This is a genomic window from Variovorax restrictus (assembly GCF_051216715.1).
Classification (GTDB): Bacteria; Pseudomonadota; Gammaproteobacteria; order Burkholderiales; family Burkholderiaceae_C; genus Variovorax.
The window spans coordinates 55757-113427 of the sequence record NZ_JBPJZH010000006.1 but is presented as its reverse complement, the minus strand read 5'-3'; the positions used below and the strand labels follow the sequence as shown (position 1 = coordinate 113427).

Here is a 57671-nt window from a genome sequence, read left to right as displayed (position 1 = left end):
GTACTTGCGGCGCATTGCCTCACCCGAGCTGGAAGGGACTGTTGGGTGAGAAGACGGTCAGAGCCTTCGCTCTGGATCGCGCGTCTGCAAGCGCGCTAAGGTAGCCCGCGGCAGCACCTGCCGTACGCTCGGGTTGCTCTTCTCGACTGAGAAGGCGGCCTAGGCGCACATTTGCTCCGCTCTCGAGCAATAGAGTAGCCGTCGCCGCGTCCAGGTGATGGGAGCACTCTTGAAGAGGTGTCAAGCCATTGCGGTTCACCGCGTTCACGTCAGCACCGCGCGCGATCAGCGCCTGCACGACATCAGGCATGCCGGCACGTGCTGCCAGATGAAGCGGGCGATCGAGGCAAGCATCTGAGCGGTTGAGCGCTTGGTCGAGCAGGCCGGCGTTGATGAGTCGAGTTGCGAGCTCGTTGAGCCGAGGCGCCGTAACAGCATGAGCGAGGCTGCGCCCAGTCCACCAATCGACCTGGAGCGCGGTTGAAGGCGCGTCAGCTAGCGCGACCCATAGCTGCCTGAGAGCCATCTCCCTCGCCCTTGGAAGCTGTTGCGCTGGGCAGGTAAGCAGCGCGTCGACGAGACCGTGGAGCTTTGGCTGCGCTCGGACCGGAGGGATTCGCGCGGCCGCGGCCTCGACCTGTTCGCGAGCACGCGGAAGTCGCAATCGCAGCTTCAGGCTAACCTGTTCGAGGGGGCGGAGCAGGCGACCCTTGATACGGGCGAGACGGTCGCGCCTCGATTCAGGGGCTGGCGCCGCGCGACTTTTCGCCGTGCTGGGTGCGCTCGTGGATGCGCCGGCAGGCTGTCCTCGCGACTCGTAAACCGCGTAGCCATTTGGCCGCCCAATACCAGTCATGTCAAAGGTCGACGTGAGAAGAAGCTCACACTCGCGGGTCATACCATCTGCGCTTAGGTTCTCCCAGAGCGGACGACCGTCGTAGCCGCGGCAGAATGGGTCGGCACCATGGCGAAGGAGGTACTCCGCGACAGGTCGTTGACCACATGACAACGCAAGTGCCAGCGCCGAGGGCTCGCCAGGTACGGGCGATTCAAAGTCCGCGGCATACTCAGCCACCACCCGTATTGCTTCGAGATCGCCCCGTATCGCCGCTATGCCGATCGGGAAGCATTTGTCGGCGTCGATCGCTCGAGGATCAGCACCGTGCCGTAACAGGAGCGTGAGCATCGACCTGTCAGCCCCCCGCATGGCGATCGCGACTGCAGTTTCCCCATAGGCGCCGACGCTGTCTGGCGGATGGCCACCGCGAAGCAGTTTTGTTGCCGCAGCTAGATCGCGGGCAGAGACCGCTCGGTGGAGGGCGTCCATGGCTACAACGACGGCGATGGGCGTCAGCCTGGCCAGCGTTATGACGTCATCACTTGCCCGTGGCCTGTGACCTGAGCAATGACAGCACCTTCTCGCTGTAACTTTTGGCATCCAGGGACAGGAAGGCCGCGATCCGAGCCTCGATGTTTTCGCGAGCGGTATAGCGCTCGGACGCCATGAGGTTGTCCAGAGCCATCGTGATATTCAGTTCCCGAAGCATGTAGACCTTCGGGTCCATCGTAGACGACGAGAATGCGACGCCAGCGTTCTTTGGATCGGCGCGGAGCGCCGCTGCTGGATCGATGAGCTCCTGGTACCACTGCGGGTTCGTGAATCGCTTGTTTGTCTCGGAGTACAGAAAATCCCGGACCGACATGTCGTCCATGCTCGGGAAGGTCTGCATCGGAGGCGCTACGCCGCCAGATATGCCCGGAGGGATTTGAGCCGGAGGGGGGGTTCCTGGCGGAGCGCCAGCCGGCGCCGTTGCGGGAATGCCGGCGTTGGCAGTAGCAACCGATACGATCGGGTCACCAGGGGCAGGGTCCAGCGGAGGTTTGGCGCCGGGCGAGACCGCGAAGTTGCTACCGCAGAAGAACTGTATTGGGTTGACGGGCCGATTTCCGACCACGTACGTCGATAGGTGCAAGTGAGGGGCCATGTTGGGTTGGCCTGTCTTTCCAGACTCCGCAATCATGTCGCCTTGATTGACGGTTGCGCCCATCTGAGCCACGAGCTTATTGGCGTGCATGTAGCGTGAAACGATTCCGTCCGTGCCCATGACCTCCACAGTGTTTCCGCCGCCGCTCATCGTGCCAACGAAACGAACCTTTCCCGAATGCACGGATGAAATCCGTGTGCCGACGGCGGCGCGGAAATCCGTTCCGTCGTGAAGCAGTCGCTTGTTCTTGAGGGGGTGAAAGCGCATGCCGTAATGTGACGTGATGGTCATCTGAGCAAGCGGCGTCGCCGGGAAGCACGTCGCCGCATAGGCGCCTTGGCTACCCACAGCGATCACGATCGTAGTGAAGACCGCGGCCACAGTCACACGAGGGCTGTGAAGAACCGTGCTGGGACTGTCGTCGATGCGTGCAGAAGGATTGTTCATAATCGTTTTTCGCCACGGCGATCGTTCTACTCACCGGAGGACGATTTTGCCACGCGCGATCAACTTCTACAGTTCAGGCCCGGCACAGACCCCGTTTTAGTTAATGCGGCATCGTCGCTTCCTGTGGAAAGGTTGCAGGCGTGCCTTGAACCCAGCCTGGGGCGGCGTTCGTCGTGTAAAAATCGACCAAAGAATGTAGGAGATCGATTTATGGTTAAACCACGCGCCGCACTTTTCGCAGCCCTGATCTCCCTGGGTGCCCAGGCGACGGCCTTCGCTGCCGGTGAGCCGATACCGAAGCGGGCACACGCGCAGCCTAACTCAGGGTTGCCCGCGCCGATCGCAGCCATGCTTAAGGGCGGTCAGGGGGTTCGATTCCAGGACAAATTCGAAAGTCCTGGCGGGTTGACGGGCTACGTGCTTTCTGCTGCGAACGGTGAACGCCGGATCTACTATGTGACGCCGGACAAGCGCCACGCGATCCTGGGAATACTCATCGACGAGAATCTGACAAACCTCACCGCAGAGCATCAGAAGACATTCATCAATGTTCTGGAGTTTCTTGGGGACGGCTCGACGAACCAAGCGAAAGGCTCAGCTTCGGCTATCGACCTTGCCAGAGGAACGGTGCAGTGGTTTGAAGAAGGTGAGGGCGCCGAGTTGTACGTTGTCTTTGATCCGACGTGCTCTGCATGCGGCGTCTTGTATCGGGACTCCCGCGAGCATTTGAAATCCGTGAAGATTCGTTGGATTCCAATAGCGCTCGGTGGAGATGCGTCGGCGCGTTGGCTGCAGTCTTTTATATCGACCGCGGACAAGGGCGCGGCTCTGAAGGCGATGTTCTCTGGCCAGGTGGCACCCAGTGCTCCGATCTCTGCGGAGGCGCAGCGCGCGCACGCTGAGGCGCTTGCGGTGCTGAAGGCAGCTGGTGTTCGGGAACTACCGCTAGCGCTGTACGTCGACAAGTCGAATGTCGAGCGCCGTAACGTTGGACTCATGACAAAGTCGACCTTCAAACAGCTCGCGGACTTGTCGGCGCTTTTGAAGGGAAAGGGCGGGTAGGCCAGGCCGCTCGCCAGTCGCGCCTTGCCTGGCGTTCGGGCTTCCGGTGAGCGCTATGGCCTTGGGCTCATAGAGCGGGACGCCGTTGGCTGCTCGTCCAACCCCGCAAGCAGGTTCATGAACGCATGCACTTTGGCGACGTTCTCGTTCTTGAAGGACACGTTGGACCCCACTGAGGTGCTCCGAATGAACTCCCCGACGGGCGTTCCTGCAAAGTGACGAACAATGTCGTTTGCGGTGACATGGCTGCCGCGCTCGTCCACGAAACGAATGACGGCTGCCACGCTTTCAATCTCGTGCGCAGGTACCGGCACGACCTCAAGCCAGGAGGCATCGAAGTGATTTGCAGCTTGTGGCTCTCGCATCAGGATGCCCATAACTCGAGCTGCCATGCTTGGTGTCTCGAGCATTTCAGAGGCGGGCGCGGCCCGGCTCGCCCTCGGGGCTGGGGCGAAGCCTGGCTTCAGCTGCCCTGATGTGGGGCTTGGCGTGGGGTGAATGGAGACCGGGGGTGGTGCTGCTGGATGCACTGGGCCCGCACCGGCTTGCGCAGGAGGAGATGCCACATTTCGGCTGGCTGGCAGCGCAATGCCACCACCGATGGCATCCTGAACCAGATTCGTCATCAAGCCCTTGATCGTAGGGGAGTTGATGCTGTCGATAAATTGCATCGCATCAGCTGCGAATCCTGCACGACCCTCAACGGATTCCATGTCGTGCTGCGCTGAGAACTCGCGCATGGCGTACTTCGAGAGCGGCTCCGAACCAGCGAAGAAGCGTTGAACTGCATCCGGCGCCTCGCGCTTCACGAAATCGTCGAGATCCAGCCCTTCTGGCAGAAATGCGAAACGGCAGCGCTTTCGTTCGTCGACTAGTGGCGCGGTCAGATGCATAGCCTTGCGCGCAGCATTTCGACCTGCATTGTCGCCATCAAAGCAGTAAAGGATGGTGTCGGCGCTTTTGAACAGCTTTGCTATGGTTGCAGGTTGAAGGGCGACGCCCATGGCGCCAACGACGTTGGTGATCCCATGGCCGTGCGGAATTACGACGTCTACGTATCCCTCTGTGACGATGACTGTCTTGGTCTTTTGAATCGCCCGGCTCGCCTCGAACTGGCCGTACAGTTCGGCTCCCTTCTTGAAGAGCGGAGTCTCGGGTGAATTGAGGTACTTCCTCTTGGCGCCCGGATCCAGGCTGCGGCCGCCGAACGCGATTGTTCGTCCCGAGGAGTTCCGGATCGGAAAGATGATTCGGTCGGACATGAAGTCGACGTACTGACCTGGTGCGAAGCTGCTCTCAAGCGTAATGCCGGCCTCGACCATGATCTCTGGCGTCACCCCTACCATGCTCTCGCCCAGGTAGGTTCGTCCCGGCGGCGCGTAGCCAAGTCCGAACGCGTGGGCCATCTCTGGCGTGATGCCGCGCTCGCGCAAGTAGTTCTGCGCGACTTCGTGCTTGGATAAGGCATCACGATATAGACGGTGAGCAGCATCAAGTAGTTGCAAGAGGCGCTCGTGCTTTGCGAACTCGGCCGGATCACTTCCGTCAATCTCCCGCGGCAGCGGCAGCCCCGCTGCCTTGGCGCATTCCTCCACGGCGTCACGGAAACTGAGGCCTTCGTGTCTTTGGATGAAGGTGAAGGCGTTGCCAGACTCGCCACAGCTGCGGCAGAGAAAGACACCTTTACCAGGGTTAACGTTAAGAGATGGAGACCCATCCTTGTGGAACGGGCACAGCCCCACGAACTCGGTCGGCCCTTGGCGTTTGAGCGCGATCGAATGACCGACAACCTCGGCGATGTCGGTCGCCGCTAGCACGCGTTCGAGATATTCTGCTGGGAGACGGGCCATGCTGAGGATTCGATCAGTTGTAAGGGGTTGGTACGAGCGATCTGGACCGACGGATGCGATCTTTCTCGTCGATGTCGTCGGACTGAGAGATCGCCGTCGCAAATGCATCAACTGCGGGGTCATTGATCACGGCGGCGAGTTTCTCAAGGTAGGCGCGTCTAGCGCTCTGGCCGGTCACATCCTCGAGGTCTAGGCTTGCGCGCTGCGAGACGAGGTATGTCGCGACATGAAGCCGCGAGGCGTCAAGGGCATGCACAAGGGGAGTCTTGCGGGACGAGTCGAACGCGTCGATGTCGGCGCCGGCATGGACCAATTGCCCTGCAACAATTTGGCTTCCTTCTGCTTGTGAGGCGCAGGCAAGGTGCAAGGCTGTCTCCTTGCTGTCGTGTAAGGTCAGCGATGGATCCGCACCGCGCTCCAGAAGGGCTGCCGCGACAAGTGGCTTTCCCAACCGCGCTGCAAGATGCAGTGCCGACAGGCCGTCCTGCGCGCGTGCGTTCGGACTTACACCGCTAGCGATGAGGACCTCAACAGTCGCGACATCACCGCGCTCAATAGCTGTGAAGAGACGTGCCCGCAGAGGCTGGCCAAGCTTTGCGATTTCGCCCACACTTTGTACTTGCATCCAGCTAGCGGGACTGCGCATTTCGCTTACGCCGAGGAGGAACGCGCTTGCGTCCTTGGCTGAAGCAAAGTCGTAGGAGGCGTGCGCGAGCCTCACCAGGTTATCAACCACGCCGGCGCGCATGCGGGTAACCGCCTGGTCGCCCCAGATGATGTGGATTGTGTGCTTGAGCATTGGTATACGGTCGTTCACTGCAGGCACCAGGGGCTTACTGCCGAGTGAATTCTATAGACGCACAGAAATCGCGCCATTTTGGCGCGCTGCTGTCAATTTACCGCCATAGCACAGCCCGGCGCCGCTATCGATTATGGGCAATGCGCTCGCGGAAAACCCGTAGTGCACAGAACGCAGGAGGCAAGAGAGGCGACATTCCGTCCTGGGCGCGGCAAGTCCATGCTGGCTCCGAAGACTGCGTCTCGACATGGTTCGCAGGGTGTAGGGTGATCGCCAGGCGACCTTTAACACCTGAGCGCGGCGAAGGAGTCAGAACGAACGAGCCTTTCGCTGGATCGAAAGTCACTGTCAATGCAGACCCAGGTAGGACATCGGAATTTGAGCCGTTGCCAGGAGCTTTAGTCGGGTACGTACCGGTCGAGCGGTAGGCGGCCTCCGTCGCTGACATCACCGGGTGGAGCTCTGCCACAGCGTCGCTTACTACCATTCGCTGAACCGCTATTCCGCCAGCGAAGAACATGATCAGCAGCAGACTGAACACGCTGAGTAAGGCGGCAATGCACCCGGCAACGAGTCTGATGGCTGGGTGCGCGGCTGCTACCCGTTTGGCTGGGCTGCCTGAGGCCGTGACGTCCACAACCCGGACGGATGTGAGCAGATCGTGCAGTGCGGCGCGCGACGGAAGGATCAATCCGGGCAGGTACGAGAGTCCGGACGTCATGAGGAACAACATGCGCATGAAGTTCCGCGAAGCGGCGCGCGGTAGCGTTACTCTTCGGCCGCGAATGCTCGTCAATCGAAGGCCCAGTAGCCGTTTGCCCAACGTTGCCTGCCAGGACGACGCATCCAGCGCAGTGGCATAGGCGAAGCTACTAACCATGTACAGGAACAGAGGGCCGATAAATGGATCTTGAACCGGATTGCCCAGGATCTTGGAAAGAACCGTAGCTATCACGCCTGCGATCGCCAGGTCGATGCCCCAGGCGGCAATGCGTCGCAGGTTTCCGGCTCGCTGCGTATACACGTACGGCGACGCATCGCTGTTCAATACGACGTCGGGGCCAGGAAGAGGGACAGATGATAATAGTGCAGGCATGGTGCTTCAGGTAGCACACCAAGTTTATGCCCAAGCCTGCCGCGCCGTAGTGAGGGATGGACGATTATTGCCCGATTAATGCGCCCACTGGCATCACCGCACAGCCGCGGCTGTCACGCTGAACTGGCGCCGACATAAGCTTTCGCACGTGCGGCTGCGGTCGCCGCGCTCGCGATGGCTCGCGCCTCAAGTAGGCGCTCACGCGCCACCTCGTCGGCGCCGTGGGCCCGCATTTCGTAAACGCGCAGTAGTTTCGAGATCTTGGCGTCGGTGCACAGATCTCGTGGTGTCGCACCCGCGGCATTGCGGATCCGTGGGTCGGCGTGATGCATCAAAGCCTGCGGCAAAAGTTGCGGCGTGTTTACAGCGATGAGGTGCATTGGCGTCTCGCCGGCGCGATTTGGTCGCGTCAATGCGGTAGCCGCGTCAGGCATAGCGTTCAGGTAGAAGGAGACGCAGTCGACGCGTGTCTTCTCCGCTGCGGTATGCAGTGGAAGGTTCCCCGCGGCATCTTGGTCGCGGAGCAGGCCTTGGGCCTCCGATCCCGCGTGTTGTGCGATCAAGCTCGCTACCGATGCGGTGCTCGCCAGATGAAACAGGTTCTGGCCGTCGGCACTCGAGCCGTTCACCGGGAACTGCTTCTGAAGCAACAAGTCCAGCACGGCCGTATTCGCGGTAGTCAGGGCGGCTTGAAGCACCGTGCGTCCTGACCTGGGTTCGCGTACTGCATGGAATGCGTGCGGTGCGATGTACAGCAAGCGTTGCAGTGCCGACGTGCGCCCGGCGGACACTGCGTCGAAGAGTTCAGCGATCTGGAGAGCGTCGGGGAAACGGGCTGGAGGGTTCATGGATGTATAGGACGCTGTTGCCTGCGCTTCGTTATGGCCGGGGCACCTTCGGGACCTGCTTGGCTAATGCCTCGAGCGCGAGTCCCGCGCGGCGTACCAAGTTGTTCTCAGCGATGTGGCCATTCAGCATCGAACTCGCCGCTTTTTGTCCGAAGTGCGCGGCGAGATCTGCGGCCGTCTCACCCTCCTTGTTGCGCGCCGAAATGTTCGCCCCTGCGGCGAGCAGCGCGGTGCAGGCTTCTAAGTTGCCTCGTACCGCTGCGATATGCAATGCGCTAGAGCCGTCTGCGCTCCGTGTGGCGTTCACGTAAACACCCGGCAGCGATGCAGCCTTGGTGATGGTTCCGGCCTGGTTCGCCCAGGCTGCTGCCATGATTGGCGTGACTCCGTCGAGTGTCGAGACGCTGTTGATGTCCGAGGAGTGGGTGCTGGCCAGTTCACCAAGCAATTCTGCATCGCCAGAGATACAGACGAAGTGTGCTGCGCTGTGACCCGCATCCCCGTACTTTCCGTTCAAGTCCACTCCTGCCGAAGAAAAGCGATGCAGGTATTTCGTCTTCACATCGAGCGGCGCCGCGCCTCCCAGAAGGTGAAAAAGGGCAGGGGTGCCATCAACCTCGGCCGCGTGGAAGAGGTGAGCGGTGTCGGCCACCCGCTGCGCGGCGGCGATACATTCGTCCATGATGACGACATCGCCACGGCGGCACGCTTCCATGAAGGGGCTCACCCCTGCATAGTTTTTCACCGTCGGATTAGCTCCGCGCCAGATGAGCGCTTGGGCTGCATCCGTCAACCCGTTCTTTACTGCAATCATCAAGGGTGAGTCCCCCAGCTCGCCTTCAGGTAGATCCACCTGACCTGGTTTCATCGCCTCGAGCAGGAGCATGGCGCCGTAATCGTCTCGATTGGCCAGAGCACGATGGATGGGTGCAAACGCCCGACGGGTAGCCAAGCGAGAGACGTTGCTCGCGAGCGGATCGACGCCAGCTCCGAGAAGCGCAGCTACGCGAGCATGCTCCTTCGAGCCGGTGTACAGGTGAAGCAGCCGCTCTTCTTGGGCGAGTTCGCGACGCGCCGCGGAATCGTGAAGCGCCCGCCTGCCGCCAGCGATAGTGCGCTCAGCTACCTGGCTGGACGCGCGAGCGAACGCTGCCAGTGGACTAAGCCAGCTGCGTGTTTCCACGGCAGGCTCCCGCACTGGACCGGTGGGGGCGCCGAGGTGTTTTTTAAGGGCTGACATCAAGACTCCTAGGCGTTCAGTTAGCGGGTGAGGGGGAGTGACGACCGTGCAGGTCGTCGATCGCGGCTTGGTATGCAGCCAAAAGGTGCTCCGGCACCATGCCAAAAGGGGTGAATCCAGGCACTCGGGATGCGCGTGCAAGCGCGTCCTCAGCGCTCAGGGCGCGAATTGGGATTTCCACTGCCTTCTTGGTGCCGTCATCAGTAATGCAAACGCCTCCTACGATCCAGCCTGACAGGCCGGGCGCATCGGACGGACGTCGTAAGGACGCGAGGGCACTGAGCTGATCTCGGATCGTCTGCTCCGACAGGCAGCCATTAGGAGAAAAATCGCTTCGCAAACCGCGGGCTCGCTTGACTGCCTCGTCAGGACATGACGCCAGGACTGCGACCACCAGGGCGCTCTCTTGTGTCAATGGGCCCCCGACGGTTCCGGAGACCATGAAGCCATGCCGAGTGCAAAGGGCTCCTTCCTGGAGCTGGGGCGAAGGCCCGGAGGCTAGATGCGATGGGTGCACAGAAAGAGCTCAAAATGAGCGAGACGATTAATGTTGGTCGAGCATACCCATTCGCAAGAAAATCGCCATAAAGCCAGCTCCCGCGCTCGATGAGCGGTCTTAAATGCCGGCCGGAAACCCTTGAACAAACTGATGGTTCGAATCTCTGTGGCCGATGACGAATCCAACATCTGCTAGACCAGTCTGATCCAGCGCGCGAAAACAGCGCGCGAAGGCCTCTGGGCTACTCAGCGCTCCGCCGCCCAAATCTGCAGCGTGCAGCGCGCTTTCGATCGTCGCGCGCGCCTGGTAGGACAGGATGCGAGAGGAACCCGCAAGATCAGCTGTAGGGCAAAGGCGTACGTACTCGGCGAGAGACAGGATGAGCGGCAGTGGATCGGCCTCGATGCGGAGAAAGAGGGTCACCCCATAGGTGTCGACGCCCTGGGAACGAAGCTCACTCAACGGGGCTTCAAGCGGCGTAACGTCAACGTGCTCATACTGGGGTAGACGCCCAGCTCGAGCCCCGCACAGCCGCTGCACCTGGCGTTGAAACCACGCGTCCGCGTCGGCTTCGGTGAGCCCGTCCGACGACTCCGAAACCGCGATGGGCCCCGCGCTGGGACCTGTCAGTTGGGAAGCCCGGTACGCAGCGTGTGAAACCTGCTCGATCTGGAGCAGCGCCTTCTCATCGCTGGCGCGTGCGGAAGCTCTGAAATAGGCAAGACGGACAATTCGCCGAGAGGAGAGGGTGCTGCCGTTCGAGGTGACCATGGCCGAGTATGAACCACGGGCAGTCATATTAGTTCGCTGGCCGGCGGACGCAGCGGGTTTCAGAACCGGCGGCGGTCGGAATCTACAGTACTCAGCCTCTGATCTCCCGTGGGGGAAACGGGTGGCTACTGTGCCCCCGAAGCTGCGCATCGCACACAGAAAATGTGAAATTTACTGAGCTCAATATACTTTCGGTCACTCCAGCTTGAAAGTAACCGATGCGCATCCTGAACGAGAAAGACAGCGACAAGATTGCCAATGCCTTGAAGGCGCTTGGATGGACGCCTTTCATCGGAAAGGTGATGTCCTTCCAGGAGCCCCTCGGGCGTACCGTCGGTGTGGCCGTCAGAGTAGGAGATGAGCGATTTGTCTGGCGTAGCGTGAAACCAGGCATCGACGAATCTGCGAACCCAGCCTCAAGCATTGCGAACTTTTTCGCCACGGTGCATATTCAGGCAAAGCTTCCCGAGCTCGGCATGGAGCCGGTTGGCTTCGCCTTCACGAGGGTAGGGGATGGCCTTGTCCAGCTTCACCCCGGGCCTGATGAGACGTTAAACGAGTTCATCCGCAAGATCCGCGACGTCTCGGCGATGCAGGTTCAGATCCCTCTCTTCAACGTGCCATCCGCCGGTAATACTCGTGCCCGCGGCTTGTTGCCCTGAGCAAGGGGCAGCCGCAGAGTCATGCCAGGCTCTCAGTGCGGTAGCTGAGAAAGCTGTCGCGGTTGTGGAGCAGGGTCGCACGTCGGGCTTCATTGAAGCCGCTCGCGGATTCATCAAGCGAGTGATCGACTGCGTGACAGAAGATGTCATCGCGAACCCTCTGTAGCAAGGGTTGACGCAGTTTGGATTGAGAACGAAGTTGCAGAGCGAACGATGCCCGTGACAGGTGAGCCGCGAATCCGGCGTACAGGAGTGCATCGTGGACGGTATCGAACATGCTCAATTCGAAGTCGGGATGCTTTTTGAGCCACGCGACGAGGCGCTCCGATGCTGCAGCGCTGGAACAAGTTTGCGCTGCAAGGTAGCCAGCCACGATACGCACTACCAGTCCTCGCTCTATGCGGGGAACTGACTCGGCGGACACCAGCGAGACGTTCGTCGCATCAAAAGCGTCGAGTCCCTGAGACGCCAGGGCTATTCGAACGACGTGTTCCAGGTTGAGGTTGTTCATGCGGTAGGTCGCGAAAAGGCTGCCGGGCGCAATACGGCGCGTACCGACCGGGATCGACGTATGGCGTACGGAAGACCGAACTGCTTGATCTGCTCGACAGCCATTATCTGTGATGACTGCACCTTCGTTGCCATTAATCGGCTCGCCATGGGGTAGTGTCGACCGAAAATCGGTGGCATCCAAGCAGAAAAAGCGCTCGGTTCATGCGCGGTGGCCCAAAAGCGCCATTTTCGCTGTGCAAAATCGGTAGGTCTACCACCGACCGTTTCGGGGCCGCGCTTGCGGCGTCACGGCGGTCACACCTACAAGAGGCTCCATTGAGCAAGAATTGGATTGTCAAACACGTTGCTGGACTGCCGGGCATGTTCGAGATGGTCACCTCTGATCCAGACAGCCCGATGCCGCGACCAGACGCAATGATCAAACTTGCGGCCATTGAGGAGAAGGGCTGGCGTGGCTGGGCGGAGCACATGGCCACCGGGAAGCGCGCGGCCGAGACTGCATCTGAGAAGGCGCATCAAGATGCGCTGAAGCGCATTCGAAAGGCCAGGAAGATCACCCCTGGCATCACTTCCCGAGTGCACAAGATGTATGACGATTAACATCCTGATTAGGCTGCTCGCGCTAGCGGCCGCCGCGACATGCGTTGCGTGCGATGGCCCGCTAATCTTTTCCGACCCAAGTCCACCGCCAGACATGGGCTCGCTGGGAGAAAACGTAGAACGCCCAGAGCTATACAACGCTGGAGATGCATCTCCGACCGGCAATGAATCGGGTGAGGCGGGTCTTCGAAGTTCCGATGGACATCCCAGGTGAATCGTATCGCGTTGCGTGCTCCTCTAAGGGCCTGGTTGGAACCTAGGTGAGCCCGCGGGCCGTGGGTTCAGACAGGCCGTTCGGCAGCTGGCGACGTGGCCGGCAAGGCCAGGGCCGCGCGGCATCTTCGCACCTCATCGGCCAGCTGCCCGCGTTGGAGACCCACGTCACTACACCGCCGTGTCGCGGTGAAGAGGGCTTGGATATCTCGATAGTACCGTGGCCAATCCAAACTCGTCGGAACAGCCGTGGTGTCGGCCTTCTGCTCATTAACTTGGGTCATGTTTTTGGTCTGGGACTCGCCTTGCAAAGTCGAACATCCGCACCTGCTGTGATAGCATCAAAAGCAGTTAAGGTCGTAAAGACCAAAACCGCGTGTCACCTAAGCATAACTGCTGCGATAAATGGTGCAACCAGCGCGGTTGAACAGCCTTTGCGACGCCTCGCGTTGCAAATCTCTAGTGCGAGAAGGAAGTTGAATGATCGATGAGCTTAATGCTGACATGTCATCGGGCAGCACTGAGGCGTTCTTCCGTGAAGCTGACCCTTTGCTCGCTGGAGCGATTCACTCAATGGAGAGCGTCGAGACCTGGACGCGTGACCAGGTCGCGGAGGTGCAGGCCACCCTGCAAAAAATCGCCGAGCGCGTCGAGGAGCTCGATCCGCAGATGCCGCAGTCGCTCCACAACCAACTGATCGTCTTGCTGGGCTATATCTCGACTGGCAAGGCGCTGAAGTTGCTGATGTGGTTCGACGCGAACAATCCAAACTTCGTAGCGCGAACGCTAGCGGAAGCCCAACTTTTATCCGTGCTTGACCGCGGAAACGCAGCGGCGGCAGGGCTCCTCGTCGAGCGGTTCGAAGTACTCGAGCGAAACCATTTGCTGGCACGGATTTTCTCCGAGGACCGATTGTTGATTGTTCAAAAAGTGCTGAGGATTCTGAAGGGCGATGACCCCGATGTTGAGCCTTCCGATGAGCAAGAAGAGGAACCATATGCACAAGCGTCCTGAACGTACCGCTGGAACAAAGCTTGCGGCAACGCTTGCACTTATGTTGGCGGTGACATGCGCTCATTCCGCCACTGGTTGGGACGACCCGAAGTTCCTGCAAGAGAAGGCAGAGCTGTTGATGGCACGCGCTACGGGCGCACAGGCCCAGCAAACGGCGGTCGCGGCTCGCGACACCAAAGCGTTGAGTAGTGCGGAATGCACAGCGCTTGAGGTGTCAGCGAAGCAAGCGGCCACTCAATACGTGGAGCGCGGGGTTGTGGTTTCGCCCGGATCAGTCATCCAAAACTCCACCTGTTTCCTGGATATCGCGCAGATCAAGATCCCTGTTTCGCTAACCGGAATCGGTTTCTTGGATGGCCTGATCAACAGATTCATGACCAACCTCATGTCTTCCGCGTGTGCGAAAGGCATGTCGTTTTTGAACGACCTGAAGAGCAGCGCGATCAACCAGATCACCAGTGGCGTCAACGGTGCATTGAACATCAATCAGCTGAACGTCGCAGGCGTCAATGTGGGCGGGGCAATAGGTAGCACGGTCAGTCAGGCGACCAATGGGGCGGTGAATGCTGCGACTACAGATCTGATCCGAAATGCCACGAACTCCGCTTCTAGTAACTCCTCGTCGTCCGGCCTCTTCGGCGGGGGTGATGCCAGCGGCGGGCTGTTCGGAGGCGCGTCCACCCCTGCCTCTGCGGGGTTCTGAGTGGCTGCCAACAACCTGGCTTCCCGCGGCGTGAAATGGGCCTTCGCGGTTGCCCTTGCCGCCAGCTGGACGATCTCTAGCGCCAGCATCTGGAGCGATCCCGCTTATATCCAGCGGCAGGCGGATCTGACGACCGCGCGTAGGGCCGGTGTGGACGCCGAGGCGGCCGCGGGGGCGGTGCGAGATGCTGCCGCGCTCGCAAGCGCTTCGTGTACCGACCTCGATGCTGCGCGAAAGACTTCTGCACTGGCTTTCATGGACCGTGGGCAGCCGCCCGATCCATCGCGGGTGATTCAAAACTCCACTTGTTTCCTAGACGTCGCGGCATTCCAGGTGCCGGTCTCGCTGACGGGTATTGGTTTCCTGGACGGGCTTCTCAACAACATCATGACCAAAATGGTGGCTGGTGCCTGCGGGAAGCTGAACTCGTACATCAGTGATTTGAAGAACAGCGCTCTGAGTCAGATAAGCGGGGCGATCCGCAATGCGACTGGAGGAGCGCTGAGTATCGGCTCGCTAGACAATCCGAGCATTAGCGTTGAAGTCGGCGGGCAAACCATTCGGATCGATGACAACACAGACGTCGCGTCTGCCTTGCAGGCCGCCGGCACGAACGCGGCGGTTAGGGCGGCGAATGAAGCCGCGGGTAACCTCGAGCAGTCAACTTACGATGCCATCAAGGGGACGCTCGACCCGAACGCTGGAGCTGCGGTAGAGCAGGCGCGAGCTGAGGTCAAACAGGTGCAATGTAACGTGCGTGGCGTCGGCGCGAATGAAACCTGTCCGTGTCCGACCCCAGAGTCGCTCGCCGGCGGCACCCAAACGCTATATCCGCAGTGTTCTGACACGTACAAACCGTGGGACTTCACGTCCAGTGGTGGTGCATGAGCGGCCCGATCTATGCGTAGGATCGTAGGCATCGCCGCTTGCGGCGTCGTCGTCTTCGTCTGCGCGTTGGCAGCGCCAACCGCGCGAGATATCGCATTGGCGCGCCAAATGTCTACTCCGGAGGGTCGAGCTGCCCTGGCACAGGTCCACGAGCACGACTCAGCTTACATGGAGGCATTCTTGAGCTGGGTCGGCAGCTACGTGATGAGCATGCTCGGCGGATTTGCGGATTCGCAGATCGCAGCTATAGAGAAGACGATTCTTGGCCGAAAAGAGCTTCTCCAGGCGGGTCTCAACATGGATGCCGCGCTTCAAGCTGGAAAGCGGTTTACCGAGGCGAACGACAAGTTTAGCGTCGCTCCTGAGCGTACATGCCGTGTCCTGAATGACGAGAAGGAGACGGCGCATGCGATGGTGCTGGCGGACATCAATCGAAAAGCGTTAACGCGCGTTGCTACAGACAGATTGAGCGATGGAAGCCAAACCACAGAGAAGGCCAATGCTTCGCTACTGGCGGACCATGCAGCGAACTACTGCGCTGCAATCGACGTCGACCGAGGCAAATGCAGTGCGGTCTCAACCATGCCAAACGCGGATGTGAGCGCGTCGACGCTTCTCGCCCCCGCCGGCTCGGAGACGCTCTCGCCCGAGCAGTTCCGAGCGGCGCAGGCCTTCACGAGAATGGCTACACAACCCACGCCATATGAAGATGTGCCCCCTTCCGTGGAGCGCACGTCGGCGGGTCAACGGTTCCTTTTGGAACAAAAGCAGGCGGTCGCAATGGACTCGCTCGTCGCAGGCTCCTTTGCGCGCCTCCTCGCGGCTCGAAGCCCTAGAAATTGAACCTATGACACCCAAACCGCTTACGCACTGGTCACGACTCAAGCAACAGGCACGCGTCATCGCGGCGGGTTCGGTCCTCGCTGCCATCTGCGCCTTGCCAAGGCCAGCGCTCGCGTTTTGCCACCCATGCCTCATGGACAGTGTCATCTCGGCAGCAGATGTGTTGGCCAAGGTCGGTACGTTGGGCCAGATGGCCGCGAGCCAGGCCTCAACGTTGGCTGGGATCGCTGCCTCCACCGCCAAGACACTGCTAGGGCAACAAGGGAACACGGCGGCCGTTGTTGCCGGGCGCGAGAAGGAGCTGGCAGCCGAGAAGGAGCTCGTCCAAGCGGAGTTGAACTATAGGGGGGCGTCGGACTCGCAGAAACGATTCGCCGAGGCTCAGGATCGCTTCACCGCACCGTCGGCCCAGCCGTTCCGCGTCTGTGAAACCATGTCAGCTTCGGAAACGACCACATCAATGAGTGATGATGCGCGAACCATGGCGAAAGCGCTGAACTTCGCCTCAGGCAAGCGGTTGGTGTCCAACGTGGATGCCGGCATCCGCGGTAAGGCGGTGCTGGACAACTATCGCGCGAATTACTGCTCTGATGCAGATGAGGAACGCGGTAGGTGCACAGCGGTGTCCGATAAGAGGATGCATAACGCGTCCGTGAGCGCGGATTCCCTTATGCAGCCCATTGCAGGTGAGACTTTCTCGCCAAAAGAGGCTGTTGCGGCTGCGGACTTCATCGAGATGGTTACGAATCCCGTTCCGCTTGAGGGCCTCCCAAAGGGACTGGAGAACAAGTCGTCCGCGGCAGAGCGATTCAACCTGGCTCAAATGAGCAGCCAAGCCCAAATGTCCATGGCTAACCTATCTCTCGTTCAGATTCTTGCGTCAAAGATGCCGATGGGTTCGAGCCCGGAGAAATCGATCTCGTTTGTCGGATTGATGAAGAAGACGGTCGAAGAGAAGTTTGGCAATCCTGAGTACGCCGCGGGTCTAAGCAGGATGGATAGCCCGGGCCTGCTGAAGGAGATGAACATCCAGATGGCGGGGCGAAATTGGATCAACTACCAGACGTACCTCCAAAACGAACGCGTTGAGTCCCTTCTCGCGACACAGCTAGCGATCGCAGTGAAAGATAGTTCTGAGCGCGAGATCGCGGCTGCGCGGGCGCGCGTGCTTACGCCGTAAGACGATGGATCTCTCCCAAGCTTCCTCAATGCTCGGCAGCAACCGGCGAAGGCTAGCAGCCGTGTCGTTAGTCGTAGCGGCGCTGGCACCGACGCCCGCCTTCGCCCTGGAGTCTCTGCTACAGATCGCGACAACCAAGGCAGCGGAGTACGCAGAAGTACTTGCACGAGAAGCTGCCAATATCGCGGCGTGGACCTATGACAAAACGCAAAACCTTCTCGCAAGCCAGTCAAGCAGCGAGTCGGCAGTTGCTGCCGCCGATAAGCATCTCATGGGCGCGAAGGAGCTTACCCAAGCAAAGCTGAACTACAAGGCCGCGCTTGCCTCAGCTAGCCGCCATCAGGAGGCGCTCGACAAAGTGTCGTCTGACTCGGCGAAGGGGGCTCAGACCTGCGAGATCATGGACGCAGCGTCCAATGCCTCCGGCGCCAGTGCTGAGACTAAGGTCTTGGCCGCGTCCTTGACGACAGATGCGGCTCAACGGGGTACGAGCACCGAGAGCTCCGAGCAAGCTGCCGCAGACTTGCTGGCGAACTATCGTGAGCGATATTGTGCTGTAGAGGATGTTCAGCGTGGATTCTGCTCGACTCCTGCGGCGCCATCGATGCAGGGTGCACCACTGCATGCTTCGAGTCTCCTTCTGCCGACGGCAAATGAGACATACAGCACGGCAGAGTCTGCAGCTGCAGAGGCTTTCATTACCATGCTCACGAACCCGGTGCCGCAGGTTGTACTGCCGAAAGCTCTCGACACGAATTCCGTTGCGGCCCAGCGATTCAACATTGCGCTGATGAGCTCACAGGCTGAGTTATCCGTAGCGGCGTACTCGTTGAACGAGATTCGCGCCTCACGCGTGCCCAATGGCTCGTTCGATAGCACGGCGCTCGGTACATCGGGTGCACCCATTTCCGCCGTGGGACTCATGAAGCAGTTAGTTGACCGCAAGCATGGTGATCCGGCCTACCATGCGCGCTTGCAGGCGATGGATGAGACCGCACTATTGCAGGAGTTCACTGTGCAGATGGCTGGGCGTAACTGGATGGACTTCTACCGCCACTCGCAAGACGAGCGTATCGAAGGCTTAATCGCCACGCGGCTTGGCGTAATGGCAGGTGAGCGTCATGCGCGCCAGCTGGCGTTGGCCCGTCAGAAGACCGGAGCTGGACGATGACGCGGAGGCTTAGGAGCCGTCTCAGCGCCGCCGTACTGTGCGGCAGCATGTTGGTGCCTGTCCCGGCCTTTGCGCTGCAATCGCTCCTCTCGATCGCAGAGTCGAAGTTGGCGAAGATTCTTCAGGACGCAGAGGAGACGCTAGCGAAGAACGCCGCAACGATCACGAGCACTTACAACCAGCTCCTGGGCAAGAAGGGTGGTGCCGAGTCGATTCTCGCGGCTGGCGAGAAGGTGACGGCCGGAAAGAAGGAATTGACCCAGGCGAAAATCAATTACCAAGCGGCGGTGGACGCGAACGAGCGTTACATGCGGGCCCAAGACACCTACCTCTCTCCGTCAGCACAAGCGTTCCAGTCTTGTGAAGGTCTTGCAGCCGAGCAACGCGGAACGGCTTCGCTTGCGAACACCGATGTCTCGGCCAAGGCAATGAGTCGGGCGATGGTCAAGGAGCAACTTTTCGTCAACAGCGAAGCGGCCATCGTCCGTGATCGAATGGGGCGCTATCGAGAGCTCTACTGTTCAGAAGCTGATGTTGAACGCGGCCGCTGCACTAGCTCGGCACCCAAAGCCATGCAGGGCGCCGCGATAGACGCGGGGACCTTGCTCATTCCTTCGGCAGGAGAGACTTATGGGGTCGACGAAGCGCGGGCCGCTGCAGACTTCGTCACGATGGTGACCAATCCATCCCCCTCCGAGATGCTTCCGCGTGCACACGAATCGGGGCGTGGCGGCGAAAGGTTCCAGATCGCTCAGATGGTAGGCCAGTCGCGGATGTCTGTTGCGACGGGTGCGCTGGTACAGATAATGGCAAGCCGCATGCCGCTGGATACGAATGGGGGCCTCTCTTTGGTGGCATCAATGAAGGCAGCCGTCGAGATGCGAAACGGGAACCCGCGGTACGCTGAGTCGCTTCAGCGGCAAGGGGAACGCCCGCTGTACGAGGAAATCAACCACAACTTGGCTTCAATGAACTGGATGGAGTTCCACGCGTTCAACCAGAATGCACGGATCGAGTCGATCATCGCAACGCAACTGGCGGTCTCAGCGCGAGACAGCGCGAGCCGCGAACTAGCCATCCGCCGCGCTCAAGTTAAGTCGGCTCGTTAATCGGATTATCGCGACGGCCGCAGCGACGCAGCGCGCATTTTCCCGGCCTAAAATAGCGCATTTGGGTGACCCATGCGCAGACCATTAATATCTCGCTTTCTTGCGACGTCGCTGCTTGCGAGTGCGGTTTCCTCAGCATCGGCCGCCGGTTCGCCAGTTTCCATCTCGTGCGCAGGTCGTGAGGTCGTCGGGGCACGTACACCTGATGGATATCTTCGAGGCGACGCGCTCCTCGACCAGGCCATGAAGGGCAAACGGTTCGCACTGGTTCCGGGCCAAGCGTTGGTCACGATGGAAGGGACACTTGTCCAGTACTACTCGCTCAGGCAATCGCTGAGGGCCATACCCGAGGAAGATGGCAGGGTTGCCGTCCAGAGAATCGCAAGCCTGATCGAAAGCAATTTTGTCATTGCTGCGCAAATGGCCTTAGGCGTCTCTGCGATGCAGGGCCGCGTTCCCCCGGGCCTGCTGGAACCTATAGACCGCTACGTTTCCAACATCACGGAGCCGTACCATGACGACGCGGAGCTGACGTCGATCAAGAGCAAGGTCACCGCGGGGCGGAAGACGGTTGAAGCAGTGTCGGTTGGCGCGCGCCCCTTTGCGCGTTGGGCGGTGCTGGCTTACGCATGGGACGACAAAGTGGCGATTGATGCTGCTCTTGGGGGGTTCTGCATGTCTTCCCCTACTGGCACGGATGTGCAAACGCTGGTGAAGGCGGTGACCGCCGCGCGTTTGGACCGATCGCAAGTGTTTCCAGACTCGGCTGCTTTGTCTGGGGGGCTCCCAGTCGGCGAGCGGAGTCACCGCCATTAATCGGCTCGAATAACGAAAAACGGCGCCTTTTGGTCGTAAGCGTATCATTCTCGAACCTGCCCTTTGGCACCACATCAAGCACACCAATCATGATTGACGACGGCTCCAACCTGGATTTCGATAAGCCAGCAAAATCGACGCGCGATTATTCGGACCTCCCCGCCAACGACGGTGGGCCTGCGAGCAGCCAACTGCCAAACCAGGGCGATCTGCTTGACTTCGACACGGATCCCGCGCCTTCGATGGAGCACATCGCTGCACGTGGCTTCGCCGACGCGGGCTTCGTCGATATTCCAGGCCTCGGACCGGACGAAGGTCCGGAGATGGCCCCTCACACGAGCGAAACCGCCGTGCCAGCGAGTGGCGACGCGGGCGTCGCTCGCTTGAAGGACATGTTCCCAGATGAAGCCGACTGGCAGGCATTCATGCTGGCGGCAAACAAATTCATCGACGGTCGTGACACGGACGCCTACGAGGCCGCGCTCTTGGCGTACGGCCTCAACGAGACCGAAGAGATGAAGGTGCGGTCTTTGCAGGACCGCCTGGCCGCTTTTGAGAAGTCCGACGAGTTCAAGGCAGCCAAGCTGAAGGACAAACTCAGCGTGAAGTTGACTCAGGCCGTACAGTCGGGGCTCGATCCGAAGGATGCCTTCGCGCGTTCGCTGAGTGCTCCGCTCGGTGCCAATGGTCTGGGCAAGGGAGAGAGCAGTGCCGCGCTAGGCGCCTTCGAGAACCTGCGGCAATCCGCGGAGATGGCTGCAAACGGAGGAGCCTCCGCGGTGGGCAGCCTGTCTAGCGCCGTCGGCAAATTGTTCGAGGGGCTTCGAAAAACTGCAGTCGCGCCCGTGGCGGCAGCAAAGCAAGTGTGGGACGAGAGGACCAATCTGGCCCGGTCCGACGACGTGGTGCGCCAGCAGGGCGTGAAGCGGGATGGCATCGAACAACGAATGCAGCAGCTAAGCGCGCTGCACAAGGACTTCTTGAGTCTGCCCACTGGCACTTCGGAGGAAGTCGCGGCGGAGAAGCTGGCGAAGATCACGGGTTCGGTCAAGGATCTCAACGAACAGTTGCGTCGTCACCTGGTGCATGGCACATCCAATCTGCGGGACGACAGCATCTCCGACAAGCACCGCCTCGAGTTGCTTAGCCAGTCTGAGCTCACGGAAGAGGTCGAGGGCTCTTTGAAGAGAGTTGCGGAAATCACTGACGATGTGGCGAAGGCTCCTGCGCTGGAAGGCCATGAGGCACTGGAGAAGAAGGCCAAGACTTTGGGGCAAGAGGCCGCCGAAGCGTTCGAGAAGCTGTTGCGGGCGATCGCAGAGCTGTTCTCGCAGAACGATAAGGCCAAGGAAGTCGGTGCAACGGCGCCGGCGCAGCCCGCGCCCTCGATGCCTCGTTTTTGATCTGTAGCGTACGTGTGAGAGGATCCAGACAATGAATTTCCAGCACTTCCTTGTTGAAGCGGCGCCGACCGTTGAGGCGAAGCTAGACGCGTTCGTTGGCGCACGTAAGCGCCATGAGGCAGCGGCTGCATCGGGCGCGGTCGACCGTTTCCGGGGCGACGGACTGCTCATGGCCAAAGCCTATGTTGAGCTTGCCGATTCCCTGGGGCTAGGTATAGGATTCTTCGCGGATCAGGCCAAGGGACGTGCCGCGAAAATTCGAGTCGAGCGATCGCGATCCGAGTGGATGGTCACGGTCCCGGCCGAAGTCACCATCACAGTTGCTGGAGTCGTTCCGATCAGCGCAGGCGACTACCTCAATATGCGTGAGAACGCGGAGCAGTCTATCGCGCGAGCGGGCTCTCATGCGAAACGCAACCTTCGCCTCTAGTTGATCACGCGCTCACAGAAAGAAAGGCCTCCCATCGGGAGGCCTTTTTTAGTTGGGCCAGCAGCTAGGATGGGCCGGCGAAAGCTGCTCAGAACGGTGCCGATGCCGCTTCTTCGCGGGAAGCTGCTGCCACTCCGTCGTCGTCGGACTGCATGCCATGAGTCGCCTCGCCGCCCACGGCGTCGATCATGTCCTTGATGACGCTCTGCATCTCACCAGTCATGATGGCGACATCCGCGTCAAACCCTTCATCTTGTTTGCTGGCGGAACCTTCGAAGACGGTGTCCAAGAACGTCAGCTTCTTGAGTTGGAAGGCATCGGTCAACACCAGGGAAACTCGACTGTCCCACGTCATGGCCAACCGTGTGGGAACCTTCCCTGCTTGGAGATGCCCCTTGATTTCGGCAATATCGAGGGGATGGCGGCCGTAGCGCACGACTGCTCGAGACTCGTCGGTGGCCTTGAGCTCACATTCTCGATCGACTGAGAAGTTCGACGGCTCCTCATCGGTTCGAAGCCAGTGAGCCATACAGGAAGCAGGGGTCTCAGCAGTCTGCACGAGGGAAAGTGCGAAGCCGTCCGCGGCAGAAACAAGCGCGGTAGCCACTTTGTCGGCCTTACCCTGTGACCCAGCATCGACCACAAGAAGGCGCTCTTCTGGGTCGAGCCAGATCCCAATGGTCGCCTGTGTGGGAAACGCATGCGGCAGCAGCTCGAGCAAGATCTCCTCTTTGAGTTCCTTCGACTCCTTTTTCCCAGGCTTTCGACCAGTCGAACGCTCGATCTGCTGCAGGCGCTCCTGAAGCATCAGTTGAACGGCTGACGCGGGAACCTTCTTCGTCTCCACGCAGAGTCGCATTATCCACTGGCCACCGACGGATTCGACCAACGGCGCATGAGCGTCGCCGCGCGGCTCCACGAAGCCTGACGATTGAGCCTGGCTCGGACTGCACCGAACAAAGCGAGCTTTGGACAACGACCGCTCCAAGGCTTGTAGGTCCGGTGTCCAGCGGGAGTCGATGCGATAAATAACTGCGTTTTTGAACATGATGTAATGGACGTGGAGGGGTCAGTTTGTGACCATGGTGGCGCCATCTGCTGGGGCGGTGAAAGGGGCAGGGCGATTGGCCGGCGCAAGCGTTTCGTCAGTGGTCTCGTAGCCCACATCCTTCAGGATGAGCAGCATCTCCGGGGGCGGGACGGGAGTGAGGTCCCAGGCGACGACAAGCCCCAAGCTCACTCGAATCGTGGTGAAGAAGGTCCGGCCCGATGGTGTTCGGCAGGCGAGCAGCGCCTCGTAGGTGGTGATGCCGCGCTTGCCCGAACCCATGTCCGCCAGGACGGTGGTGCGCTTTCCTTGGTAACGCTGCTGGGCCACCGTGACATCCAACGCACCGAGCCAGCGCAATGCGGCGTCGCGATTGAGAGATTCCGATGTCAGCCGTGCCCATTGCAGGCATGCCGCTGCCACTACGACGACGATCGAGGCGTAAAAGAGCAGGGATACAGTGTTTGCGTTCATCCACGCACCTTTTGCTTCTGTGTCGCGTCATGCATGGTTGTCGCGGGGACAAGAGGCGCGTGGCCGCTAGCCGCCAAGCGCCTGAGCTCACTGTTCTCAGCCTCGAGGATCGCGAGACGACTAGCGAATCCTGCCAAGGGGTGGATTGCGCGGTTCCCGCGTAGAGGAGAGGCGGCAGCGCCGGCGTCAACTTTTCCAGCCTCGGTAAGTGCCAGACGCCAAAGCGCATCGACGGACCGCGAGACCCGGTGTGCCAGCGGCGCCGGCATTGAGCGCCCGGGGTCAATTTCCCGTAGAAGCATGCGAACCTCATCCCAGAATTGCTTCACGCCGCGCGAGCACGTGGTGAGCGAGCCGCGTTTGACTTGGCTTCGGATGTAGTTCGCCGTTGGGACAAGATCGAATTCAAGAAAAAGAATCCAGGACACGTGATAGGCGATCGTCTGATAGCCCACCTGGGGCATTGATAGGCGCAGCATCTCGAGCCGGTGCTGGATCCGCTGCTCCATGAGAGGGTCCGCCTTGGCATCAGGCGATGGCGTCGCCGGGCTGGTCACAAGCGAAATCCCAGGATGCCCGCACTGCCAGCCGAAGAATGCCACCGAGGTCTCGTCGCGTCCCGACCAGCGCACAACGCTCTTGTGAGCGTCGGGCCTACAAGTTCAATCCAGGCGTGGCACTGGACTCTACGCGGCAGGGCCCACAGAAGCGCGGCACCGGACGACTCGATTGCCAGGCTCAGGCGCGCTGCTCCCGGGGTCGGTGTGGCGCTTGGACTGCAGATCGCGAACGCGGCCAGGAGGAGGGCTGTTGCTGCCAACAGCAAACACCGATCGGCGACGTTCAGATCTCTCGCGACACGCACGACCGCGCGGCGAGCAACCAGAACGCGACGCAGCTGATAATCGGCTTTTGTATTCAAAATGGTTGAGATTGGCAGCACTGGGCGAAATCATAATGCCGCTCAGGGGTGCAAAATGCCCTAGCGCAAAGGCGGCAGGCGATTTACCGAGCCGATTAACCTTCCTACAGCGGGCCGTCGGTTTGCTAAGAAGGGCGGAAGAGCGAGGGCTGTGCCCGAGGTGGCTGAAGCGTAGGCATAGCGGAGGTCCGCTCGACGTTCAAGAGGTCTTTCGCAATGAACTGAACGGTCACATTCCCTCGGTACTGGTTTAGTGCGGGCGTAAAAGCGACCTGCACGCGTCGGGGTAGCGCGTCCTTGCGCACTCCCTCGCCCCACGCGATCAGGTCACATTGGGCAGCAGCTTTCCCCACCTTCACCTTGAGGTGAGAGCCATTTGCCCCCATCGCGCGCGCATTGAGAACGTCTAGCGTGTCGACAAAGAGCGGAGCTGGAAATCCTTCTCCCCACACTTCGGCAAGCATCTCGGCAACACATTGCGGGTTGATCGCCTGGGCGGGAAGGGCGCCGTCATGGTGAAGTGTCCGTCGTTTCATCGCATCGGTTAGCTGCGCAGCGCACACGGCCTCTAGAGCCGATCTGAAACGTGAGACTTGACCTCCTGCAATGGTGACGCCCGCCGCCATAGCGTGACCACCAAACTTCAGAAGAAGGCCTGGATGCTGAACATTGATCTGATCCAGCGCGTGCTTTAGGTGCAGGCCTGGGATCGACCGGCCACTGCCCTTAACGTTGCCGTCAGCTGAGTCGCAAAGGACGAAGCTCGGGCGATGACGAAGATCCTTCAGCCGCCCCGCGACGATCCCAACCACTCCCTCGTGCCAACCTGGTTCGTAGACGACGACAGCTTCCGTTTCCAAGCCCGTGCAGGCTTGCGCCGCCTGGTCTGCCATCGCCACTGCAGCTTCGATCATTTCGGCCTGAATCTCTTTGCGGGACGCGTTGATCTGATCAAGGTCAGCGGCCAGGCGGCCGGCGTCGGGGCCTTCGTTCGTGAGGCATTCGATTCCGGCGCTCATGTGTGCCAGTCGGCCGGCGGCGTTGATTCGCGGCGCGATCCTGTAACCGATATCCATGCAGGTCATGCTCTTGGGGTCGCACTCGGCGACAGCCGCCAGTGCCTTGATGCCAGGAACGCAACGTTCCGAACGTATTCCCGAGAGCCCCGCCCTGACCAGGATACGGTTGTTGTAGTCGAGAGGCACCACGTCGGCTACGGTCCCGAGTGCGACGTATTGCAGTAGGTCAGCCGGCTCGAACCCAGGACTGACCCCACGCGCTAAGAGTTCGCGATGCAAGGCGCAGGCCACGTACCAGGCAACTCCGCAACCTGCGATGGCCTTGCTGGGAAAAGTGCATCCGGGTTGGTTGGGGTTGACGATGAGCCGTGCGGCCGGCAGTTCATCGCCGCAAAGGTGGTGATCCGTTACCAGAACGTCGATGCCAAGCGCGCTCGCGCGGGCAACGCCTTGGATCGAGGAGATACCGTTGTCGACGGTAACGATGAAGTCGGGGCGGGCTGGCAGGGCGGCAGCTTCTTCCACGATGCTCGGGGTGAGTCCGTAGCCATGCCGCACGCGGTCCGGGACCAGAATGGAGTGGTTGAGCCCTATGCCGCGAAAAGCCTTAAGCAGAACAGATGCAGCAGTTGCGCCGTCGCAGTCGTAATCCGCGACGATGAGGACCCGTGCTTGACTCGCCAGGCAGTCCGCAAGCAGGGAGCCCATTGCAGCGGCATTCTTCAGCAGATCGATCGGCAGCATATCGTTAAGCGATGCGCGAACTTGGCGAACGTCGGTGATCCCGCGGGCCGCGAACAGGCGAGCCAGCATCACGGGGAGCCCCTGCGCAGCAAGTGTCTGGGCATCAGCGAGCTTGAAGGGGCGATAGGACAGGTCTGGCGCGTTTCGGTCCAACATAATCAACCCTATGGCTCGGAAAATCAGGCGTGGCTCGTGATTTTATGGTCGAGCCTGAAATGGCGCATTAATGAAAGTGACTTGAGGAGCGTGTCGCTGGAGGATGAGGGTTTACCGGCCTCAATGCGATCTCGTGTGGTCAGCGCGAGAAGGGATGTCGACGGACGACGCAAGCCGGCAACAGGCAGGCTGATTGAAAGCTAGGGTGCAGCTTGTTGGCGCCTGCCGGCGAGGCCTGTCACCTGATCCATCAGCAGTGAGCGTCAGCCCCACGCAACGTGCAAGCGGGTGTCGCAAATAAAATGTTTAGACGATTAATCCAATAATCGGATGATCTGGTATCATCGACACGTCGAATGATCTTAGGGCCGTAGAGACAGGAAGCTGTTGAGCTTCATCCTCACGGCCTCTGACGGGTGCGTCAGTGATCTCAGGTCATCGGGTTGCCCGGTTTCCGCGACGTCGATCAACATTTTCCCGACTGTTCGGGTTTTAGGGGCTAGATCAGATGCAAACCAACCACCTCGCCAGAGCCGTTGTACCCTTCGCAACCGAAGTCATCGCTCCAAGCGTGACATTGGACTATCGTGAACGGCTGCCTCGTCGGGTCGCCTCTGACGACATCGTTCGGTTCTTTGCTGAAGGCGCGCCAGTCGCTACAACCGCGACAAGCGACGCCGCCGCCGGCGAGCCTCAGGTGGGGCCCGACGTTGCTGTCATCAGGTTTGTTGTGAATCGTGCCACGAAGGCTGCCATCGAGGCGGTTCTGACATGCGCCATGGACAACGCCCCGTACTGGCGGATGTTCTTCAAGGAAGGACTCGCGGAAGCTATCGCGGAAGAGCCGGAGTACGAGACCTTGTTCTTCAAGAAGCTGTGCGAGGGTGTCGGGCTGCCGTACTCAGCGGAGATCATTGACGAGTACCTCACAACATTGCCGCAGGAGCATAAAGAGCGATTCCTGGCAAGCGCTCTGAAACGAAAGACGCATCCCGCGGCACGCTCGTTCGTCGCGGCGGCTGAGGATACCCAGAGCGGCGCATTCCATTGCAAGATCGTTGAGACGTTCGCGAAGCATGGACTGCGCTTTGACGCCCTCGGCAGCGGCTTGTTGTCGGAACTCGAGGCGGCTGTTTTAGAAGGTCACGAGAAGTTCATCTATTCGATGCTTCCGCATTTCGAAACGCCACCTGCCGGGCTCCTCGTGGCAATCATGTCGCGGAGCAAGAACCCCGCAGACGTTGTGAATCTGCTCGTCAGCGCCTGCGGCCTTCCGCTGGCGGCATTTGCCGATCCCAAAATACTGGCCGAGGCGAAGCCATGTGCTCGCGACTATGTAGTCGGGCTGATGGCCCGCCAGGCCGCGCGCGAACTCGAAAGACCAGTTGTCGATTGCGACGACGAACAAGAGGCAGCCGACTTCGCTCAACAGTAGCCGCCGGCTCAGGGTCGCAGCGAACGTCCGCGTCCAGATGGGCCCAGAGCGAACAGATCACGCTGCTCTGCATCTTCGGAGGGTTCGATGTAGCGGGCGAGGTTTGTGGTGCTCGCCTCCAGCGTTTTCAGTGGCGGCATGAACCCGCCACGCGTCCCCTGCGTGCGCACAAAAGCCGCCGATACATGGAGCAGTTCTGGGGGAATCATGGCTTGCAGGGTCCGCAGCTGATCCGAGTCGCCGAGGTTGACGACGGGTATGTGGTGCTGCTCTGCGAGGACGATTGCTGTACGGGTGCCGCCAACGCGCGCGCCGCGCGGCGTCCAGCACACCATGAATGCAGATGGGGATCTCAGGTCTCGACCGAGCACCTGAGGCACATTGCGTGAGTGCGCTTTGCGACTGAAATCGTTGCATTGATTCCACGCTGGATGGACGCTCGATGCGATCGCCGTTGAACCTGGCGGAGGTTCGACCAGTGGGGAGGGATTCCCATTGAAGCCGCGGAACGGGAGCCAGATCTCCGTCGAGGGATGCCCGCCGCTCTCAAACGCAAGGTCGCTACCATCAGCGCCACCTGAACGCAGAATCAGCCCGCGTTCCCGTGCAAGGATTGCCCAGGCGCACATCAGTTCGCAGATCAGCCGCGGCGCATCGCGTGAACCCACTCCCGTGTAGGGTGTACCGGGTTCGAGCCCGTCGAAATAGCTCCTAAAGTCGAACCGGCTGCGTGCGCTGTGGGTCATGCTGCTTTGAGCGGGGTCTGTCATTGGGTGGGCGAGGCTCGGCCTAGCGCAGCGCCTGGAACGCTTTCAGGCCGGCCTACAGAGCTGACAAAGGCCACGGCGAGCGCGGCACGCTCTGCAGTACGGGCGCCGGCTGTGGTTGCCAGCGAGTTGTCCGCCGCTAGTCGAACCATCCTCGCTGCATCCAGATCGGCTCGGGCGCCAGGGAGTGCTGAGCTCTCTGCCGACCTTCGGCGGTGGTCTATCTTGTCCAGGTGTTGGTTGTAGAGCTGCTCGTCGATTGGCGCCCAACGCGTGCCGCGGATCCCCACGAACTTGCAGGTGGTGGCGGAAGGGTAGGCGCTGAAGACCTCGAGTTTGCGCCCGTCCTCTTCGGCGATTTGTCTGGCGTCCTTTGCCGCTTCAGCAAGGTCGTTATCCCTGCTGACGAGGAGTAACGCTTCACAGTCGCCACGAAGCGCATGCTTCACGCAGTCGAGAGCGATGCGTACGTCGACTCCCTTCTCACGCGCGATCATCGTCTTCCTGACACGCCCGTCGGGAAGCTGGTCCACTCTCTCGTGGTAGCGTAGGGGCGGGTTGAAAATCGTCACCCCCGCCGATGCAAGCGCGGAAAGTTTCCTCGACCAGAATGAGTGCCACCGAGGGTCATGCTGCGCACTGGGCATTCCAGTGTAGAGGGCTGCCTCTGCCAGCACATACCCTTCACGTTCGGCGAGAGCATTGGCAAGCCCCGCTACGTCGAAATTCGGCTCTCTGTGGCCGAAGACAGCCTTTGCGCTCATAAAGAGGTTTTGGCAGTCGAACAGCACGCGCATACGCCGCGCGGGTACTCTGTGAGAAGCCGGGCTCATGCAGTGAGCGCCCGCAAAAAGGAAAACGGCGTTAGACGCCGTTTTCGGAATCGCCTCGCTATGAGGCGATCAATGGAACAGGTGCGCGGCAAACAGTTGCCGGCCAGCCCGCAAACCGTCGCTAGTGCGGCGGCGACACAGCGCGATGTCAACCGACATGGCATTTGCCGTGGTGTCGAAATTCTACGGCCAAACTGGACGTCGTAGGTAAGGTAGAGCATCCGCATCACGTTTCCTGGTGCTGGTTACCGCGGGGCCAACGGGTTGATCCCGCTACGGCGGTCCGGCAACGGCTGGGCCCACGCCGGCTTCCCGTTGTGAAGGGAGCGCGAACGATCAATGTCCAGTAGCTTCTGGAGATCGGTAAACGGCGAGAGCGAGCGCCGCGCTCGTGTCAACGCGACATACACCGCGTGCACTTCCTCGTGCTCGGACGGATCGATCTTGCGCACTGCGCCATCGGCGCCAATCAAAGGCATGAAGTCGTCTGCCAGGCGCACTGAGTCGTGCTCCAGTCCCTTGGACTTGTGCGCGGTTGCAAGTTTGACGGTTGCGCCTGTGGTGTCCGAACCGCTGCCGGCGCGTATCAGAGAGACCATGTCGGGGACGGAGTGGCCATGACGTTTCACAGCGTTCACCAGGCCCTTCAACTCCTTATCGTCAACCACGACCGCATACTCATCGAGGGCATCGAAGGATCGGAAGGCCTTGAGGTACGGGCTCTGTACGAGCTGCTTCTGACCGGCGAAGAGGTTGTATGCATCTAGAACTTCCCCGATACGGTACCGCTCGATCCCGCCCACGAAGTCGACCGTGTGTCCGCGTGAAATCAGCCTCGCGGCTTCGTCAAACACCGTGCCGTTCGCACGAGCAATGAACATGTGCGGCTCCGTGACAGCAAACTGTCCAATCCGGGATCTATCCTGCGTCCCGGTAATAGGGTGGCGCGCCCCTTTTAAGTTCGAGAGAAGTGCGTTCGCGGCGTCAGCGATCCCCTGCCCAAACCGAAAGCTCTTAGTCAGGTGAAGGGTCTCGTCCGCGAGACAGTTCCGCATCGCGTTGACGGCGCCCCGGAACCCGTAAATGGCTTGCGATTCGTCGCCGACGTATACGCGGGCACAACTCTGCGCGGCGACCAGAGCCGCGGTTACGGGGTTGGCGTCTTGATACTCATCGAACAGAATGACATCCCAGGGCAGTTGCGGGCGCGACAAGCTGTAGAGCTTCAAGTACCCGTCGTGCACCATCCCAATGCGCGAATCAGTGGGGTCGCTCATCCGGGTCCACAAGGTCCGCGCGAGCGATGCGATGACCTCTGGTTCGAGCTTCGAATCGGGCACGATCTGCCGCGCGATCGCCGCCTCGTCGAAATCAGTGGCATCGGTCGAAAGGAATCGCGCAAGTGCTTGCAGTACCGCGTCCGCCACGTGCATGTTGAAGTCGCTGCCCCAATGAAGGTCGAGTGCTTCGGCGACTTCGTTTGCCCGGATCTTCGGGACCAAAAGGCCGGCGGCTTGATAAGGCACCCCGAAGAGGGGATACGCGAGCCCATGCGACGTTGCGCAGGTGACATTACCGCCGAACTTTTGCTCGGCATCACGCTTAATCGCACGGTTGAAAGCTAAGTACAGCGTTCTCGCCCGAGGGCGCGCGGCCGCCTTCGCGATCAAGCTCCATGTCTTGCCGGAGCCCGCGGCGGCATGTACCTTCAAGCGCACCGCTTTGCTAAATACGACTCGCTCTTGCTCGGAACTTAGGTGCATAGACACGCCGCCATGGCCGATTAACCAACGATGAGAGCTATGATAATCGGATGGACAAAACGCGCATTCCATCGGTTCCTGCTGAGCGCAGCAACGAGATTTCGTGCTCTTTCATCGATGAGGCGCTCGAGCAATGCGGCAAAACGCGATCTGTGTATGCCGACGCCATGCCGATTTCCGGAAGAGCCCTTGAGACGGGACTTGCATGGCTCGCTCAGGCAAAGCGGCTGACCCTAGATGTGCCACTCATACCCGCAGGCGACGAGGAGCGTAAAATCGCATCACTCGACCAGTATGGTGCAGGCCTTGATGCGCCATGGCAGGTCACCGCGATCGAATATGAGCATGGCGGGGTCTATGATGTCCGACAGGACTACACAAGAGCCTTATCAACCCGGCGAATCGCGTTGTGCGTAGTGATCCCTGATAGCCTGGCGCCCACGGAAAAGGCATCCCCGCTCGAGGTATCTTCAATCGAGTCGTCGTTGGGCGCACTGCTTGTGTGGCCGATTACCTATTTTGACGAGAAGCGTGAATGGGAATTCGCCCCTGGCGTCGTGATCGTTGACCGTGCGCAGGCGAGTCTGCAACTAGAGGCAGCTGCCAACCAGTTCCTGGCGCTTACGCGACTGTGCGACGCCAAACTGCGCCGGCTTTTCGGCGCTGCGCCTGAAGAGCCAGCGCTCATGATGCGCTACCAGCCCATGATGCCGGAGCTCTGTGCCAAGCTGGGTGAGGAGCACGCCGAAAAGATGATTCGCGAAAGCAGCTTAGATGCCCTGTGGGTTGTCCTCGGCACCTTTGGTGCGATGTCCTGCACGAACGTATTCATCAGACAAGAATCGCGCCGATTGACTCTAAACGCGGGCCAGGGTGCACGCATCGCACTCGACCCTTTTAGGGGTCATCGCGCACTGCGCTGGAATGGGCGCAGCCGTTGGCTTCAAGCAGGCCGCCTGCCCGTCGGGACGGGATGCTCGCAGTGACAGAGGCTTCAGTGTGCAGTGCCGGAGCATCCGCTTCATCGAGGCCGACCTCTGGTAAACAGGTCCCGAGTTCACAGGAGCAGGACGCCTCCGATCGTGAGCAAAATTTTCGCCGCTGGTTTCAGGGCAGTGCTGTCGTTGACCGATGGGGTAGGCCTCTTCGCGTCTTTCATGCCACCGATACTCTGTTCGACTCGTTCGAGCTCACTTACGACATTGGGTTTCACTTTGGCTCTACGGAAGCTGCCAACCGTCGGATCAAGCAGGCGGAGTTGGTAGATGATGCGCACATCCTCCCCGTCTACCTGTGCCTTCGCTCCCCATTGCGGGTAGACGATCTCCACACCTGGGGGCCCCGCGACGTAGCTTGTGAACTAGCCCGGCGTGGCGTCATCAGCGACGAGCAGGCCTGGGAAGCTGAACTCGTAGATCGGAGCCAGGTGGCCTGCTGGCTGGCTGCAGCTGGGCACGACGGGCTTTGCTATGCGAATGAGACGGAGGGCGGAGGTCTGTCTTTCATCGCGTTCCACGCGACCCAAATTAAGAGTGCGCTCGCGAATAGCGGTGCGTTTGCGACCCTGGACACCCGATTTTGCGATCGCGACCTCCTGGGCGGATCCGTTGCGATCGACGAAACTGGCCCCGCGCGGCGCGCTATGGCATTTCTGGAACGTGATGAAATCGGCGCTCACGCTGCTTTCAAACCATAACGGGCCATCAAGCTTCTTCGTCGAAAATCGCGCGTTTTGCTGGCTCCGCTGAAAATGCAGCATGAATTTGGTCACCGCAGTAGTTAACCCTCCGGCAACGCATTCCGTTGGAGCGCTGAGCACGAGGAACATCGAGACAGCCAGCACTCCCGTGACGCAGTTCGCGCTTAGCAGATTTGGCGAGGCTTGTGCTGTCGATGGCACCAAACAAGCAGTCAACTTTTGCAACTGGTTTGGCATAAGCCAGTGTGTGGATGACGATGGTATGCCCAAGATGATGTACCACGGCAGCACTGTCTGGGAAGCGCGCGGAACCAGTCTTGGGGATTTCGACGCCTTCGACCGGATGGCGTCAGTCGAGCGCGTCCGAAGGCGACCCAGCATAGACGTCGTAGGATCTTGGTTCTCGTCGCGCTCAGACGCATCTGGTGCTGACCGTTATGCGTGCGGGGGTGTGATTTACCCGGTGTACCTGATGATCGCAGATCCGTGGGTAACTACTTTCGCTGGCATGACCCGGCGCGCGCGCGCGTTCGGGGGCATTACGGAAGGCGCGCCACTTACACTGGCAGCCGTCGATGCATTGCGATACTGGCTTGTTGAGACGGGCCGCGATGGGATTCGGATTCGCCACGACGAACGTTCCGAGTCAACTGAGTTTCGTGATCAGGACGTGTGGATCGCGCTCGAGCCCACGCAGATCAAATCCGCGCTCTCGAACGCAGGAACCTACTGCCGCACAGACCCTGGAATGAGCGATCCTCTCGCGAGGAACGCTGCAGCCGCACGCGCCGCATTGGGGTTCTTGTCCGTATGTGCTCGGGGGCCTCAGCCCGATGTATGAGATTGACTACTCAGCGCTTTACGCTGCGCGGGGCGGCCTTGCTGATGGGGCCAAGCTCCTAAGTCGAAGCGAGGCTATGAGTTATCTCGGGGACGCGTGGTGGGGAGGCAAACATATGGGCGAGCGCCGCATCGACCACGACTACCTGCCTGCGGACTGCGACGAGGCAGTGCTCGCCCGCATCCCTTTGGTGTGGGTTCGGCCAAACGAAGCTGGTAGCCGGTACGATGGAACAGTTACGCTAGATCGGGCAATCGCATATGCGAGCGCGCCAATCGTGGCGCCGATACATCTGCTTTTTTCAAGACGCGCCGTCAGGAATGGTGCGAATCACGCAGCTGTGTCTGATGGTGGCCATCGAGTTACCGCGGCTCGAATTCGGGGTGAAGTCGATGTAGCAGCGATCCTGACACGACAGGACTATGAGCGACTGGTTTCCCACAGATGCTCGGTCGACGTGGCCCAACGCGCGTGCCAGGCGGTGGCTTTTGCCGCTCAGCAATCGGCCGTTTCAAGTGTGCGACTCCCATCGCATCGAGCATGAACCTATGGAAAATCCAGAAACGCTCATGAAGGACAGTGATCCCCGCCATGCGCCAGACGGCTCTTTGGTTAGTGAGAACTTTGCCCGCTGGTTCGGCAAAAGTGTGATGCGTGATGCCAAGGGGCGGCCGAAAGTCTTTCATCACGGAACGGGGAATCGAGCGGCAGTGCTCGAGCATGGCTTCTCCTACGACTACATGGGCCTTGGTTCTGATGCCTACGGTCCGGGCATCTATTTCACGGACGCAGTGGCAACTGCCACAGGCTACACGACCAGGCGTTTGGACGAGTCGCTTAAGAAGATTGGTGGTGAAGATAGCCCTGGGGTGCTGGATGTGTTCCTTTCCGTCAGCAATCCGATCATCACGCGTGATGAGGATTCGTGGACCGAACGGTTGCCCGACCTTGGCATTGGGGCTGCGCGCAAGATGATCCTCTCTGCCCCTGGAATCCGCGAGCGAGATGGTCCGCTTGCGCAGAGCTGGTGGGACACGACCACCCAAACCTTTGAGGCTGCGCTGCGGCAGGCTGAGAAGGCATATGCCGGTCCAGAGCACTACACCATCTTCAACGATTTCTATCGCCATCAGCCCCAGGCGTTCCTGACTGCATTGTGTGAGGTCACCGGACACGATGGCGTGATCCATCACTTTCCCTCAGGCGAGACCCATGCAGTCGCCTGGTTCCCCTGGCAAGTCAAGGCAGTGGATTTGAACAATGGTCTGTTCGACCGCGGTTGTGCGGACATCACCGATCGGAAATCAACTCGGTTGCAGGCAGTTCGGTTGGCAAGCCAAGCCTCCCGCGCTACTCGAGCGCTCCTGGCGATTGAGCGGGACTTGCGGTCACCCATCCAGCCGGCGCCGTGACCACCGCCAAGGCGCTGCCACTGATTGAGCTCGTGCCATCGCAATGCGAGGCTGGCGGACGATTCTATGGAATCGACTGCCTACGTGTTCCAGTTCACCTGGCGCCGCAACACATCCTGCATTGGGTCGCGGATTCCGCGATTGCATCTCTGAACGAAGGCTTTGCCAGGAACTTGGTAGACGGGTTGATCGAGCACGGCGCTGGCCTTGACTTGATGACGCGGATGAGAAGCCTGCATGGTCCAGCATTCAGCTCGCAGAAGGTCTGTGTTCTTTCCAGGTTTTCGAATTCAGACGCTGCTTCGCTCACGCGCGAGGACTGGACACTTAAGGCCAGTCGCGCAACTGCACTCGGAGCGGCGGTTTTGGCGATGAACCGTCCCGCGGTTCGTGTGATGCTCAGCGTGCTTACCTCCATGGGTGCATCGACGGATCCCGCCGCTCCCGCAGCCTCATTCTCGACCGCTGAAGGAATCACCGAGGTCAACACACTGATCGACCTCGCCGCGCGAATTCGCTCGCCGGTGATACTTCGCTCCTTGATCGAAGCGTTCGGCATGGGCCCCGGCACTCCGGAGCATGCGGACTGCCTAGGAGTTGCGCTCGGCTATGTTCTGCAGGATCACTTGCCGGAGACCTCGTTACCCTTGAATTCAGAGCGCAGCGAACTGCGCGCCGTAGTCCTCACCCTGCTATCTGCCGGGGCTGCGCCGCCGGCTGAGGTATGGAAGGCTGGTGCCGTCGATGCTTCGTGGCTACTGAAGGTAGCGACCTTTGCCGACGCCACCAACTGCTCATCCGCAATCCGCCGTCTCGCGCTTGCAGGTTGGCCACTCGACGCAGTTGGTGCCGATGGGCTCAGTGCAATGCACTTTGCCTGTATCGAGTCAAACGGCGACGCTCTCGCGTGCCTTCTTGAGGCTGGAGCGGACACTCGGATCAAAGATCGTCGCGGCCGAACAGTGGCGCAAGTTGCTGAGGACGGATTTCCTACCATGCACGCACTGTTGCGCTCCTGGGAACTGCGGCGGGCGGCTCTGCGTACCTTATCGGCGTGGGACACGCCGCGCGGGGCGACACCGTAAGTAGCGATTCGACCAGGCGCAAAAGCCTCCGGCCGTCGGAAGTAAATCGGCGTCGGGGGCGGCCTGCCACCTGCGAATGGAATCTCGACGGCCTTACGATGGGAGCTCGAACAATCTTCTAGGCGATTCACGGATGAGATCATCCACCGCGTGCACTCGAACAGCCGATGTGTCGTCTCCGACCTGGAATGTCGTGAGGCGATTTGCGCTGGCTATGGTGCTGCTACTGCCTGTCGCAAGCCTGATCCCATCGCCCCTTGGGGCGACGTTATCGCGCGTCGCGACCCAGGTCACCGATTTTGCACGCCCGCTCGCGGAAGCAAGGGGAGGTTGGCTCGAAATCGACGTGATTCGCGACAGCTTCGCATCTCGCGCTGGCCAGGCCCTCGCTTTACACACGCAACAGCTTCTCTTTAGCGAGCGATCCGAGCCTGCAGCTACGGTCCTGGCTCAACTGCATTCACGCGAGGCCTTCCGTGCTTTATCGGGGGCACTGGCAGGTCACTGCACCGTCATCGCGAGCTCTGAAGCGAGCATTCTCCCGGAGCTTGAAGCCCTTATTGGCGCGCGAGAGGCAGCACTGCGACTGGCGGTGGCTCACGAGGCAGCGCACTGCCTGCGAAACCTGTCAGACGTTCGAAGCCGCGGCTTGGCGCAGGGGCTGTGGGTCGAAGCCAACCCCCTGGCGAACCAGCTCTTCGCGCGTTATTTGAACGAATCCTATGCTGACGCATTCTCTGTCGCCACGGCGGCCGCCCTCGACGCGGAAGGTAGCAAGGCGGTAGTGCGGAAAGTGGGTGAGCGTCTAGTTGCCTATCGGCTAGCGAGGCAGGGCGATCCTGCTTACCGTACCGAGGGAGCTGTCGCCGAGGCAGTACGGATGCTCGTATCGCGCGCTCCTGGGCCGCTCACTGTGCAGGAGGCGGATGCGATCGCCCTGCACAGTGCACTGGTAGGACGGAAGTCCTGGCTGGCGCACATGAGATGGACAGGTCATGACCTTTCGGACGGGTACCTCGTGCAGCTCCAATCCCTGCTGCACATGAATTCCGCGCGTTGATTCGCCGCTGTAGCCTAAATCCGCCATTTCTGCAAATCGGTCTAGGCAAACAGGTTTTGGTCACGTAGCATCGAGCCGTCGCGCGAATGACCCATGAGGGTTGGCGCCGAAGTCACACCCTGAACGATGCAAGGAACCCGAAATATGGCGGCCGACCTCCTACAAGAGCGAGCTAGTATCGAATCGTCCTCTTTTGCGGCAGTCGGCCAGCCCGTGCGTCCTGCCCTGCCCGGCCTTGAAGAACTCAAGCGAAAGGTGGATGAGATCGCCCGCGTTGAGCAGCCCGTCTACCAGCTGAGCCAAGAGGTCGGGTAGAGCCTTTTTAGCCGCACGGGCCACCCACCTCAGGTGGGCTTTTTTTTGCCTGTTCGTATGCGGGAGCCAAAACATGCTTTTGGGCGAATAAGCTTGGAACCGGTAGCATCCGCTTTATCTGAGCACCTATTGGGCTCGAAAGAAGCAGATTCGCATGATGACCCCGCATTCGACGCCGCCGCGCGCGCCAGGCTACTCCACGAAACCCACTGATCGCAACGGTGGCCTCACTCGACCTTTAGACGTCGAGGATCTGGGAGGAGCGGCTGCGCGTGTGCACGACCCGTTGGTGCGTGGCCTTAACCCTGAGCAGGCCAGCGCGGTCATCATGGACGACAAGTCCGCGATCATCCTTGCCGGGGCAGGATCTGGCAAGACGAAGGTGCTGACGACTCGAATCGCCTGGCTTCTGCGGGAGCAGCGGGCCACGCCCGAACAGATTCTCGCTGTCACTTTCACCAACAAGGCTGCCAAAGAGATGAAGCAGCGCCTCGGCACGATGGTGAGTTGCTCGGTCAAGGACATGTGGATCGGCACGTTCCATGGCTTGTGCCACAAGATGCTCCGCGAGAGCGCGCTGTTGGCTGGACTGCCGCAGAGTTTCGCCATCATGGACCCCGACGATCAGCTCGCGATGGTCAAGCGCATTCTTAAGGACGAGGTCACGAACGTTCCCGAGGACGTAGATGCCAAGAAGATCCTGAACTTCATCACTCACCACAAGGAATCGGGGCGCCGTTCGGGTCAGGTTCACGTGCGGGACCTGGAGTTCGACCGCTTCGCTGTTAGTTGCTACAGCATTTACGAGGGACTGTGCGCTAAGGAGGGCGTGGTCGACTTCTCCGAGCTGATGCTGCGTGTATCGGAGCTCATGAGCACAAACCGTGAGTTTGTCGAGAAATATGCGGGGCGATTCAGCCACATACACGTCGACGAGTTCCAGGACACGAACCTGATGCAGTATGAGTGGCTCAAGGTGCTCAAAGGTGCAAACGGAGTCATCTTTGCAGTCGGCGACGATGACCAGTCCATCTACTCGTTTCGGGGATCGAAGCCGGAGAACATGGCCCACTTCGTCTCGGATGTGGCGCGCGGGCACATCATCCGTCTCGAGCAAAATTACAGGTCGACCGGATCGATCCTGGCAGCTGCCAACGCGCTGATCGAAAAGAACAGTGGCCGGATGGGGAAGAACCTGTGGACGGCTGCCGGCGACGGCGAAAAGATGACGGTGATGCGTTTCGAAAACGACCTTGATGAGGCAGACGAGGTCGCTCGCACGCTGAAGGCGCAGATCGCCGCCGGCGTTGACCCTAGCGAGATGGCGATTCTGTACCGGTCGAACTATCAGTCGCGGGGCTATGAGCGCTCCCTTATGGCACATGGCGTCCCGTATGCCATCTACGGCGGCACGCGGTTCTACGAGCGCCTGGAGATCAAGAACGTTTTGGCATACATGCGACTGACCATCAATCTGGCGGACGACGGCGCATTTCGAAGGGTAGTGAACGTGCCCCCCAGGCAGATTGGTGAGGCGTCGATCGAGGTGATCAGCGATCTCGCGCGCTTGAACGAAGTCCCCATGCTGCAGGCGGGCGCGGAGCTGCTTGAAGGCCGACTGAGGGAGAAGGTGGGCGCCTTCGTCGAACTGCTTGCGGGATTGTTCGACTCCGTGGTTAGCAAGCCCTTGCCCGAGTTCATGGTGGACGTGCTGGAGCGTTCAGGGTTGCTCGAGCACTACTCAAAGAAGGAAGAAGACAAGGAGCGTGCGCAGAACGTACAGGAGATGGTCACGGCAGCCCATCGCTTCTGCGAGGAGAGCACTATGGAGGAAGCTCTGACGCGTCCGGCTATCGATCTCATTGACGACTTTCTTGCAAACGCATCACTTGAGTCCAACAGTGAGCTTGGCAAGGACTCGGAAAGTAAGCTGGGGAAGGCCAAGAAGGTGGCATCTGTCACCTTGATGACCGTCCATGCTGCCAAGGGCCTTGAGTTCAACACAGTGGTACTCGGTGGGGCGGAGGAGGGCGTCTTTCCGGTCGACAGGGCGATCGATGAGGGGAACGAGGACGAAGAACGTCGGCTGATGTACGTCCTCATCACGCGCGCGCGAGAGCGCCTTTATGTCACGCATGCGGAAACCCGCATGATTTACGGCCAGACGAAGGACCTGGGCCCGTCGCGGTTTCTTGACGAAGTGCCAGCCGCGCTTAAGAACATGGTCGAGTTCCCAAGCACGCGCGCTCCAGCTTCGCAGTTTGGCGAGAGTGAGTGGGGCAAGCCGAAATGGAGCGAGCAGCACGTCGACGCATCGTCCGGAAGGCGTCAAGCAGCGAAGATTTAATGGGTCACAGAATCAGTTTTCCAGCTCCGTTGTCCTAGTTCGCAGCAGCAGCGCCCATATACTGCATTGCTGCCGGATTTTTCCCGAACCTAGGCTCTTTTCCACCTGGGCGCGCATGAACAGATGGATTACAACGATTTATTGCTACTTGCCGCGAATACCGGCTACGCCGACGAGGTCCGGATGCTCCTTGAGCACATGGCGGATGGTGATCACGTCGACCTGGACGGACATGCAGTCGTTCACCTGGCCACGCTGTCCAATTGTGGCCTCGCAATCGCGCACTTGGCGGCAGCAGGTGTAAACCTTGAGGCGATGACGCCCGACGGCAGAACTGCCTTTCAGCTTGCGATTTCACTCGGGCGTTTCAGCGCTGCAGAGGCGCTGGCCGCAGCTGGCTGCAACATCGAGTTGCCGGGCCAGTGCAGCCTTCCGGCGCTCCACACGGCTGTAGTCCACGGCCGCGGTGTGTTGCTCGCGGCTCTCTTAGACAGCGATGGAGCGAACGTTCACGTGCGCGATAAAGATGGGCGCTCTGCGCTGGTGCTGGCCGCTGAGTGCGGAAATGAGCACGCACTCCGTATGCTGCTCGCTCGGGGCGCAGATGTTGCGGAGCTGCGGGGAGTGACCATGCGGCCGCGCACGCGGGCGGTCGTGGCAGCTTGGCGCGCTGCCCTCTTAATCGAAGAGCTGGTCTGAACTAGCTGGTGGGTCGGGGCCCAAATAAAGGGCAAAACGACAGGAAGGGGTACAGTTTGGCCATCTCGTCGTGAAAGCCATTATGTACGCCGCCAACGCACCCGCAGCTGAGCCGATTTACCACTTCGGTCAAGAGCACATCCCGGAACTTTTTCGAGGCCTCGTGTTGTTCTCGGCGAACCCCAAGGGACCGCGCCCGGATCCACGTACCCATCTCTGGATCGACCTTCCTTCCGAACTCGGGCGAGACGCGTCAAAGCACGCTGGAATCGACTGGGCCAAATTGGCACAGCAGTCGGCGACGCCCGCGGTCTACGTGGCCATCACTCCCGCATTGAAAGCCGCGATCGACAGTACTTCAATCTATGAGACGCACGGCGATGCGGTGTATTTGCGATGCGATTCGGGTGGCGCGCTCTCGATGCGCTACCAGCAGATCATCGGCGGACGTTTTCTGACCAAACCTGACGCCCAGGTTCTGCAGTCACTCGTGCACGAGGTCGCGCGCAGGATGCAGGAGAACCCGGACTTTACCCATCCGGTAGAGCGTTTCCGCCCCAGCGTCATCGAAGGCATGTACGGCTCAGTCGTGAAGCAGGGCGCTCGTATCAGTGCGCTGATCGGTCAAATCAGTGCCACGCTCCCGATGCCTGCGCCGCGATTGAAACTGGTGGCGGCCGGCCAGAAGGGCGCAGATGAGCCAGCGGTTGCCTCCGAGTTGCGTTTGCTGGTCAGCGATCCATCGAACCCTCAACATCTGCAACTGCCTGACAAGCATCTTCATTGCTACGCCGAGATCAAGAAGATGCTCCAGAAGGCGGGCGGCACTTACAACGCTCGGGGCTACTTCGCGTTTCCGGTGGGAATCGATCCGGTCATGGTTCTGCGAAGCCTGGTCGCCGGTGAGATGGTGAACGGAAAAAAGGACTTCCAGTTCTTCAGAACGGCGAGTGCGGACGTCAAGGACGTCTGCGATCGTGCTGGTTCGCTCGTGGGAAAGCGCGTGCTCGAACCCAGTGCCGGCGACGGTGCGCTGGCGGATGAAGCCCGAGCTCGTGGTGCGCAAGTGGTCTGCGTCGAAAACTGGGGTGTGAATGCTGCCAAACTGCGTGCTAAGGGATACGAGGTCATCGAGAAGGACTTCCTTGATCTCACGGTCGGAGACCTCGGGCTCTTCGATGCTGTCCTAGCGAACCCCCCGTGGGGTCAAGGCCGCGACATCGACCATATTCGGCACATGATGCAGTTCCTGGAGGAGGGCGGGGTACTAAGTGCGATCGCGTCCCAGAGCTGGATGCGCGGCACACAAAAGAAGCAACGTGCGTTCGCTGAGTTCCTGGAGCAAAACGGTGCTGAACTGAAGGAAATGCCTGCAGGCGCCTTTCGTGAAGCCGGGACGATGGTTGCGGGCTGCAAGATCAAGTTGATCAAGTCGCTCGATGCGAGCCTTGAGACGAACCCACTGCGCGCCAAGACGATGCGCATGGGCTGAACTGTGAAGCGCGGCGCACACCGGGACAGGGACCACACCCGCCGCCACCATCGAACGTTGGGTGGCCGGTATGTACTCGGCTTGCGGCGTCATGCGCAATGACCGTTTCTAGTGTCAGGCGACCTGGCCGCAACATTGCCGCTGCTACCGTCAGGCGATTCTGGGAGAGCGTAGTCCTGCTAAGAACGGATGTTGCGTTGCTTGCTGCAAATCCGTGGCTCGTGCACGAACTTGCGCCTAAGTCCGTCCTTACCTTTGGCGCTGCCCCCTTCTTGCAAACCGCAATCGCGCTGCAAAAGCCGGATTTGGTCGACGCTGGGTTGCGACTCGGTGCTCCGCTTGAGCAGCGCGACTACAAGGGTAGAACGGCGCTTTTCGCATTGCTCGAAGCGACGCATGCATTCTGGTCGGGCGGTCCAGATCGCCAAGTATACCTCCGCAAGCTCTTGAACGCCGGCGCGCGTCGTGACACCCTCGACGACGAAGGGCGCCCGCTCTGGATGGCCGCGGGTACCTTTCGGGATGTGAACCTCCTTTCAGAACTGGTCCGGGACGGCGCCCCTGTCGATGGATGTGATGAAGCCGGCCAGACCTGGTTGGCACATGCCATCAGCTCACCCGGCACGCCCTTGGAAGCAATCGACCTGCTACTGCGTGCAGGCGCAGATCCGAACGGAGGCCTGCGTATGGGCGCAGGGCGCACGCCTTTGGCATGCGCCCTGCGGTTTGAGGCATTCGAACTGGCGGCGTTGTTGGTAGAAGCCGGTGCGGCAATCGACGGCCGGGATCGTTTAGGGCGAACGGTCCTGCATAGCGCCACGAACACAGCTGCCGTACGGTGGCTTCTCGCGCGGGGTGCAGACCTGGAGGCGCGTGACGCAAGGGGTCAGACGCCGCTCCTCAGTGCTCTGGCTCAAATGCCTGTTACGCCTGTGTTCACGGAAGTTGCCACCCAGCTCTGTGGATCCGGTGCAGATCTGGGTGCGCATGCATATGCGGAGGGCGCGGCCACTGCGAGAGCGCTTGCCAAACGTGCCGCAACACCGTGCGAATCGCTGCTGGGGGCTATCCGGTCGGTTGACGCGCGGAGTGCAGCTCTCGATCTGCTCGGAATTGATGAGAGCCCATCCAAGGTCGCGCCGGCTAGGCTGATAAGAGAGCTCTGATGGTGAACCAGGCAAGGATCACGAACAGGTGTGCTGGGTACAGGATATAGAACAGCCGCGGGATCGCGCGCGGCAACCGTAGCCACGCGTCGCAAGTTACCAGCCAAACCGCGATTGGCAAAGCCGCGATAGCCAGGTGTACAGGATTGCTGACGGTCATCGCGGCCAGTGCAGCAACAGCGATCGCAAGCGCGAGCGTCTCACGCCAGCGGAAGAACCCGTAAAGTCCGACAAGCAACACGATGCCGGGCGCGCCGTAATCGACATGTCTGTAAAGAACGGCAAGCAGGGTCAGTGCCAGAGCGACCCTAAGCGACCAGTTCAACCTGAACAGGCTTCGATCCGCCGTCGATAGAGAAATGACAGCGAGCGTCAGAAGAAAGGTGAACATCACGTTGGCCGTGGCCAGTCCGTCCGTCATCAACCAGAAGGCAGCCTGGGCGAATGCACCCGCGACTGTCAGGCGATGCCCCATCTCGAGCAACCCGCGACAGGGTGAGCGTGTCAGCGCCTCTGCGAGGCGCCAACTGAACACCAGTGCGAAGAGTGGGAAGGCTAGGCGGCCGGCCGCACGCGCCCAATATGCGTTCTCGAGAAAAAAGACACCGATGTGATCCAGGACCATGCAGACGAACGCGATCCATTGGATCGCCTCCAGCCGCTCCTGATCAATGGCTGGGACATGGATGCGGCAGGCCGCGGAACGCGTGGCGGCGGATGCTGCGAGTTCCATTACGCCGTCGTCTCATGTAGATCCTTGAAGGGGTGAACTCCTTGTTGGAGATGGGATCCGTCGGCGGCTGAGGCACGATCGTCGACACCGAGCGTACCCGTACTTCGTTTTCTTGCGGCGCGTCGCGCGCGGTAGCGCTTCAGGAAGGCGACGCAGAACCAGGAGAGGTAGCCCAGGAGAGACAGCTGCGCCGCCGTCAGCAATGCGATGGCAGCGGGAAACAGGGCATAAAGGACCGGAAACCAAGGTGCAGGCAGTTCGGGTCCGTTCAAGGATCTCATGGCTGCGTAGTTCACAGCAGCGACCACGAGGTAGATGAGGACGAACACGACAAACGGCGCAAGCAGAAAAGCACGTTTGAGCCGGCGTGGCAGTTGAAGTGGCGTGGGGGCCATGACAGTCTCGGATTTGATCATTTGCGTGGTTTGGTCGGGTCAGCGGTCAACTAGCGGACGTCATGCGAATGTGCAAAGGCTGCCCGCCGATGGATGCAGTGGAGCGAGCCGGATGACGGCAAGTCCTCTGCGGCACGGCACGGCGGGGCTTTCAGCTGAGAGCTGCATCGGCGTGTGCTGCTAGCTTTCGGATCCATCGATCCCAGGAAGTTGACAGTGCCATTGAGCCCGGCTATCATGTTTTGCGTTCCGATAGTCGGATTTAACATAAGGCACATTGTCTAAACAATCCGCCGGGGACAGCGAGCGGAAGGGAAAGTGCTACTTTCACGCGCCGGCTTGGTAGCTAAAGCTCGACCCCGGTAATTTGGCACTAACGGCAGACCGTTAAGTGTTCCCGATTTTGGCCCCATCTTGCTGGCCTTTACGTTCTCGTTAATCTCCGATTTCGGAAATTTACGACGCGCGCGCGTGAAATGTGAGCGCAACCGTCGAAGGGGGCGGCATTGTTTAGCAACGAGTCGCATGCCGTTAGTGCCTTATTGGTACTAAAGCCTTCAAAGGCCGTGGATTGAGCAAAACCTTCATCCCTTCCAACGCATGGACGAAGGATTCGAAGGTGGCCATGGACCGTGCCAGCATCAGGTTCGTGGGTAGTCCGAACTCCTCGACCATCAGGCCGTACGCTCGATCCCAGGCGACACCCTCGCCGTCACGGTGCACACCGAATGCAGCTTGGACTTTCCGTTCGAGCGGCTGGTCGTGGTCTCTCAGATAGCCGTAGACGGGCTTGCCCAGTGCAGTCGCGAAACCTGTCTCCCAGACCGTGCCACTGTCGGGTTCAATGGCGCCGCGAAACGGGCAAAGGTTGGCTAAGACACCGTCACTGCTCCGAATGAGCGCGACGTTTGCTTGGTAGATGCGTTCTGCCTTCTCATCACCGGTGCCGCTTGAGTCCTGCGCAAGGCCTCCATCGGAAGGTCGAACACCGCGCAGGCCCGCTGCCTCACAAAGTTTCTCGAGAGCCGTCAAATGCGCGTCCGCGTCGGGCAGGAAAACATCGGGGCCGGCGAGGTAGATCCGAGGCGTGGTCATGATGATTGGCAGGTGACGAATAAGTGCACTTGAGCATTTTGGCATGCATTTTCTTTGCCGCCTAAACTTGCAGCGGCAGAACACGCCGATTAACTTTCTCTGCCTGCCACAAAAAGGACCCCTTTCATGACCCCGTTGCGTGTGATTTCTTTGACCGGCGCCGACGAGGCCATCGACGTGGATGCATTGCTCGCTCTGTCGGAGTCGAATCGGTTGGTCGAATGGGGAATCCTGTACAGCAGCGCGCGCCAGGCCGAAGAGCATGGCCAAGGACGCTACCCTAGAACGCAATGGATCGAGGAGCTGCTCGTTGCAACCGAGGAACGCCCCGTCAAGCTCGCACTTCATCTCTGCGGGCAGGACGCGGTCGAATTTGTGCGAGGCAATGGGGCCCTGGTTGAGCTGGTCGAGCGTTTTGGTCGCGTGCAGCTCAATGTTCGAGCCGACGGGTCCAACTTTGCGCCTGGGCTCAGCACTGGTGATCTCGAGCGTGCCGTGCAGCGGACAGTACGATCCGAGCTCCGCACCCGCGTGATTCTTCAGCGCAATCTAGCCAATGAGGCGCTGTACCAAGCGACCCGCCGGATCGATGGCTTGGAATTCTTGAATGATGCTTCGTGCGGGCGTGGTGTAACGCCCGGTGCCTGGCAGAGCCAGGCTGAGCGTGATGGCACATGCCAGGGCTATGCCGGCGGCCTGGGGCCCGAAACGATCGCGGCGGCCCTCCCAGCGATTGTCCGTGCCAGCGCAGAGCGCCCGTTTTGGCTTGACATGGAGAGCGCCTTGCGCGACGCCAGCGATCGGTTTCAACTCGATCGCTGCAGCGCGGTATTGGAAACGGTTAACGACTTCCTGGTCGAGGACGCGGGGCAGAGGCTTGCCCTCTCGGCCGCCCACCGATCAGTCGCAGGGGAGTCAGTGGCCGAGCTTGGTGGGTTCTGGCTTGACTGGTTTGCAGGCGCCGCAGCTGGGCTTCGGATGGTTGCACCGCCAGACGATGCTGTTCGAGCAGTCTGCCTCCTGCCACACGAAGGGAAGTTCTTCGGATTCGCGCCCAGCGAGAGTGCCACCGATCTGGAATACCTTTTGCGAGACCTGGATGTCGGCGCCGTAAAACGTGACGGCGGCTGGCATGCGTCATCGCCCAACGGTGCGGAGCTCTATGGGGCAACGCGAAGCGAGGCAATGATCAGGTGCGTGATCGCAGACGCCTTCGGTCCCAGCCTGCCAGTAAACCCTGCCCTGAGCGCGCCCTTCCTGAGAGCTTGGATGGGTACGAGTGGCGACCGCTACTGTCGTTCGGTCCGCTCCTTCGCTCCGAGGCCCTGATTTCAATCGTGAGGCGCATTCCGGTCAGGGAGCTCAGGACGGCCGTGTCTTTGGGCGTGAGCTCGGAGTCGGAGGGGCGTTTCGCAGGGGTGCAAACGTCATCCGATGCAGGCTGCAGGGGCCCAGTGTTTTGATGGCCGCGATGTGCACTGGACTCCCGTACCCCGCATGGCTCTCGAATCCATAGCCTGGCCAGTGCGCAGCCTGCGCTGCCATCCAGCTATCCCGCCTCACCTTCGCCAGGACCGATGCGGCTGAGACGGCCGGTACGAGGTCGTCGGCCTTCACCAGACATTCGATTCGTCCGAGCTTTAGCGCAGGGAAGCTTGGGACCTGATTGCCGTCAACCACCACATGGAGCGCGCCTGGCGACACGCTCGCTGCGGCGATGAGCGCGTGTACGGCGCGCTCCATCGCAAGGAAGTTCGCCGCAACGATGCCGAGTTCGTCAATCTCAGCCGCCGTTGCCTCACCGTGGCCGTGATGGCCAAGCGCCTCAAGGATGGGGACCAGCGCGGCACGTTGCCGAGGTGAAAGCCGCTTTGAATCCTTCAGGCCGTCTACTTGCTGCGCTTGGACATGAAAGGCATAGGCGCATGCGTTGACCGGCCCGGCGAGGCAGCCACGCCCGACTTCGTCGACGCCGACAGTCAAGAGGTGAGGCTCGACGCCCAACAATTCATGGGCTACGACTTGCATGTGCTTGGCAGATGGCGTGCTGGGATCGCGAACGCCGAGCATCGCCAGGCGATCTCGCTTCCGGACGCGACCGGGTAGAGACTCAGCGTGGCGATACTCCCCTCCGGCGTCCGCCCAAGTTGCAAGGTCACCACGCCACTGCGGGGGTTGTAAGCAACTGCCGCGCCGGCGGCGGAGCCAACGGATGCAATCAACGCTGGGTCCAGCGCATCCGGATACTTCCGATCGGTTTGGATAGCTGAGGCGATGTGGTGCGTGACCGGGCTGACGTACTGGAGCGCCCTCTCCACGCGCGCGGTGCGCTGGTGCCTTTGGTACGCCGTGCCGAGGGGTCCACTAAGCGCAGCATCAACGACAACCGCGGACGCGGCTGCGAGCACGATGCTCAGTGCTGTTATGAATCGACCTTCGAAGCGGGAGAGCGAATCCGGCAAAACCCCAGCGGTTGCCCAACGCGCCACCAGCGTGTCCGACAGGCGGTCGTGCGCCGCCCTGCGGAGTGGATCGCGAAGAAGCGCGCAGAAGCCAAGGCCGAGCAGCGACCCTCCGAGTGCCGCAGCACCCGTTCGAAGCGACGCCTCGATCAACGAGAGCTGCCCCCCTACCCTTCGCGCGACGACCAGACCCAGAAATCGCTTCCCTAAGGTGCCCTGCCATCGGGACGATTCAAAGCCAATGAAATAGGCGCTTCCGGTCACGATGGCAAGGGCACACCCGGTCGGCCATGAAAATCCGGATCGGCCGCTGGCTAAGGCAGCCCGGGTGAGGACCTCGAGCAGGGCCAGGCACAACATGCCAACGAAGAGCAGATCGATCTGGAACGCCAGCAATCGCACCCAGAAGCCGGCGCGCCGCATGCGCGTCGACCTCCCCGAGGGTTTCGAAGCAGCATCCGGCGCCGCTGGGGCATCGGTTGGCAGGGGCTGAGCGTAAGACACAGAAATCGCCCTAATGGGCCCGTAGTGATGGCCTGCCGATTATCAGCCGTTCAGTGCTGGGAAGCAGCAGCGAGAGGTTCCGTGTTCCTAATACAAGGCTCAGACATCGCCAAAATTGCAGAAAATCTGCGCGCCGCTAGCATGGATCAGGTTGCAATGACCTAAAGCCCCCGGGCAGCACGCCGGAGGCTTCGACCCGCCCATGTCTCCCGAAGATTTTGCGCTGACGCCGAAGACGCCTATCGAGGTGTTTCGAAAAAAGATGGCTGATGCAGTAACCGCGCGCCTGTACGCGCCAAGTAGTGCGTGGCGATATGACCATTCCGAAACGGTTTACCTTGGGGACACCGACATTGACAAGGTCCAGGGTCTTATCTTCGGCCGGCGCTTCGAAATAGAGGACGCTTGGCAAGAGCTGAATAGCGACTACTACTACGGCCGCGACAAAGAGGCAATCAAAGAGGCACTCGAGCAGGAGCTCAAGGCGAATCGTGATGAGCTGCAGGCCTTGGCCGACGACCTTGGGGAGGACCCTGACGACTTGGTTGCGCCATGGCTTGAAGACGACGACGAAGGCTTTGAGGTGTCGGACATCCTGGACGGTGGGCTGAACACTGAGAGCTACGACTACCGCGGTCAGCGCGCGCTTTATGCCGAGCTGCCATTCTGGCTGTGTGTGGACCCTGTCAAACCTGAACTGTGGCAGTGCCTGCACGCGCTTCGCATCCCGCCTCTGGACTTCCTCGCAAGTGCGCTCAAACATATCGAGAGTGCTTCCGAAGCCGAGGCAGGATTTGTTGCACCCAAGAATGAGGAAGCGCTTAGCGTTTGGGGGCTAGAGCTGCACGATTCCGACGAGCCGGCCCAGTCCGCCCAGCTTGCGTCCGCGATGTATGAGACGAACTTCCGCGAGAACCTTCAGATGGTCCAGAACGCACGAGCGATCGCGCTCGGCGTAAGCACAGAAGGCCCCGTTATTGAGGCCGAGCATCTGATCGGCCTGGTCCTCGACGGTGCCTACGGAAGCCAGACTGTTGTTCCAGCCTACTTGCACATGGCTGCAGGGAGCACGCTGGTCGACGGCGTTGGACTTGCCGCTGCGCGTCATGATCTTCTTCAGGACGGTGTTTACCTGCGGGCCCGCACAGGGTACATCTCTACCGACTCCTCACCTGGCGAGCACGACCACACATACGAGCTCAAGGCGCCGCTCGATGTGGCGCAACAGACCTTTCAGGTCGCGAATGAGTCGCCGTACCGCCGTACCGACGATGCCTTGGAGCTACCTGCGCATTTGAAGCTCATGGCAGACCTCTATGAGGTTGCGGTTGTGTCGCGTGAAGACCGCCAGATGAGGGATCCGTTCGATCCCAGCGCCAGCGATGCCGCGTCGACGAACACGAAAGCCTTGGCCATCTTGGCCGACGCACCGCAGTGGGCAATCGAACACGTTCGCGGCAAAGACACTTGGTGCCAGCAGTACCTGACCTCCTACCTCGCCTCGCAAGGACCGGCGGAACGGGAGGCTCTCGATGGAGAGTTGCTCCAAGCCATCGAGCAAGGTGTGAACATCGAACGGCCCTTGGCGTCCGGAGCTTCTGCTGATCTCTGGAGCCGCGTGGAGTCACTGCTCGCACTGGGAGCACGCGCGGACAGACCAAACGCACAAGGTGCCACCGCTTTTCAGGTGGCTTCCGCGAATCTCTTCCCAATGGACCGAATTGGGCAACTGCACGCTTCGACGTCGCAGGCCGTGACGCCGGGCGCGCGAACCGACACGTTCGCACTGGTACTGCACGCGCTCAGGTTGACCGGGCTGCCGTCGTCGGAAGAGGCGGCCGAGTCGTTCCGAGCTCGCATCATTTGGTACCTCAATACGGGCATCGGCCCAGACGAAAGGTCCGCCAGTGAGCTGCGGCAAGGCCCCTTTCACGACCTGCTTGTCCTTGGCTTTCCAGACCTTGTCGGCTCGACCATGGACGCACTGCAGGAAGCCCACGCCAACGTTGATACGGGACCCCTCAAACAGGCGTTGCTCAAAGAAGCCGTGTTTCGGCTGGAGCCGGTTCTGCTATCGGCCATGCTTGCCAGGGGTGCGGACCCGGATTGCCTGCCTCGTAGCTTCATGTCAGACGCGCAACAGTCGCTTGAAGCTGCGGCCGAGGCGTCTACGCTTTCGGCGGCCGACCAAAGGCGACAGGCTTGCCGGGATGTCCTGCTGGCCTTCCGCCGGCGACGTTCCGCTATGGCGTTGATCGAAGATCTCGCAGACGTGACGGTCTGCGTGCCCGCGCTGGGCTTCTAGGAGCAGCCATGGACATGATGCTGACGACAAGCACACTTGGTCGCGAACCAGGTTGCATCGTGATGAACATTGGGGCCGTTATGTTCGATCCTTCCGGCCGAGAAGCAGCCGCGGCGCGCCAGGCCGAAAACCAGTTCTACACGCCCGTATCGGCGCTGGACTCAGGTCGACTAGGTTTGCGCACCAGTGACGATACCGTCCACTGGTGGCGGCAACAGCCCGCATGGCCAACGGTCGGCGAGGAGTTCATGACCTCGAACGTGGCGGTCGCCGAGGCCTGCGAGCGATTCGCAGAGTTCTACCGCCAACACAAGCCCCGTAAAGTTTGGGCGAAGTCGCCTACTTTCCACAGCTCGATCCTCCGCCATCTGTTTGCGCTGTCGGGCATCGAGTACCCCGTCGAAGACTTTCGGGACGAGGCGTGCTTCCGCACCGTCATGGACTTGACCTACGGCCAGCGCGAGCAGCATCCAACACCTACCAATGCACAGGGCTACCAGTCGCATCAAGCCGTCGGCCGCGCAATCCGCCAGTCCGACGACCTGGTCGCGGCAGTCAATCGTGACCGAAGCGCGGGGCCCTTGGTTGACCTACGGAACCAGCGCTGGCTGATGCTTGACATCAAGACGCTTGGGCGTACGCGTGGGAGCGGGATCCTCTCGATCGGAGCGTCCATGTTCAACGCCGCGAACGACTCGGCGTTGCTCGAGCAGCCATCGAATCAGTTCTACAGCGTCATCAGTAGTTTCGACCTGGCCAACCATGGGTTTGCGACAGAGCCTGAAACCCTGCGGTTCTGGAACTCCCAGCCAATCTGGCCAGAACTTGCCGTTGCAACGATGAACTCGCCTGTTATGGTGAAGCGTGCGTGCCAGGATTTCGCGGACTTTCTGGAACGCATGCGGCCCGACAAGGTGTGGGCCAACTCGCCCACATTCGACCTCGAGCTGCTCAGGTTCACCTTTCGCAAGATGGGAGTGAACCTCGACATCCCCTATGCCAGCGAATGCGATTTCCGCACGGTGATGGACTGGGCCTATCCACAACGCGACGAGCGGCCCGGGCGCATGCTCCAATCCGAGCTGAAACATCATGCCTTGGGCGACTCGATTGAGCAGGCGCTGCAGACGAGGCTTGCATTGAATTCCTTGGGCCTCGTCGTCGACAACAAGCCATCACCGCCGACACGTGGCGCCCGCAAGGAGGCCACAACGAACAAGCGCGTCAAGCAGGCACGTGCAGCGATCGACGCGGCGGATCTCGCCCTCGGCGAATCTAGCTCCGCGCCGCGGAAAGCAGGCGGCAGGCCTTCTTAAAAAGAGGGCGCCGAAACCGTCCAGACTCGAGTTCAGACCCTACGGTGGGTACACTTTCAAGGCGGCAGCAAAACGAGAGTCACTGAGCAGGCCGGCCCTTTGCGCACATCCAAAAATGCCCCTTCTTGTGTGCGTGAGATGGTGCGGAAGCCACACACTTCCAATCCTAGGGCCGGCCGCCTCAGTGGCTTTCACCGGTTTTGAAATTGCCCTCCTCCAGAGGGCATGACTCCAGTCGCACCGCCCTTTTGAAGCGCTCAGCCGGCGTTTCTTACTCGCAGGTACGACCATCCAGGCTATCCACTCGGCAGAGTTAGAACGTCCACTGCGGGGCGTTTTTTGACGCGTTTTGCCGCTGTCGGCACAATCTCTCTCTCGCCCAGAAACAAGTGCACCGATGCGGTTTTGGGTAATCCTTTATAGCTCGCGCAGGGCTGGAGTTTGCTTATGAATGTCTTGGACACCAACGGGTTTCTACTGAACGCAGTCGGTGGCGGCATCAACGCCGGCGTGGCGCGCTTCGCCGAACGTATGGAAGAGATTGGCGCGGAGAAGCTCGAGGGCAAGCAGTCCGAGATGTGGCGTGACTACGCCCGTTCGCTGGCCATCACCATCGACCGCCTGACCGACTCGGTGGCTGCGAAAGACGCAGTCATCCTGGAGCGCGACCAAGCCATCGCGCAAAGAGATGCCATCATCGCCGAGCAGACGAAGGAGATCGCCGCGGCCGTCACGCGCATCAACGACTTTCGGGAGCGTTCGCAAGACCACGAGGCATACGCATCTGAGCTCCTGAGCCAGTTGACGAAGACGAGCGATCTGCTGAATCGCCAAAGCGCTACCAGCTTTGCCCTGAACGAAGTTCACAAGGGCCTGGTGGCAGAACTGCTTCAGCTGAATGATCCCTCCGTGAACGAGAAGCTCGACCCGGTCGCGCAGCAAGGCCTCCTCAAGCAGCGCTGGAGCGCCTACATGGCACAAGCGGGTCTGCAGCCGCAGCCAGGGCGGCGTCCGCGCATCGGTGGATAACCGGGCATCAAGCCAAAAAAAAGCCAACTGATCGTTGGCTTTTTTTATGTCTGCTTAGGTCATCCTGAATCGCCCCGGGTTTTCTAGACACCTCTGAGCCTTAAACCTGAGGCCCAATAGGAGGTGCCATGAGCAAGCAGAGATACCCCGAAGAATTCAAGATCGAAGCGGTCAAGCAGATCACCGAACGAGGCCACAAGGTGGCCGATGTGTCGGCCAGGCTTGGCGTCAGCCAGCACAGCCTGTATCAATGGATCAAGGCCAAGCAGATGTCGCCTGACCAACGCCAAGCGCAGGGCTCGCAAGCCGACGAGATGCGCCGCTTGAAGGCTGAACTCAAGCGTGTGACCGAGGAGCGCGACATCTTAAAAAAGGCCGCAGCGTACTTTGCCAAGCAGTCCGGGTGAAGTACGCATTTATCGAGCGGCATGAACACGAGCACAGCGTCCGCCGCATGTGCAAGATCATGACGGTGCACCCCAGCGGCTACTACGCCTGGAAGGCCGATCCGGTGAGCCCACGTGCCCAGGACGATCAACGGCTGCTGGGCCTGCTCAAGCACGCGTGGTTGGAGAGCGGCGGCGTGTACGGCTACCGCAAGCTCACCCTGGACATGCGTGATCTGGGCGAGTCCTGCGGCAAGCACCGCGTGGCCCGATTGCTCAAACTCGAAGGACTGCGCTCGCAGACCGGCTACCGCCGTCGCCCTGGCATGCGTGGTGGCAAGCCTGCGGTCGTCGCGCCCAACCACCTGCAGCGCCAGTTCACCGTGGCGCAGCCCAATCAATCCTGGGTGACTGATATCACCTACATCCGCACCCATGAGGGCTGGCTGTACCTGGCCGTGGTGGTCGATCTGTTCTCGCGTCAGGTGGTCGGCTGGTCGATGGGTAGCCGCATCGATACCGGCTTGGTGCTCGATGCGCTGGTGATGGCCTTGTGGCGTCGTCGACCCAAGCAGCCAGTCACGGTGCATTCGGATCAGGGCAGTCAGTTCACTGGGCATGACTGGCAGGACTTCCTACGCGACCACAAGCTGATCTCCAGCATGAGCCGTCGCGGCAACTGCCACGACAACGCCGTGGCCGAGAGCTTCTTCCAGTTGCTCAAGCGCGAACGCATCCGTCGCCAGATCTATCGAACGCGCGATGCCGCCAAGGCCGACGTCTTCAACTACATCGAGATGTTCTACAACCCAAAGCGGCGCCACGGCACTGCCGGAGATACTTCGCCGGTAGAGTTCGAACGACGCCATTCCCAACGGCTCAAAAGTGTCTAAGGAATCCGGGGCGATTCATCCCTCAGAACGGCTCGGTCCGCGCCGGGAGGCAGCGAATGCACGGCGACGCTCCATCACACGCTCACGGCTCATGGAGCCACCGAATGCCTCCGCCCCTTGGCTGACACGGTTACCGGCGGTACCTGCAAGGCCCTCTGCCTTTTCAGCCGCCTCGGTCATTCCGAGGTTATGCGTCTGACCACCGATCCACGACAAGACCGAGTCTGGCACCACGTGGATCAGCGAGAAAGTCTTCTTCACGATCGCGAGGATGATCGTGCAGTAGACCGATATGAAACCGAAGGTGATGAAGAGCATCGTGTAGCTCGAGGCCTGGGTGCTCTTGAACACGAAGAAGAACATGTCATTCACGAAATCCACCATAGGATCGACCATGAAGATTCCGCAGACCATTCCCATCAACATGAGATTGGGTCGCATGAAGAGGTTCAGAAGGATCATCAAGCCCTGGCGACTGTGACTGGAGGTGATGCCCTCCCCGCTTGGGTGCATGATCATCACGGCCCAGAGCATTGACGCGACCAGTGCCTCAATGATGAGGACGAGCAGACCCGCGATGCCCATCACCCACAGCATGAAGGGCATGGTCGGGATAATGACCGAGAGGATGATCCCGATGGTAATCAGGCCCATAACAGTCGTGAAGACAAAGGCCCCCAGGCCTTCCAGGATTGCTGCAAGAGCCGACGCCTTGCCGCCGCCTCCGGTGGCCAAATCGGCAACCTGAACAACGACGTTGCTGCTGCCGAAGGCAACGGCCCCCTTCGCGGCGATGAAACCGCCCCACACGACACCGGCGATGTCGAGGATCGCGTCCCCCTTCGCCTTCAACTGCATGATCACCGAGTGGTTGTCGTTGACGAACGAGGGGCCGAAGCCCTGCACGCCGGTGATGGTGTTGTTGTTGTTAGTGCCGCCGTCACGATTCATCCAGCCGGCCAGATAGGAGTTGTTGTTGTTGCTCCCGACGCCGACGATGCTCTCGACGATGGTGAACGAGATTGACTGGAAGATGCTTGCGACGAAGCTCCGTTCCTCATAGTTGCGAAACATGTTCTCGTTCAGGTCGATGGTTCGCACCGTCGTTGCCTGCTGGCTGCCAGTGATCACCGTAGTAGGCATGCTCCCGGCTCGCGCGGATTCGACAGCAGCGTTGCCGATCGTTTCAGCAACTGCGGACATGACGACCTGGTAGTTAGCGGAGCTGGTGGCCGAAGCATCTGGAGGCACATACGTAGGGGCGGTCTGCATGCCGGAACGGACGGCGTTCTGCACCTTCGCAAGCTCCATGTAGAAGGCGCCGGCGACTGCGAATCCGAGTTTGTCAAACGCCTCAGACATGGTGCTGGCGTTCGCCAACGTGCTGTGGGTCAGGGCGTCGGATGCGGCAGCCGTAAGCGCTCTCTCGTAGTCTCGACTGGCCTTAGCAATCGCTGACTGGATGGCCGCCTTTGGTGCTGCGAGTCCTTCGGGCTTTCCATTTTGCATTGCTTTGACGTAAGCCTCTGCAGGTGCATCGAACGAGGAGTTCATGACCCCCATCTGCTGCAGGTGCGCGCTTGCGATCTTGGTCCTGATCTCATTCATAGGATCTTGTTCGTCCATGCGGAAGCTGTACTGCATGTATCCGCACGCCGCGTCTGACGGAGTAATGGTTGTCGCCTGTCCGTAAGATCCGATACCCTTGTCTTTCCATGTGCCCCACCCAGCGTAGGTGTTTGACACCTCGCGGCCCCCGAGCGTGTATGCGAGCTCGTCGTACTTCATCGACGACTCGGGATTGGATGGATTGATCACGTCGTTGTTGTACTTTGCGCACAACTTCGAAGCCATAGCGTTTGCGGCGATCGATGAAAAGGACACGGGACTCACGATGTCGGAGCCGGTCCTGCGTGTCACGCTGGTGAGGACCGATGACCACACATTGTCGGCAAACCCGACCCCCTGAACGGCGATCCAGAGGCACATCGCCTGTACAAACGAATATCCAGAATTCGTGACAGGCAGGAGAAGCGCAGCGCCGCCTGCGAATCTGATCGGAACCCACATCGACGACCATTGCTTGCCCAGGAATTCACCGTCGCTGCCGGTGTTCAAGATCCCGATCACAACGAGGAAGAGAACAATCAGGCTGCCGAAGAACGTAACGCCCAGGTTGAAGGTCTTGAACACCGCGCCTAGATTGCCAGCGGCGGAGATGGTGCTCTGTGCGTTCGTTCCGCCGGTGTTGATGACGTCGCCAAGCATCCCCTTGAGGAGGAAGTTGATGAAGTAGTCGTTCTCTTTCGCTGCGAAGCCGTGGGACGGCGGAACAGCTTGAGCAAAGGCCGAGCTAGGCGCCATGACCAGCAACCAGAAAGCAGCGACGCTTATCGCCACCCACGCGATCTGGCGCGCGACGGAGATTGATTCAGTCGGCAACAGGCTTTGCCCGCCGGTGTAAAGGGACGACTGGCTGATTTTCATTGGAACTCCGGCTGCGCCTGGCATAACGTAAAAGTCAAGGCGGGACGCCTTACTTTCGTTGCGACATTATATGGAGCGGCCGATTAAAAGACGGCCTTTGCCGCCTGCACGCAGCCCATTTTCAGCGCTCTCCCGGATGCAACCGTCCCGAGATCCTCGACCGCGGCCGCCTGTAGCCTTCGATTTGGCGTCAACGGCCCTGGTAGGCTTTGGGGTAACTGCGTGAGGACTGATCCCACGAAGAGCCAAAGGATGAGCGCATGCGGCGTCCAAGCTCCTGATGCGCCTCGGAATCCGACGCTCCGAAGGATTCCAGGTCAGCCATGACGCGATGCATGCTCTCGAGCACTGCAATCGTTGCGGTGTGGCGGCTTGCTCCATCCGCCATCTGCAACCATCCGGCGGTCCGCGCTTCGTTGAAGGCGGAGTCGAGACGCCGACTCGCTTCCAGGGCGCCCTCCGTCTCGTAGAGACCCCAGGTCGATGTGCTATCACGCGACTCTCCCTCCTGGGCTTTGGTCAGGCCGAATGTGACCGCGTCAGAACCGTGCATCCCGAACGGCTGCAAGAGGACCGACTTGGCGGCATCTTTCGACTCGCGATCGGACGCTCCGAGGTTCGCATATCGATCCATGACCCCATAGAGG

General features: G+C 60.3%; 52 protein-coding genes (1 of these 52 cut by a window edge). 29 read left to right on the top strand and 23 right to left on the bottom strand.

Translation table 11 applies throughout. The features are described 5' to 3' along the window. Positions 1-19 precede the first annotated feature (19 nt). A complete protein-coding gene (locus ACSFA0_RS23795) occupies positions 20-1327 on the bottom strand; it encodes an ankyrin repeat domain-containing protein (protein ID WP_435452735.1) in 1308 nt (435 codons plus the stop codon). Between the two features lie 49 nt (positions 1328-1376). Continuing rightward, a complete protein-coding gene (locus ACSFA0_RS23790; RefSeq protein ID WP_435452734.1) occupies positions 1377-2432 on the bottom strand; it encodes a M23 family metallopeptidase in 1056 nt (351 codons plus the stop codon). Positions 2433-2642: 210 nt separating this feature from the next. On the opposite strand from ACSFA0_RS23790, the gene ACSFA0_RS23785 reads away from it, so the two are divergent. Continuing rightward, positions 2643-3494 carry a hypothetical protein gene (locus tag ACSFA0_RS23785; protein WP_435452733.1) on the top strand — a complete coding sequence of 284 codons (852 nt, stop codon included), beginning with the start codon at positions 2643-2645 and terminating at the stop codon, positions 3492-3494. Positions 3495-3547: 53 nt separating this feature from the next. Here ACSFA0_RS23785 and dnaG read toward each other — a convergent pair whose 3' ends face one another. From dnaG to ACSFA0_RS23755, 6 genes are all read right to left on the bottom strand, one after another. After that, positions 3548-5344 carry a DNA primase gene (dnaG, locus tag ACSFA0_RS23780; protein ID WP_435452732.1) on the bottom strand — a complete coding sequence of 599 codons (1797 nt, stop codon included), beginning with the start codon at positions 5342-5344 and terminating at the stop codon, positions 3548-3550. Between the two features lie 13 nt (positions 5345-5357). Continuing rightward, complete coding sequence (locus ACSFA0_RS23775; protein WP_435452731.1) at positions 5358-6143, bottom strand: ankyrin repeat domain-containing protein; 786 nt, start codon at positions 6141-6143, stop codon at positions 5358-5360. Positions 6144-6267: 124 nt separating this feature from the next. After that, complete coding sequence (locus ACSFA0_RS23770) at positions 6268-7191, bottom strand: RDD family protein (protein ID WP_435452730.1); 924 nt, start codon at positions 7189-7191, stop codon at positions 6268-6270. A 161-nt stretch (positions 7192-7352) separates the two neighbouring features. Then, complete coding sequence (locus ACSFA0_RS23765; protein WP_435452729.1) at positions 7353-8087, bottom strand: hypothetical protein; 735 nt, start codon at positions 8085-8087, stop codon at positions 7353-7355. Positions 8088-8118: 31 nt separating this feature from the next. Further along, entirely contained in the window at positions 8119-9327 is a 1209-nt protein-coding gene (locus tag ACSFA0_RS23760; protein WP_435452728.1) for an ankyrin repeat domain-containing protein, read from the bottom strand. A 616-nt stretch (positions 9328-9943) separates the two neighbouring features. Further along, positions 9944-10597, bottom strand: a complete 654-nt coding sequence (locus ACSFA0_RS23755) for a hypothetical protein (RefSeq protein WP_435452727.1) — start codon at positions 10595-10597, stop codon at positions 9944-9946. A gap of 218 nt (positions 10598-10815) precedes the next feature. On the opposite strand from ACSFA0_RS23755, the gene ACSFA0_RS23750 reads away from it, so the two are divergent. Then, a complete protein-coding gene (locus ACSFA0_RS23750) occupies positions 10816-11259 on the top strand; it encodes a hypothetical protein (protein WP_435452726.1) in 444 nt (147 codons plus the stop codon). 19 nt (positions 11260-11278) lie between these two features. Here ACSFA0_RS23750 and ACSFA0_RS23745 read toward each other — a convergent pair whose 3' ends face one another. Continuing rightward, positions 11279-11770, bottom strand: coding sequence for a hypothetical protein (locus ACSFA0_RS23745; RefSeq protein WP_435452725.1), 492 nt, complete (start codon positions 11768-11770; stop codon positions 11279-11281). Between the two features lie 317 nt (positions 11771-12087). On the opposite strand from ACSFA0_RS23745, the gene ACSFA0_RS23740 reads away from it, so the two are divergent. From ACSFA0_RS23740 to ACSFA0_RS23690, 11 genes are all read left to right on the top strand, one after another. Beyond that, positions 12088-12372, top strand: coding sequence for a hypothetical protein (locus tag ACSFA0_RS23740; protein ID WP_435452724.1), 285 nt, complete (start codon positions 12088-12090; stop codon positions 12370-12372). Between the two features lie 693 nt (positions 12373-13065). Then, the gene (locus ACSFA0_RS23735; RefSeq protein WP_435452723.1) at positions 13066-13599 is read left to right on the top strand and encodes a type IVB secretion system protein IcmW; all 534 of its coding nucleotides are present in this window, start codon (positions 13066-13068) and stop codon (positions 13597-13599) included. Continuing rightward, positions 13583-14302, top strand: coding sequence for a hypothetical protein (locus ACSFA0_RS23730; RefSeq protein ID WP_435452722.1), 720 nt, complete (start codon positions 13583-13585; stop codon positions 14300-14302). Before ACSFA0_RS23735 ends, ACSFA0_RS23730 begins: the two co-directional genes overlap by 17 nt. Continuing rightward, positions 14303-15190 carry a hypothetical protein gene (locus tag ACSFA0_RS23725; protein ID WP_435452721.1) on the top strand — a complete coding sequence of 296 codons (888 nt, stop codon included), beginning with the start codon at positions 14303-14305 and terminating at the stop codon, positions 15188-15190. A 180-nt stretch (positions 15191-15370) separates the two neighbouring features. Next, a complete protein-coding gene (locus ACSFA0_RS23720; protein ID WP_435452720.1) occupies positions 15371-16033 on the top strand; it encodes a hypothetical protein in 663 nt (220 codons plus the stop codon). A 133-nt stretch (positions 16034-16166) separates the two neighbouring features. Continuing rightward, positions 16167-17213: a hypothetical protein gene (locus ACSFA0_RS23715; RefSeq protein ID WP_435452719.1), complete on the top strand. Its 1047-nt coding sequence runs from the start codon at positions 16167-16169 to the stop codon at positions 17211-17213. A 4-nt stretch (positions 17214-17217) separates the two neighbouring features. Next, positions 17218-18384: a hypothetical protein gene (locus tag ACSFA0_RS23710; protein WP_435452718.1), complete on the top strand. Its 1167-nt coding sequence runs from the start codon at positions 17218-17220 to the stop codon at positions 18382-18384. Positions 18385-18431: 47 nt separating this feature from the next. After that, positions 18432-19493 (top strand): hypothetical protein, encoded by a 1062-nt coding sequence (locus tag ACSFA0_RS23705; protein WP_435452717.1) that lies wholly within the window; start codon positions 18432-18434, stop codon positions 19491-19493. Positions 19494-19736: 243 nt separating this feature from the next. Beyond that, positions 19737-20309, top strand: a complete 573-nt coding sequence (locus ACSFA0_RS23700) for a hypothetical protein (RefSeq protein WP_435452716.1) — start codon at positions 19737-19739, stop codon at positions 20307-20309. A gap of 89 nt (positions 20310-20398) precedes the next feature. Then, complete coding sequence (locus tag ACSFA0_RS23695; RefSeq protein ID WP_435452715.1) at positions 20399-21712, top strand: hypothetical protein; 1314 nt, start codon at positions 20399-20401, stop codon at positions 21710-21712. Positions 21713-21743: 31 nt separating this feature from the next. Then, the gene (locus tag ACSFA0_RS23690; RefSeq protein WP_435452714.1) at positions 21744-22142 is read left to right on the top strand and encodes a hypothetical protein; all 399 of its coding nucleotides are present in this window, start codon (positions 21744-21746) and stop codon (positions 22140-22142) included. A gap of 88 nt (positions 22143-22230) precedes the next feature. On the opposite strand, the gene ACSFA0_RS23685 is transcribed toward ACSFA0_RS23690, so the two are convergent. From ACSFA0_RS23685 to recJ, 4 genes are all read right to left on the bottom strand, one after another. Next, positions 22231-23190 (bottom strand): recombination-associated protein RdgC, encoded by a 960-nt coding sequence (locus ACSFA0_RS23685; protein ID WP_435452713.1) that lies wholly within the window; start codon positions 23188-23190, stop codon positions 22231-22233. Positions 23191-23211: 21 nt separating this feature from the next. Beyond that, entirely contained in the window at positions 23212-23664 is a 453-nt protein-coding gene (locus ACSFA0_RS23680) for a hypothetical protein (protein WP_435452712.1), read from the bottom strand. Further along, positions 23661-24173: a DNA-binding protein gene (locus ACSFA0_RS23675; protein ID WP_435452711.1), complete on the bottom strand. Its 513-nt coding sequence runs from the start codon at positions 24171-24173 to the stop codon at positions 23661-23663. Before ACSFA0_RS23675 ends, ACSFA0_RS23680 begins: the two co-directional genes overlap by 4 nt. Positions 24174-24711: 538 nt before the next feature. After that, positions 24712-26418 carry a single-stranded-DNA-specific exonuclease RecJ gene (recJ, locus tag ACSFA0_RS23670; RefSeq protein WP_435452710.1) on the bottom strand — a complete coding sequence of 569 codons (1707 nt, stop codon included), beginning with the start codon at positions 26416-26418 and terminating at the stop codon, positions 24712-24714. Positions 26419-27013: 595 nt separating this feature from the next. Between recJ and ACSFA0_RS23665 the strand changes: the two genes are divergently transcribed. Beyond that, complete coding sequence (locus ACSFA0_RS23665; RefSeq protein ID WP_435452709.1) at positions 27014-27940, top strand: hypothetical protein; 927 nt, start codon at positions 27014-27016, stop codon at positions 27938-27940. 8 nt (positions 27941-27948) lie between these two features. On the opposite strand, the gene ACSFA0_RS23660 is transcribed toward ACSFA0_RS23665, so the two are convergent. The 3 genes from ACSFA0_RS23660 to ACSFA0_RS23650 form a co-directional block, all read right to left on the bottom strand. Then, entirely contained in the window at positions 27949-28686 is a 738-nt protein-coding gene (locus ACSFA0_RS23660) for a hypothetical protein (RefSeq protein WP_435452708.1), read from the bottom strand. Between the two features lie 20 nt (positions 28687-28706). After that, positions 28707-29504, bottom strand: coding sequence for an NYN domain-containing protein (locus ACSFA0_RS23655; protein WP_435452707.1), 798 nt, complete (start codon positions 29502-29504; stop codon positions 28707-28709). A gap of 281 nt (positions 29505-29785) precedes the next feature. After that, positions 29786-31252 carry a UvrD-helicase domain-containing protein gene (locus ACSFA0_RS23650; RefSeq protein WP_435452706.1) on the bottom strand — a complete coding sequence of 489 codons (1467 nt, stop codon included), beginning with the start codon at positions 31250-31252 and terminating at the stop codon, positions 29786-29788. A 101-nt stretch (positions 31253-31353) separates the two neighbouring features. On the opposite strand from ACSFA0_RS23650, the gene ACSFA0_RS23645 reads away from it, so the two are divergent. From ACSFA0_RS23645 to ACSFA0_RS23600, 10 genes are all read left to right on the top strand, one after another. Next, positions 31354-32289, top strand: a complete 936-nt coding sequence (locus ACSFA0_RS23645) for a hypothetical protein (RefSeq protein ID WP_435452705.1) — start codon at positions 31354-31356, stop codon at positions 32287-32289. Then, positions 32277-32999 (top strand): ADP-ribosyltransferase-containing protein, encoded by a 723-nt coding sequence (locus ACSFA0_RS23640; RefSeq protein ID WP_435452704.1) that lies wholly within the window; start codon positions 32277-32279, stop codon positions 32997-32999. Before ACSFA0_RS23645 ends, ACSFA0_RS23640 begins: the two co-directional genes overlap by 13 nt. A 61-nt stretch (positions 33000-33060) precedes the next feature. Next, complete coding sequence (locus ACSFA0_RS23635; protein ID WP_435452703.1) at positions 33061-33843, top strand: ADP-ribosyltransferase-containing protein; 783 nt, start codon at positions 33061-33063, stop codon at positions 33841-33843. A 548-nt stretch (positions 33844-34391) separates the two neighbouring features. Then, positions 34392-35255, top strand: coding sequence for an ADP-ribosyltransferase-containing protein (locus ACSFA0_RS23630; RefSeq protein ID WP_435452702.1), 864 nt, complete (start codon positions 34392-34394; stop codon positions 35253-35255). Continuing rightward, the gene (locus tag ACSFA0_RS23625; RefSeq protein WP_435452701.1) at positions 35252-36340 is read left to right on the top strand and encodes a hypothetical protein; all 1089 of its coding nucleotides are present in this window, start codon (positions 35252-35254) and stop codon (positions 36338-36340) included. Before ACSFA0_RS23630 ends, ACSFA0_RS23625 begins: the two co-directional genes overlap by 4 nt. A 133-nt stretch (positions 36341-36473) precedes the next feature. Continuing rightward, entirely contained in the window at positions 36474-37400 is a 927-nt protein-coding gene (locus ACSFA0_RS23620) for a hypothetical protein (RefSeq protein WP_435452700.1), read from the top strand. A gap of 469 nt (positions 37401-37869) precedes the next feature. Then, on the top strand, positions 37870-40062 hold the full coding sequence (locus ACSFA0_RS23615) for an ATP-dependent helicase (protein ID WP_435452699.1): 2193 nt from the start codon (positions 37870-37872) through the stop codon (positions 40060-40062). Positions 40063-40185: 123 nt separating this feature from the next. After that, positions 40186-40761, top strand: a complete 576-nt coding sequence (locus tag ACSFA0_RS23610) for an ankyrin repeat domain-containing protein (protein ID WP_435452698.1) — start codon at positions 40186-40188, stop codon at positions 40759-40761. An 82-nt stretch (positions 40762-40843) separates the two neighbouring features. Next, complete coding sequence (locus ACSFA0_RS23605; protein ID WP_435452697.1) at positions 40844-42253, top strand: TRM11 family methyltransferase; 1410 nt, start codon at positions 40844-40846, stop codon at positions 42251-42253. 197 nt (positions 42254-42450) lie between these two features. After that, entirely contained in the window at positions 42451-43419 is a 969-nt protein-coding gene (locus ACSFA0_RS23600) for an ankyrin repeat domain-containing protein (RefSeq protein ID WP_435452696.1), read from the top strand. Here the strand turns inward: ACSFA0_RS23600 and ACSFA0_RS23595 are convergent. From ACSFA0_RS23595 to ACSFA0_RS23585, 3 genes are all read right to left on the bottom strand, one after another. Continuing rightward, positions 43397-44152: a TraX family protein gene (locus ACSFA0_RS23595; RefSeq protein WP_435452695.1), complete on the bottom strand. Its 756-nt coding sequence runs from the start codon at positions 44150-44152 to the stop codon at positions 43397-43399. The two genes, ACSFA0_RS23600 and ACSFA0_RS23595, sit on opposite strands and share 23 nt — an antisense overlap. Next, positions 44152-44568 (bottom strand): hypothetical protein, encoded by a 417-nt coding sequence (locus ACSFA0_RS23590; protein ID WP_435452694.1) that lies wholly within the window; start codon positions 44566-44568, stop codon positions 44152-44154. The genes ACSFA0_RS23595 and ACSFA0_RS23590 overlap by 1 nt, the downstream gene beginning before the upstream one ends. A 510-nt stretch (positions 44569-45078) precedes the next feature. Beyond that, a complete protein-coding gene (locus ACSFA0_RS23585) occupies positions 45079-45642 on the bottom strand; it encodes a nucleoside 2-deoxyribosyltransferase (RefSeq protein ID WP_435452693.1) in 564 nt (187 codons plus the stop codon). Between the two features lie 126 nt (positions 45643-45768). On the opposite strand from ACSFA0_RS23585, the gene ACSFA0_RS23580 reads away from it, so the two are divergent. Next, positions 45769-46971, top strand: a complete 1203-nt coding sequence (locus tag ACSFA0_RS23580; RefSeq protein ID WP_435452692.1) for a hypothetical protein — start codon at positions 45769-45771, stop codon at positions 46969-46971. A gap of 33 nt (positions 46972-47004) precedes the next feature. Here the strand turns inward: ACSFA0_RS23580 and ACSFA0_RS23575 are convergent, their stop codons facing one another. Then, complete coding sequence (locus tag ACSFA0_RS23575; protein WP_435452691.1) at positions 47005-47670, bottom strand: ribonuclease HII; 666 nt, start codon at positions 47668-47670, stop codon at positions 47005-47007. Continuing rightward, on the bottom strand, positions 47658-48527 hold the full coding sequence (locus ACSFA0_RS23570) for an RDD family protein (protein ID WP_435452690.1): 870 nt from the start codon (positions 48525-48527) through the stop codon (positions 47658-47660). Before ACSFA0_RS23570 ends, ACSFA0_RS23575 begins: the two co-directional genes overlap by 13 nt. Positions 48528-48810: 283 nt before the next feature. Here ACSFA0_RS23570 and ACSFA0_RS23565 point away from each other — a divergent pair, with 283 nt between their 5' ends. From ACSFA0_RS23565 to ACSFA0_RS23550, 4 genes are all read left to right on the top strand, one after another. Further along, on the top strand, positions 48811-50913 hold the full coding sequence (locus ACSFA0_RS23565) for a hypothetical protein (RefSeq protein WP_435452689.1): 2103 nt from the start codon (positions 48811-48813) through the stop codon (positions 50911-50913). Positions 50914-50921: 8 nt separating this feature from the next. Then, positions 50922-52229: a 3'-5' exonuclease gene (locus tag ACSFA0_RS23560; RefSeq protein WP_435452688.1), complete on the top strand. Its 1308-nt coding sequence runs from the start codon at positions 50922-50924 to the stop codon at positions 52227-52229. Positions 52230-52685: 456 nt separating this feature from the next. Further along, complete coding sequence (locus ACSFA0_RS23555) at positions 52686-53258, top strand: hypothetical protein (protein WP_435452687.1); 573 nt, start codon at positions 52686-52688, stop codon at positions 53256-53258. A 128-nt stretch (positions 53259-53386) separates the two neighbouring features. Beyond that, positions 53387-54537, top strand: a protein-coding gene (locus ACSFA0_RS23550) for an IS3 family transposase (protein WP_435452686.1) whose coding sequence is annotated in 2 segments (ribosomal slippage) — positions 53387-53633 and positions 53633-54537 — 1152 coding nt in all. Because the reading frame shifts where the segments join, the coding sequence is not laid out codon by codon here. 15 nt (positions 54538-54552) lie between these two features. On the opposite strand, the gene ACSFA0_RS23545 is transcribed toward ACSFA0_RS23550, so the two are convergent. Then, positions 54553-57024 carry a DotA/TraY family protein gene (locus ACSFA0_RS23545; RefSeq protein WP_435452685.1) on the bottom strand — a complete coding sequence of 824 codons (2472 nt, stop codon included), beginning with the start codon at positions 57022-57024 and terminating at the stop codon, positions 54553-54555. Positions 57025-57214: 190 nt separating this feature from the next. Then, on the bottom strand, positions 57215-57671 hold the 3' portion of the coding sequence (locus ACSFA0_RS23540) for a hypothetical protein (RefSeq protein WP_435452684.1). The gene runs 191 nt beyond the window's last position; 457 of the gene's 648 nt are visible here — the last part of the coding sequence; its start codon lies off the right edge, out of view — the gene reads right to left on this strand; its stop codon occupies positions 57215-57217.

Coding starts and splice junctions, on each gene's coding strand:
- ACSFA0_RS23590 (WP_435452694.1), bottom strand. CDS start 44,568: ATGATCAAATCCGAGACTGTCATGGCCCCCACGCCACTTCAACTGCCA.
- ACSFA0_RS23795 (WP_435452735.1), bottom strand. CDS start 1,327: ATGGACGCCCTCCACCGAGCGGTCTCTGCCCGCGATCTAGCTGCGGCA.
- ACSFA0_RS23660 (WP_435452708.1), bottom strand. CDS start 28,686: ATGACCCACAGCGCACGCAGCCGGTTCGACTTTAGGAGCTATTTCGAC.
- ACSFA0_RS23575 (WP_435452691.1), bottom strand. CDS start 47,670: ATGCAAGTCGTAGCCCATGAATTGTTGGGCGTCGAGCCTCACCTCTTG.
- ACSFA0_RS23615 (WP_435452699.1), top strand. CDS start 37,870: ATGATGACCCCGCATTCGACGCCGCCGCGCGCGCCAGGCTACTCCACG.
- dnaG (WP_435452732.1), bottom strand. CDS start 5,344: ATGGCCCGTCTCCCAGCAGAATATCTCGAACGCGTGCTAGCGGCGACC.
- ACSFA0_RS23750 (WP_435452726.1), top strand. CDS start 10,816: ATGCGCATCCTGAACGAGAAAGACAGCGACAAGATTGCCAATGCCTTG.
- ACSFA0_RS23620 (WP_435452700.1), top strand. CDS start 36,474: ATGAGATCATCCACCGCGTGCACTCGAACAGCCGATGTGTCGTCTCCG.
- ACSFA0_RS23580 (WP_435452692.1), top strand. CDS start 45,769: ATGACCCCGTTGCGTGTGATTTCTTTGACCGGCGCCGACGAGGCCATC.
- ACSFA0_RS23715 (WP_435452719.1), top strand. CDS start 16,167: ATGGACAGTGTCATCTCGGCAGCAGATGTGTTGGCCAAGGTCGGTACG.
- ACSFA0_RS23730 (WP_435452722.1), top strand. CDS start 13,583: ATGCACAAGCGTCCTGAACGTACCGCTGGAACAAAGCTTGCGGCAACG.
- ACSFA0_RS23700 (WP_435452716.1), top strand. CDS start 19,737: ATGAAGGGCAAACGGTTCGCACTGGTTCCGGGCCAAGCGTTGGTCACG.
- ACSFA0_RS23570 (WP_435452690.1), bottom strand. CDS start 48,527: ATGCGGCGCGCCGGCTTCTGGGTGCGATTGCTGGCGTTCCAGATCGAT.
- ACSFA0_RS23645 (WP_435452705.1), top strand. CDS start 31,354: ATGGACAAAACGCGCATTCCATCGGTTCCTGCTGAGCGCAGCAACGAG.
- ACSFA0_RS23635 (WP_435452703.1), top strand. CDS start 33,061: ATGAATTTGGTCACCGCAGTAGTTAACCCTCCGGCAACGCATTCCGTT.
- ACSFA0_RS23790 (WP_435452734.1), bottom strand. CDS start 2,432: ATGAACAATCCTTCTGCACGCATCGACGACAGTCCCAGCACGGTTCTT.
- ACSFA0_RS23595 (WP_435452695.1), bottom strand. CDS start 44,152: ATGGAACTCGCAGCATCCGCCGCCACGCGTTCCGCGGCCTGCCGCATC.
- ACSFA0_RS23605 (WP_435452697.1), top strand. CDS start 40,844: ATGTACGCCGCCAACGCACCCGCAGCTGAGCCGATTTACCACTTCGGT.
- ACSFA0_RS23565 (WP_435452689.1), top strand. CDS start 48,811: ATGTCTCCCGAAGATTTTGCGCTGACGCCGAAGACGCCTATCGAGGTG.
- ACSFA0_RS23755 (WP_435452727.1), bottom strand. CDS start 10,597: ATGGTCACCTCGAACGGCAGCACCCTCTCCTCTCGGCGAATTGTCCGT.
- ACSFA0_RS23560 (WP_435452688.1), top strand. CDS start 50,922: ATGGACATGATGCTGACGACAAGCACACTTGGTCGCGAACCAGGTTGC.
- ACSFA0_RS23705 (WP_435452717.1), top strand. CDS start 18,432: ATGTTGGTGCCTGTCCCGGCCTTTGCGCTGCAATCGCTCCTCTCGATC.
- ACSFA0_RS23545 (WP_435452685.1), bottom strand. CDS start 57,024: ATGAAAATCAGCCAGTCGTCCCTTTACACCGGCGGGCAAAGCCTGTTG.
- ACSFA0_RS23735 (WP_435452723.1), top strand. CDS start 13,066: ATGATCGATGAGCTTAATGCTGACATGTCATCGGGCAGCACTGAGGCG.
- ACSFA0_RS23665 (WP_435452709.1), top strand. CDS start 27,014: ATGCAAACCAACCACCTCGCCAGAGCCGTTGTACCCTTCGCAACCGAA.
- ACSFA0_RS23685 (WP_435452713.1), bottom strand. CDS start 23,190: ATGTTCAAAAACGCAGTTATTTATCGCATCGACTCCCGCTGGACACCG.
- ACSFA0_RS23745 (WP_435452725.1), bottom strand. CDS start 11,770: ATGAACAACCTCAACCTGGAACACGTCGTTCGAATAGCCCTGGCGTCT.
- ACSFA0_RS23610 (WP_435452698.1), top strand. CDS start 40,186: ATGGATTACAACGATTTATTGCTACTTGCCGCGAATACCGGCTACGCC.
- ACSFA0_RS23630 (WP_435452702.1), top strand. CDS start 34,392: ATGGAAAATCCAGAAACGCTCATGAAGGACAGTGATCCCCGCCATGCG.
- ACSFA0_RS23585 (WP_435452693.1), bottom strand. CDS start 45,642: ATGACCACGCCTCGGATCTACCTCGCCGGCCCCGATGTTTTCCTGCCC.
- ACSFA0_RS23690 (WP_435452714.1), top strand. CDS start 21,744: ATGAATTTCCAGCACTTCCTTGTTGAAGCGGCGCCGACCGTTGAGGCG.
- ACSFA0_RS23785 (WP_435452733.1), top strand. CDS start 2,643: ATGGTTAAACCACGCGCCGCACTTTTCGCAGCCCTGATCTCCCTGGGT.
- ACSFA0_RS23760 (WP_435452728.1), bottom strand. CDS start 9,327: ATGTCAGCCCTTAAAAAACACCTCGGCGCCCCCACCGGTCCAGTGCGG.
- ACSFA0_RS23775 (WP_435452731.1), bottom strand. CDS start 6,143: ATGCTCAAGCACACAATCCACATCATCTGGGGCGACCAGGCGGTTACC.
- recJ (WP_435452710.1), bottom strand. CDS start 26,418: ATGCTGGCTCGCCTGTTCGCGGCCCGCGGGATCACCGACGTTCGCCAA.
- ACSFA0_RS23710 (WP_435452718.1), top strand. CDS start 17,218: ATGGATCTCTCCCAAGCTTCCTCAATGCTCGGCAGCAACCGGCGAAGG.
- ACSFA0_RS23680 (WP_435452712.1), bottom strand. CDS start 23,664: ATGAACGCAAACACTGTATCCCTGCTCTTTTACGCCTCGATCGTCGTC.
- ACSFA0_RS23765 (WP_435452729.1), bottom strand. CDS start 8,087: ATGAACCCTCCAGCCCGTTTCCCCGACGCTCTCCAGATCGCTGAACTC.
- ACSFA0_RS23695 (WP_435452715.1), top strand. CDS start 20,399: ATGATTGACGACGGCTCCAACCTGGATTTCGATAAGCCAGCAAAATCG.
- ACSFA0_RS23640 (WP_435452704.1), top strand. CDS start 32,277: ATGCTCGCAGTGACAGAGGCTTCAGTGTGCAGTGCCGGAGCATCCGCT.
- ACSFA0_RS23675 (WP_435452711.1), bottom strand. CDS start 24,173: ATGGAGCAGCGGATCCAGCACCGGCTCGAGATGCTGCGCCTATCAATG.
- ACSFA0_RS23655 (WP_435452707.1), bottom strand. CDS start 29,504: ATGCGCGTGCTGTTCGACTGCCAAAACCTCTTTATGAGCGCAAAGGCT.